Below are 56,250 nucleotides of genomic sequence, written 5' to 3'. Positions count from 1 at the left end.
TGATGGTACCGGTGAGTCTGGCCAGTGTCGCCGCGACCTTGCTGGTGCTGTTTCTGTATTTCAGGCGAGACGTACCTCAATGCTATGCCGTGGAGGCGCTTCGGGAACCTAAAGCAGCGATTCGCGACGGTGCCACGTTTATCGTCGGTGGCTGGACGCTGCTGGTATTGCTGATCGGGCTCTTCGCGCTGGAACCGTTGGGAATTCCCGTCAGTGCGGTCGCTGCAGCTTGCGCAGCCATCCTCTTCGCGGTCGCGGCGAAGGGCCACAAAATTTCTACTCGACGCGTGCTGCGCGAAGCACCGTGGCAAATCGTTGTGTTCTCGCTGGGCATGTACCTGGTGGTGTATGGCCTGAAGAATGCCGGATTGACTGACCTGTTAGCTGCGGTGCTGGATCACTTGGCCGAACAGGGCCTTCTGAGCGCCACCCTCGGCACTGGCCTGGTCTCTGCGTTGCTGTCGTCGGTGATGAACAACATGCCCAGCGTACTGATCGGCGCGCTGTCGATCCAGGCCAGCGGCGCGCAAGGGCTCGTCCGCGAAGCCATGATCTACGCGAACATCATCGGTTGCGACCTCGGCCCGAAAATTACCCCCATCGGCAGCCTCGCCACGCTGCTTTGGCTGCATGTGCTGGAGCGCAAAGGCATGCGTATCACGTGGGGTTACTACTTCAAAGTGGGCGTCCTGCTGACCCTTCCGGTTCTGTTGATCACCCTCCTGGCGTTGGCACTGCGCCTAAGCCTCTGACATCCGCCAAAAGCGGCTGGAGTACCCCATGCGAGTCCTGTTCATGTGTACTGCTAATAGCTGCCGGAGCGTGCTCTCCGAAGGCTTGTTCAACCAAGTAGCGCCCGAAGGCATGAGCGCAATAAGCTCGGGAAGCTTCCCGAGTGGGCACCTCAATCCACGCGCAGTTAATACCTTGAAAAGTTTGGGTGTGGACACCTCGGGGCTCTACAGCAAAGGCTCTGAAAGCTTCGCGGACAACCCGCCGGACATTGTGATTACTGTCTGTGACAAGGCGGGTGGCGAGCCTTGCCCCGTTTACTTCGGCTGCGCAATAAAAAGTCACTGGGGCTTATCTGATCCATCAGAAGTGGAAGGCAGCGATGAGGAGATACAGGCGGCATTTGACGCTACGGTCGCCAAAGTTCGCCAACGATTTGCCGCGTTCTTTTCACTGGACATGAGAGCCCTCAGCCAGATTGAAATTAAGCAGCAATTGGACCGGATCGGAGAGGTGTGATGAACGAGTTCACCAGCGACAACCCGAATGACTTTCCAAATCTTGACCTGTCACTGCTCGATGTACCAACGCCCGATAAGCTTTCAGGACGAGAAGCGCCGGAGCATAAACCCCGCATTCTTTTACTGTATGGATCTACTCGTGAACGCTCCTTCAGCCAGTTACTGACGCGAGAGGCAGCGCGCCTCCTGGAACTCATGGGTGCAGAAACGGCCATCTTCGATCCTTCTGAGTTGCCACTGCCAGATGATGCGCCTGTCGATCATCCTAAGGTGCAGGAACTACGCGACCTGGTGATGTGGTCAGAGGGGCAGGTTTGGTGCTCGCCGGAACGTCATGGCTCAATGTCTGCAGTGTTTAAAGCGCAGATAGATTGGATACCCTTGGCGCTGGGAGCGGTTCGTCCTTCGCAGGGCAAGACATTGGCGGTGATGCAGGTATGTGGAGGTTCGCAATCGTTCAACACTGTGAACCAGCTTCGCGTGCTTGGTCGCTGGATGCGCATGATCACGATACCCAATCAATCATCCGTGCCCAAAGCCTTCCTTGAGTTCGATGAAGCCGGGCGCATGAAACCCTCGTCATATTACGACCGGGTTGTCGATGTGATGGAGGAGCTGATGAAGTTCACGTTATTAGTGCGAGGTAACGAAAACTATCTGGTAGATCGTTACTCCGAGCGCAAGGAAAGCGCCGAAGCGCTCTCCAAGCGAGTTAACCAAAGGTCCATTTAAGCGATTCGCTTTACCATGTACCTGGCCGTGGCGGGGCACAGACTGCGGAACTCGAATGCCAACGGGCGGGCAAGTATGTACGATTGCTCACCTCCATCAAGAGATGGCGTAAAAACGATACTGGCTGGATCGGCGAGGGATGATGGATTCCTTGTACTAGACAGAAACACCATCAATCAGAACTTGATGGATGGTCGCCGATTATCAATCCACGAATGGCGTTAATGGCGCGCTCGCGGGAGCTTTTCAGCATTTGTGGAGATAGCATTGGCGGCTGCATAAGCCCTTGTGATAAAGGCATGACGCCAAGTGCGATATGCGCCTGCTCAAATTGTCGTTCCCGCCTTATCAATCCGGCCGAAACCAGTTTGAAATAGAATCTGGCGAAGCCCTCCTGCTGCTTGGGAGTACCACGTCCCCCCGTTGTCCGGTCAATTACCCCCAGTCGTTGTTCCAGTTCGTGGCGAAGCCGAGCTTTGCCCTTTCGTTGGCTGGGCAGCGGAAATACCGCAACCGGACGCCCGGTCATGCAGGCCTCTGTCAGCATTGAAAGGCTGTCGCCGGTGACGATAAATCCATCCGCCAGCGCGAGAAATGCAGGATAAGGATTGTCTTGTGCCTCACCGAATCGATACGACCAGCATGGAATGTCAATGGTGGTCAGCAATGCATCGGTGGTCGTTGCAGATGAGCGCGGACTGGTCGATAGCAGGATCGAGCCGCCCAGGGCTTTGACCGCAGCATTGGCTTCACGGCCGAGTCGAGCCTCTACATCTGAGTCCATATAGTAGGGTGGGGCGCTTGCTCCCACGAGGACGGCAATCCAGGGGCGAGGCAATGAAGTGAAGCGCTGTCGCCATGGCTCCAGTTGCGCCTGATCCAGCGAGCGTGGATTCATATATGGGGCAGGGAGGTCCACTACGTTGTCCGCGAGGGCAAGCCCATATTGCGGAGTCGACAAGACCAGGTCGAAGCGCCACAACGGAACTTGAGCACGCCCCACATGGGCCAGTTGTGTCTTGCCCTTGGAGCGATACTTGATCCATTGGGCAACCTGGGCGCAACGCCGTCCCGAACTCAAGACCATATCTGGCCAAGGCGCGCTCAGGCCAGGTACTGACCGTCTGGGCAACTTGGCGCCCAGAATGGCGTCGAGCAGATAAGGACGGGGGGGGATGGTTATACGTTTGCATTCGTAGCGCCAGCCCAACGCGTCGGCCATGGCAATCAGCTGTGCGTTGTCGCCTGCATGATTGCTGAGCAGCACCCAGACGTTAGGGCTATCAGCCGTCTTGCGCCGCAACGCATAGTCAGCGACGAAGCGCTGCGTACGACCCTTTCCATCATCGCAATCGAGCTGCCAGCAACGATCCGGATAGCGCCGTGCGATGCGCCGCAGGAGTCGGCGCCAACCGCTTACAGAGCTGGTCACCGAACCGTCGCCAGTGAGCCTGGCCTGAATGTAAAGCAAGCGGGTTGCCAGGCTAAACAGGCGGTCGATGACCCAGGGCAAGTCTTCCGGAGCCAGCTTTTCAAAACCATGGGCCGCGATGAAATCCTGAGGAGGTAAATCGACTTGGCGAAGCTGTTCAGTATTGAACTGCCTGACTGCCGGGCCGTGCGTCGTCGTTTGTTGCCAGGGTCCGATCAGCCCGAGCTTCGCACACTGCAGCTCACGACTGAGCAGCTCGACATCTTCCGGGATACGTGCCGGTGGCGTGGTGACTTCCCGACTGGACTGGACAAATTGAGGGCTGGGCTGCGCTGCCGTGTAGGGCTCATACCCGATAGCGTCTGCAGCCTCCTCAAGGCTTAGAAAAATTTCGGCGTAGGGATGGATTTGATAGCTGTATTGAGCGGGCAGCGGTCTCCAGGGCTGTAGATGTAGCGTTGTGTAATGCAACAATCGGGATTCGCCGTGTTTGTATTCCAGATCCCGGGCGTGCCAGATGGCATCCAGTATCCCGAAGCAGCCCGGTATTTCGGCTGCAAGCGCGTGCAATTTTTTTTTGCTGGTCGTGGTGGCTGCTTTCATATTCCAGCAGCGTTGCATCCGCTCGCAGTCGATGAGCATGACAGCCGTTTCTCTGGGAGAGAGCGCCAGGTAGCCGTGCTCACCCATCGGTTGGTCGAACAGAGGGGCCGGGTCGGCGGTATAGAGTTGATCGACGTCGTTATATAGAGCGCGACCGTGGCGGCCCGCCAGGTCCGGGATAGCGAAGCGATAATTGGTGAAGCCGGTACGCCAGCCCGCCTGGGCGAATCCGGGCAGGCCCGTCATCCGGTAAATCTCATAGCGGCGGTCCGGGTTTCGCACCTGCTCCAGCGCATAGACAAACATGCGCTCGGCGCGGTGTTGCGCAGGTTCGGTACCCAGAAATATGCGCACGGCGGGTGCCTGCGGTGCCCCGGCTCGGGCTACCAAAACTATCGGCTCGATGCGGGGTATCGCGATTTGTTCCCCTATGTCCCCTGAGGCGACGGGGTCGCAGGTATCGATGCTTGAGGAAGACTGTGCTGAACCCTCCAAGCGCATGAGCGTTTCCTCGGCGAATTAATCCCCAAAGCATAGAGCGAAATACGAGAAGTCGAGGACAAAGTTTCCGTGCGGTGCTTTTTTGAATCGAGGCGATGGGCGGGTGTCGAAAGGTTTAACTGAGCGAATGGATTGTTCTAGTCTACCAAGCAAGTATTTAAATGATCGCAGGGTCTTGCTAGTTCAAATCCTTAAACAGGAGCCCGGTAGAAATGGGTCTATTCGAACAACGCACTCGTACAACTGCAATCCTATTGAGCGCCGGGCAAGGACGACGGCTTCTTCCCTATACGACGAACACCCCCAAGTGCCTGATCGAGGTCGGTGGCCAGCGGGTTATAGAATGGCAGATTGATGCACTAATGGCCGCCGGGATAAGCCGGATCACCGCTGTGATCGGCTATGGTGCAGAGCAGGTCGAACGGGTGTTGAACGACCGTTACGGGCCAGGCGTCATTTCTACGATTTACAACCCGTTCTTTGAGGTTGCCGATAATCTGGCCAGTTGTTGGATGGCTCGCCACATCATGCATGACGATTTCATCCTGCTAAATGGCGATACGTTATTCGACCAGCCAGTCCTGGAGCGACTACTTGATGCTCCTGCCAGGGCGATAACACTCGCGGTCGACAGGAAACTGGCTTATGACAGCGACGATATGAAAGTCCAACTCATCGGTGATCGAATTAGCGCCATCAGTAAACTGATTCCGCTCGATTTTGTCGACGGGGAGTCTATTGGCATGATGCATTTTCAGACAGGGGGAGGACCGCTGTTTCGAAGTGCGCTGGAAGAAAGCATGCGCCGCCCTGAAGCCTTGCAAATGTGGTACTTGAGCATCATCGATTACCTTGCAGGGACTACTGGACAGGTTTTCGCGAAGTCAATCGAAGGGTTGGGCTGGGTGGAGTTGGACTATCCTGCCGACCTTAGGGCAGCGCAGGAACTGGTCAAGTCTTGGGCAGACCGCGAGCCTGGCACGGAACTCTCCCTTGCTCAGGGCGAGAAACCACGGTCCTGACGTGGCGACGCAGACAGCAAACAGTCACAATGGAATTCGGCGCTGCGCTCAAAGGCAGCGCGGGAGTCAGAATACTCCCAGCGCTCGATAGCGACTTGCCTTGTTCGTTTGTCCAGATAAAGTCGATTGAACGAATTGGGGGAATTGCCGCGTATACGTGACGAGAGGGTCGTTCCCGCCTGCACACCCCAGATTTCCTTGGACAGTCCGGCATATTGCGTGCTGAGTGCCAGCACATAGGGAAGATGTATGTGCCCCCCCATCACCAAATCCAGCCCTGACGAGGCCCAGCGTTCCAGTGCAGCCCTTGCACCGATCTGCAGATTGCGTCGGTCGGACGCGACGATTGAGCCGAACGGTTGATGAGCGACGACGATGCGCAGCTTTTGCGGATCGCACTTTTGTAGCCGCTCAGCCACTTCCTCGACTTGCCGGGCAGTGACCTTGCCTGCTTTGCGGCGTGTAGGGTGCGTTGTATTCAAACCGATGATCAAAGCATCGTCATTCTCGAAAATGGGTGCGAGATTGCTGTCGATGTACCTGCGATAATTCCCGTAGGGTGAAAATATGCGCGCGAGCAGGTTGTACATGGGGATATCGTGGTTGCCGGGTATCGTCAGGACTTGCGGTACTCCGCAGTCCTTGATGCGCTTGATGAATGCCTGCGCCGAGGCGAACTGCTCACGTCTGGCGCGTTGCGTGATGTCCCCTGTAAAAAGTACTAGATCGGCGCCATGAGCCTTGACGTGCGTTTCGAAAGCTTGCATGACGGGGGGCTGTTCTGTGCCGAAATGCGTATCGGAAATATGCAGAAGACTGGTCATCGTTGCTGGAAATCCTCTATACCCGACAGGGCTCTGCGCTTCATTTTTCGTCCGTTGGCGCCGCTATGGTTCAAGACCACGCTCCCAGGCGCGATGGTTGCGGCGCGCGTCCTGAATGAATGGCGACCAGCGAATCAGACGAAGCACGAATCTATTGAGCAGTCTGCCCCGTCGGTTGAGCGGTCGTTCGACGTCAAGAAACAAAACCACCCGGGTGCCCGTCGTATCGTTCCACACTTGATGCCGGTATGTGTCGTCGAATATCAGGCATTTGCCGCTTTCCCAATGGCGGATTTGATCGCCGACCTGAATTCGACATCTCTCTTCAGGTTCAGGCACCACGAGCCCTAGATGCACGCGCAAAAGCCCGTTGTAAGGGCCTCGATGGAGGGGGATATGTATGCCTGGGGCCAGGATCGAAAAGAGCGCGGTAAACATGCCCGGTATGGCTTCTACCACTCTCATGGTGTCAGGGCACCGGGCACAGTTCTTATCCATTTTGTAACCATAGCCGAAGAGGAAAAAAGTTTTCCACTTGTCGTCCTGGGTAATGTTGCGCTGATCTTTGGAGATGTCTTGAAAGTTGGGCAGCCGGTCGCGGTCATGGAGGACGGCTTCAAGTTCCTTGAGAATGCTCGGCCAGTTCGCTTCCAGTTCGGCAACCCACGCAAACTGTCGGGGCTCGAAGAAAGGGCTGTCGCCCACTGTGGAATATCGCAGGATGGCCTTTTCAAGACGCTTGATGATCCACAAGCCGAGCGCCACGCTAGGGCGATGCTTACGCTTTGCTGGTCGATCTTTGCCTCTATTCATGGGTTGCCTCTGTTGTTCGCGTTGGCGAGGAGCAACGTCATCAGCGTAGCCGGCGGCTTTTTAACAGGCGCCAGAGCAATGGCCATCCAAAGACCAACGGGAAACGGCGCAATCGATGGGTCACCACGATGGGCTCACCCAAGTGGCGCTCGAGCTTCCAGATGAGATAGTCGACGCCGTTTTCGAAGGTGAAAAAAGATTTGACCAATCGCGCTACGTTCAAGGTTCTTCCCTGGATTCGCCTGAGTCTCCACTGTCGTTCGTTACCTCGGCGCGTTGCGGGCGGGCAAAGGTTGCGATAACAATTCTCTTCGCCCGCGCAGGCTGCCATGTGCTTCACAGCAGGCGCGGCGGCTCGGGTAATGCGCGAATAATAGGCTTTGTCATGCCTGACGAGTTGCCCGGGGCGATCGGCTGACTCGGGACGCAGCTCGGCTCCGTAGGTCAGCGACAGTGCTCTTTCCCATAGTGTAAAGCTGTCGAATCGATCCGGTAGATTGGCGACGCAGCGACCCATCAGCGTCATCACGGCTTGAGCTAGTGCGAAATGGATTCGCTTGTGCGCCTCCTCGTCCTTGAAATAAACGAGCCGGCACGGCTGGGCGAAACGGGCCCAGAGGTAGCTTTGAAACCACGAACCGGTACCCGCCTCGAAGTCCTGCAGCGAGAGGATGGCGCATTTGGCATGGAGTATTTGTCCATCGGGCGCAGGAACCCTGACGAGGATCACGGTAGGCGGAAGCCATGCGTTGGCGAGCTGCTGAAAGCGCTTGTGATGAGCGTGAGCGTAGCTATCGACCAACGCATAAAAGTCGACCATGCCATCGGTGAGATCGCCGTTGCGCAGGCATGAACCGTAGACCAGCAGCGCCACCAATGCATCGCCCAGGCGTGTGTGCAATGCCTGGACAATCCCATTCAGCTCGCCGGGCATCGGTTGCGTGCATTGCTCCCTGACCTGTTCAAGCAGGTCCGCGGGGGGCGGCATGGAATCAGAAGGTCGCATCGATCTCAATTGTCCTAAAAGGTCATGAAGCGGATCGGGTCCGTGGCGCCTAACGTGATCGTGCCTTGTGCTGCAAAAATTTCACCGTCCAGCACGTACTCGTCAGCACCACCGAGATCCATCCGGGTGAAATTGTGACTGAAGTAACCATCCTGCTCTTTGATCATCGAGATGGCCCGCCCGCAGAGCAGGAACGGCAGGATGAGGGCCAGTCGTTTGGGCCGATGCGCGATGGCGGTCAGATGAATGGGCTCCTGTTCGGTGCCCCAATAAGGTCTGCTCCCAGCCAGGAGCCTGTTCAGGGTGGTGGCAAACACCACCAGCCAGTCGCCTTCCCAGACACCATGTTGGGTGCCCAGGCGAGCAGGCAATGCCCGGAACAGATCGTGCGGCAAGTTGTGCAGCGCTGAAAGCAGCATTCGGCCGAAGGCCAGCGACGGTCCCAGCGCCCCGGGTACGCGTTTGGGCCGCAGCGTTCGATGGTAGTAGCGCACCCCGTTCACAACAGCGCCAATGCCAAAGAACATCCCGAATCGCGGCCCGTGGTGCAGCGGGCCATCAACCCGAAGCGCCGCGCGCGATACTAATTTCGGCGTGACGGCATTCCCGGCGAGCCAAGCGGAGAAGCTCCTCAAGGCCTGTTCGACGCTCAGGCGCGCGCCCAGATCGGTCGCGCTCATGTTAGTGGTGCCCCCCGGAACAACTAGAACGGTGGGTAGGCTTGCGGGATCGCGGCTCAGCAAAATGGAGATGGCGGCTTGCAGGGTTCCGTCGCCACCCAGGATGACTAGCAGGTCACTTTCCCTGAGCTGGAAGTGGCGCACGGCGTGGGCGATCTCCAAAGGGGTGGTCCCTTCCAGGACAGCCGCGCCGGGTACGTTGCGAGCGAGCTGGCGGAACTTGGGCAAGGCTCGTCGAATGGTTCCGCTGCAAGGGTTTAGCAAGATTCCGATTTTTTGTGGCCGCGGGCAGGCGTCATGCATCATTGAGGCCCGAGCGAGGCGCGAACATCCGCACGATCAAACGGTCGCTTTCGGCGGCCATGTCGATTCGGCTAAGCCAGGACTGTGGCGGGTGACCTCGGTGCTTCAAGACAATGGCGGACATCGTGCGAACCCCCAGCACCAGGGTCGAGACGCAGGTCCAGACGGCCACCCAGATCAACCCCGTGTCATGGGCATCCACCGCCCATAAGCAGGTCAATATGAGCAAATTGGGATTGCGCCGCGCGGTCACCAGCCTGTTGAGTGAGTCGAAGGGGCGCCAGAGAAACAGCGAAAAAGGCGCGGCGAACCTGAACGCAAATTCGCACAGCCGACCTGCGACATAGCCCAGGAAAATGGCCCAGAGCACTGGGCTGAGGGGGATATCCGAGTCCCAAGTTGCCTCATAGCCCATTCCCCACGCGATATACCAGAGCGGTGGGTGAATCAGGTCTAGGCCATGGTCGAAAATGTTTCCGAAACGAGTGGAGGTCACGGTGACGCGTGCCAGCTTGCCATCCACCGTATCCAGAAACGTCATCAGCCAGCCGGCGACCAGGCCCGCGCCAAAATGCCCGTGCCAGAACAGAATGCCTGCCAGGATGGCCAGGACATAGCTGGCTGCCGTGACCTGATTGGGACTGAGCCCCAGCTGTACGCACCAGACGGTGGCCCAGCGAGCCGGGACAGGCCAGATCGCTCGAGTGATGAAGTCGGTGACGCCTTTGTAGGATCCGTTGAACAGAGACTTCTCAAGATGCGCCTGATTAGCGGCAGTGATTTGCGCGACCCATGGCGGATCAAATTTACGCAGTTGTGTCTGCATCGCGGTGGCCACGGCTCCGGGAACCACTTTGCGTAATCCGGCTACGGCGTCACTTTCCAGGCTGGGCAGGTGTGCGAGGCGGTCGACACTGGCATGGGCTGCGACGATGGTACCGGTCCGCGGATCCTGTAGAGCGACCTCAGGCGTTGCCATCAGCCCCCGGAGCACGCGGTCATCGTAAAGGTAATCCTCGCGCAGCAGGACGACTTCACCTTGTGCCGGCAACGGATCGTCTGCATTGCAGAGATGGGCGTTGGGAAGCTTTGCGAGCATACGGCCCACTCGCTCCCTGGACGTCAGGCCCCACAGCCGCACCGGGCTACTACAGATCAGGTATACAGGAGTCTTCATTGTTCCGCCTGCGCCGAATAACATTGATTGAAGGAGCGGGCGGCAACGCCCTGTCCATTGAATAGCATGACCGGTTTCAACGACTGCCCCGGTCCAGATGTCCCACCATCACAATAGCCACTGCGAGCAAGACCAGTGCAGGCCCCAAAGTAGTAATCAGGATGTTCATCTTTAGCAGTAGACCGAGGTTTACGATGATCTGATTACTTACATAGACCATCAACCCGACGAGCGCACCCAATGCCAACCGCGCCCCCAGGTTGGGCGAGCGCGGTTGTGCAAAGGCAAACGGGATGGCGAACAGGATCATCGCCAGGGTCAGGATCGGTCGCCCGAGCTTTTGCCACATCGCCATTTCGTATTGTGCCGAGGGCTGGCCCGAGCCTTTGAGGTACGCGATGTAACGGTAGAGCTGGCGGGCAGACAGGCTTTCGGTCGGCAGCGTGATGTCGCCCAATCGTGCTCCGCCAAAAATCGAGTGCCAAGGCATATGATCGAGTTGCTGCGTAGTTTCAGCGCCCTGGTCCCACTGTTTCACCTGGACATTGTTCAAACGCCATTGGCCTGCGTCCTGTATGTCCGCCGTCTCTGCAAAGATGTAGGAAACCAGTGAACGGTCATTGTCGAACCTGAAGATCTCGATATTCACCGGCAACCGTTTGTGCTGAAGATTGCCAATACGTACGATCTGATCGTCCTGTCGAGCCCATACACTCCCTTGATCGTTGCTGGACTGCGCGCCGGCGGCCATTGCCTCGTTGCGCAGTTCCAGGCCATTTTGCTGGAGGGGAGAGGCCACCCATTCATCCAGCGCCGCCCATGCCAGCGCCAGCGCGAGCCCGGCCAGCGTCGCCGTGAACCCGATCCGGGCAATCGACAGCCCGGTGGCGCGCATGACCGTCAGTTCCCGGGTGGCTGACAGTTGACCCAGCGCAGCAATGCCACCCAGCAGGGCAATAAAGGGTCCAAGCTCGACAACACGGCGTGGCAGCGTCATGAATACGACTTCGATGGCCTGGCTCAACCGGTACCCGCCAGGCGTTACGTCGTCAAGTTCACCCACCAGGTCGAGGGTGGTGAACAGCGGTAGCAGAAGCGCCGCCGCCGCCGCGAAGCCGAAGAACACATGACGGGTAATGTAGCGGTCGAGGATTTTCATCGGTAGCCGAACCGAAAGTTTGCCAGATCGCGCGCCAGGAAAATCAGCAGGGCCAGGCTCATCAGCAGCGGCACTGTCCACAAACCCGGATACAAGGGCAGGGTGTTGTTGCCCACCATCGTCTTGCAAATGTCCGCGGCGTAGTAGATCAAGGCGAAGACGGCGGTCACGGGCAGCAGGGTAGCGAATCGTCCCTGCCTGGGCCGGGTGCGGCTCAACGGAATGGCGAGCAATGCAAGTACCGTCGCGCTTACGCCCCGCGTCTGGCGCCACTGCAATTCGGCCTTGTCCAGAGGCGCGCTGGAAGCCTTCAGCATTTCGTTGGAAGCCGCCTTGCGCTTACCCTCGGCGGCCCGTTCGATGGGTAGCAAGTGCAGCCGCATATGCTCAAACTTTTCCCAAATGTCCCGTGAAGCACTGTGCTTGAGCAAATAGGAATGGCCTTGCGTCAGCTCCACGATCGGATCGCCTGGATCTGGATCCAGGATGCGGGCTTGCTCGGCGCGAAACACACGGGATCTTGAGTCACCCGGATCATAGATCAGCACATCGTGGAGCCGGCCATCAGTCCGGTCGATCCGTTCTGCCAGAATCATCCTGCCGTTTTCGTTGTTCAGGTTGAACCGCTGCGCTTGCAGATGATTGACGTCCAGATCTGTTCGGGATTGCTGTTCCAGTACATAGGCCTGCGTATAAGCCCAGGGGCGCCCGTAGAGCGAAAGCATTGCCACCGCCAGCGAGATTGGAATTGCCAGCAGCAGGACAGCCCGATAGATCCGCAGCGGGCTTGCACCCGAGGCCGCTATCGCAATGACTTCGGAATCATGGCACAGGCGTCCAACCGCAAGCGTTACCGAGGCGTATAAAGCCACCGGTACCAGCATTTCGAGGGCAATCAGTACCTTGTAGAACACCATCTCCAGTACTGCCTGCAAAGCGAGAGTGCCCTCGACTGCGTCAGAGAGATACCGCTCTGCTGAATAGCTGGCAAAGATGAACACCAGGATGCTGACCATCACCACCACCGGCCGCCGGATTTCGGCGATCACGTAGCGTTCGATCAGGAACATATCCCGGTCCCTGACCTTTCGCCATGCCAGCACTGCACTCGGGCGATCGGGCATTTCTGCCGTCCGGATCCATCAGGTATCGCTCGGTATCGATTGATTTCTCTGGGCATGAAACCTCTCCACCATTTGATAATCCAGCGGCGAATCGACATCGATAGCGGCCTCCGCAAAGGGCATGATCACCGCGCCGATACTTACCCCCAACCTGCCGGAGAGCTGTTGCAGCGCCTGTTCCAGGGTTAACCGCCCCAACAAGTATCGCAGTGCTCCCTCAAAGCCCAGGGCGCCAGCGATGACCCGCCTGGGATGCTTGCGATCCTGTTCGACCCTTTGCCAAAAGCTGGCGAGGCGTCGAGCATCCTCGGTCATGAAGGCGAACAGGTTGCTGCCGCAATACGGGCCGCCGCGTAGTCGAATGCCGGTGCGACGGGTTCCTGGAAAACGAGCCAAAACCGTGTCCAGCGGTGTCACCGCGACCACAAAGTCATGGCCGCTTGAAGTCGCTTGCTGAAGAAAATAGTCGATTATCTCCCGGCGGAGCAGCGCATGATCCGCTGTAGTCACCAACACCGGCGTGTCTGCGGGTTGACCTGCCAACGCCTGCGCCGCGCTGGCACTTGGGGAGCTGGCGGGTTCCAGCCAACCGACTCTTGCGGTGTCCAGCAGTTGCGTCATTGAAGCGTCTTGCGCAAGTAAATTTCGCGCAGGGCCCACGAGTACGATTCGGTCAATCCGTTCACTGGCCTCCAGTGCCTCGACTACGTGACGGACCATGGGTACCCCAGCCACGGGCACCAATGCCTTGCAGCATGTCCCGGCCATGGCGGCAACGGGATCGACCGAGCCTCTGTCAGCAGCCAGGACCAAAGCGGTGAACTGCCTAGCCTCAGATTCGCTTTTCATAAATCCGGTAGCGCTTGTAGGAAGTGGCACCGATCTGGTCGAGGATCTTGCGCATGACCCCATTCGATTCCAGGATCCAGGACATTTCCAGGGCTTCTATGCCGCGCTTGACGAAGGGCGGCTTGAGCGCTTCGATCAATAACAAGGCGAGTGTGGGTCCCAATCGGCTGAGTTGGTAATGCTGCTTGACGCCCATCAACGGCACGCGTGCAGTCCGCGTGCCCTTGACATACAGCCGCCACAGCAGCCGCAGCCAGCCAAAGGGCAGCAAGTGCCCATTGAGGGAAGCGATCGCCTCGTTGATGTTAGGTATGGCCACGATAAACGCGCAGGGTTCGCCGTCGACTTCGGCGATGTACAACAGGTCTTTGGGGACCAACAGCCTCAATTGGCTGCCAAGCTCGAAAAATTCGGATTCGGTGAAGGGTACGAAGCCCCAGTTGCGACTCCAGGCATCATTGAATATTTCTCGCAGGATTCGCATGTCCCGCCGGAACTGACGGGTGTCCAGGGGCCTGATCACAACGCGTTTTCGCTCACGCGCCATCATCGCCGACAAGGCCGGTGGGAAGTGCAATTGGTCGGTGCGCATCCAGTAGGCGAGCAGATCCTTGGCTTGCCGGTAGCCCAGGGCGGCGAGCCTTTGGTCATAATAGCGCTGTCCGTGTCCCATCATGGCGGACGGGGGACGATCGAACCCCTCCACCAGCAGCCCGCTTTCCTGGTTGATGGTCAGGTTGAAGGGGCCTGTGATGCGTGCAGCGCCATGTTCACGCAACCAGGCCTCTGCAGCCGCGAACAGGCTGTCGAATACGGCGGGGTCGTCCACGGCTTCAAGCATCCCGAAGTGACCCGAATCATGGCCGTGCAATTCCCGGTGAAGGTTGTCGATCTGTGCGGTGATACGCCCCACGACTTCAGTTCCCGACCAGGCCAGCCACGCCTGCCATGTCAGATGGGGGGAGGCGGGATTCTTTTCAGAAAGGAGTTCATGGCGCTCGTAATGGATCGGCTCGATCCAGCAAGGATCGTTGCGATACAGGGTGCCGGGGAAACTGATGAACCTCTTGAGATCCAAACGTGTGAGGACGGGTCGAGTAATGATTGGTAACTTGTTATCGATCATCGTTGGCCACAAAAGTCCGTAGCAGTTGAACTAGCATCTCTTTTTCAGTACCTGAGAGAGCGTAGCTGAAGTATTGGAGCAGGGCAGGGGGTGCTTCAAACAATGGTCCAGTGCCCTGGATAAACCGGGCACTTTGCGACAAATGTTGCGTTTGAGAAGGAAGTGCAATTGCTACATTCGATAATCGCCAGTCGTCGCTCACCCGGGAAAAAATTTGCGATCACCCAGATGCCGATTAGTATTGCGTTAGGCTTTGTAATTAATTGAAAAGGCCGAGCCGGATATCCTTGGGGCCTGGACTCCATGAAACGGATTTGAGGGCAGTAAAACGGCACGTTCTTTACTGGCGCCGCTGATCAACCCGCTATTTGACTTATCCTTACATGGGCTAAATGGATGGGTTTTTTTATGTCTGCGACCATCACAAATCAGATATTCGCCCAACGTCTAGCCGACTTTTCGACGCTAGTTGAAGCACTCGATTATGCCGCTTCGGGTCAGACTGGCATGAACTTCTACGACCGGCATTGCCACTTGAGTACCTCGGTTGAATACGCGACGCTCAGAAGTAATGCTGTCGCGATTGCTCAGCGGCTACTTGGGCTCAAGTTGAAGAAAGGCGACCGGGTCGCGCTCATCGCCGATACGCACCCAAGCTTTGTCGAGTCCTTTTTCGCCTGCCAATACGCCGGCCTGATCGCCGTTCCTCTTCTGCTTCCTTCCAGCCTGGGAAGCCATCGTTCCTACGTGGACAAGTTGAAAAAGCTGTTCGCCAATTGCGCCCCGGCGGCCGTTTTAGGGCTGGAGGAATGGCTTCCCTATATCCGCGAAGCGCTGGAGGACACCCGGCAGGTATTCGTAGGAACCGTTGAGCAATTGGGCGAATTGCCCGCGGTGCAGACCCTTCCCACCGTCTTTGCGGAGGACATCGCCTATTTGCAATACACTTCTGGCAGTACCCGCTTTCCTCGTGGCGTGATCATTACCCAGCGCGCGGTGATGGCCAACGTCAGAGGCATTGTCTTGGACGGGGTCGGCGTTCGCCCGGGGGACCGGTGCGCCTCCTGGTTGCCTTTTTACCATGACATGGGGCTGGTGGGTTTTGTCCTCGCGCCCATGGCGGCGCAACTGACTGTCGACTACTTGCACACCCGGGATTTCGCCACTCGGCCCGGGCAATGGCTCAAGCTTATCAGCCAGAATCGGGTGACTGTTTCGGTATCTCCGCCGTTTGGCTATGACCTTTGTACCCGGCGAGTCCGGGCCCAGGAAAAAGCGACGCTGGATCTCTCCTGCTGGCGTGTCGCGGGGATCGGCGCCGAGCCCATTCGTGCATCGGTGTTGAGCCGTTTCGCGGATTGCTTTCTCGACACCGGATTCGATCCGGCCTCATTCATGCCTTGCTACGGTCTGGCGGAAAGCACACTTGCCGTCAGCTTCGCCCGCCGCGGGGTGTTGGTGGATCATGTCGATCGCCAGGTATTGGAGTATCAGCTCAGGGCGCAGAAGTGCGCCGCCGATGATCCGGGAAGCTGTGCCTTTACCAATTGTGGCGCACCGTTGCCCGGCCATCGCGTCGAAATCCGCAACGCTGCGGGGCTTGTGGTTGCGGAGCGTGAGGTAGGGCAGATATTCGTGCAGGGGCCCAGCGTAATGTCAGGTTATTTCAATGACCCGCAGAGCACCCAGGCAGCCTTGAAAGATGACTGGCTGGACACCGGTGACCTGGGCTATCGGTCACGAGGTGAACTCCATATCACCGGTCGGCGCAAGGATTTGCTCATCGTCCGCGGTCGAAACATCTGGCCGCAGGATATTGAATATCTGGTGGAGACCGAACCCGAACTGAGGCCCGGCGATGCCATCGTATTTGTCGTTCCCGGCGATGATGTGCCAAAAGTAGTGGTCCAGATTCAATGCCGTATCCGTGAGCCGGAAAGTCGCGAGCACCTGGTCCGTACCCTGGTCGCGAAGATCCTCAGTGAATTCGGTCTCGCTGCTGACGTACACCTTGTACCTCCTCACTCGCTGCCTCGAACCTCCTCTGGCAAGCCTTCCCGTGCCGAAGCACTAGAACGATTCATGGCCCAGGCGAACACCGATCTTCCTTATCCAGCACTGGAGGAGACGTGAGCGCTCGCGTTGTTTCGCTCACTGGCGCGACTGGCTTCATCGGCAGTGTCCTACGCGAACGACTCGTCGCCCGTGGCGTGGAGGTCCGTGCCTTGGCTCGCTCCAGGAGCGGGACGGCAGAGGATGGAACAAAGTGGATCAAGGGAACACTGGAAGATGAACATGCCCTCGCCGAGCTCACCAAGGGGGCGGATGCCGTCATTCACTGCGCAGGCAAGGTCAGGGGCAGGGACGCCCGAGATTTCGATGCGGTCAATGTGCAGGGCAGCAAGCGCTTGATGGAGGCGGCGCGGCTTGGCGGCAGTTGCGAGCGTTTTTTGCTGATCTCGTCCCTTGCGGCCAGGCATCCGACGTTGTCCTGGTACGCCGCTTCCAAGTTCGAAGGCGAACGGCAGGTCAGGGCCGTTGCGGGGGCGATCCCCGTCTGTATTTTCAGGCCGACCGCCGTGTATGGGCCGGGCGACCGCGAGTTGCGTCCGGTGTTCGAATGGCTTCTGCGCGGCTGGCTGGTGACCCTTGGTCAAGGCGATTCACTGCTGAGCTTTCTCCATGTGGACGATCTGGTCAGTGCCGTCATGCAGTGGCTGGATGCACCTGTCGTGCAATCGCAGACCTTTGAGTTGTGTGACGGCCAGGCGCAGGGGTACAACTGGGCAAGCCTGGCCAGCATCGCCTCCGACATCCGCAATGCACCGGTACGGCAAGCGGTAATGCCTGCCGCGGTATTGAAAGGGATCGCACAAGCGAATCTGGTGCTGTCGCTTTTCACCCGGCGTGCACCCATGCTGACCCCCGGCAAAGTCAATGAGCTGATGCACCCTGACTGGACCTGCAGCAATACCCGCATCAGCGCGACATTGGGCTGGGAGCCCCGGATTCTCTTACGGCAAGCGTTGCGCAATCACCTGTTCTGAGCGGGCAAAGAGCCACTGAACTCAAGGAGACCCATGATGATCACACAAGAAACGATACTCGAAAGGGTGATGTTACTCATCGGGCGGCTCGCACCACCAGGAACGCCAATCAACCCGAATACCGACCTGGCCCAGGACCTGGGGATGGAGTCGATAAAGGTGATGGACATGCTGATGGAACTGGAAGACGAATTCGACATCTCGATCCATCTCAATATTTTGATGGATGTGCGCACGCCTGCGCAGTTGTCTCACGCCATTCTTAACCTGGTGGAGCATGCCGATGGGACTGTTTGACAAATTCGACAAGCTGGCAACCGAGCGCGCCAGTCTCTCGGATTCACAACTGCATCCTTTTGGAATTCGCATCGACGAGATGTATTCCCCGACTGAGGGCAGTATTCATGGACAAAGGGTCATTCTGGCCGGCACCAATAATTATCTCGGGCTGACTTTCGACCCCGATAGCATCAAGGCGGCGCAGCGCTCACTGGAGCTTGAAGGAACCGGCACCACCGGCTCTCGCATGGCCAACGGCAGTTACGCCGGGCACAGCGCGCTGGAGGACGAACTGGTTGATTTTCTGGGGCGGCGTTCTGTCATTGTGTTCTCGACCGGGTATGTCGCCAATCTGGGTGTCATCGGAACGCTGGCGGGTGCGCGCGAGGTGGTGCTGCTTGACGCGGACTGCCACGCGAGCATCTACGACGCTTGCAAGCTGGGAGGGGCAGAGATCATCCGTTTTCGCCATAACGATGTCGCTGATCTGGAACGGCGCATGGTCCGGCTCGGCGACCGCGCGCGGGAAGCGATTATTCTGGTGGAAGGGATCTACAGCATGCTGGGTGACCAGGCTCCGCTCAGAGAAATAGTCGAGGTCAAGCGCCGTCTCGGAGGTTACCTGTTGGTTGACGAGGCGCATTCCTTTGGTGTCCTGGGGGCCAACGGGCGAGGGCTGGCCGAGGAGCTGGGCGTGGACTCGGAGGTGGACATTCTGTTGGGCACGTTCAGCAAGAGCCTGGGCGCCGTCGGCGGATTTGCCGCCTGTCACGACGCGCAAATGGACCTGCTTCGCTACGCCAGCAGACCTTATATTTTTACTGCTTCACCAGCCCCCTCGGCGATAGCCTCGGTAAGGTCGGCGCTGGCAGCCATCAAGAAACGCCCGGAGTTGCGGCGTCAGCTGTGGTCGAACGCCCGGCGGCTTTATCAAGGTCTGTCAGAGTCAGGCTACCAGTTGGGGCCGCAAGCCAGTCCGGTGATTGCCGTCATGCTGAAGTCGCCTCACGAGGGCCTGGCCGTCTGGCGGGCGCTGATAGAGAAGGGCGTCTATGTCAATCTGGTCCTTCCTCCCGCGACACCCGGCGCCGTTACCCTGGTGCGTTGCAGCGTCAGTGCGGCTCATACATCTGAACAAATAGACCAGATCATCGAGGCCTTCGCTTCATTGCGTGGCCCGATGGGCCTCGTCACAGTGGGCGCTGGATGAGTGTCGCGAGCTGTTGGTGAGTTAATCTTTACCTACGTCATAGTGAACGACACTCATGCGGATTATTTTTGCCTTCGGCCGCTCCTATCCGGGCCGCACTGTCCTGATGCTGCTGAGTCTGCTGTTGGCAGGGGTGGTTGAAAGCATCAGCCTGAGCACGATGCTTCCCCTGATATCGGCCGTGCTTGAAGACCAGCCCCATTCAAAGCTGGCGCTGCAGGTCTTCAGGATAATGGACACGATAGGCCTGGAACCCTCGATCCCGAACATGCTAGTGATTATTGTCGTGGGTATGACGCTGAGCAACCTGCTGATTCTCCTGGGCAATCGACAGGTCGGCTACACCGTGGCGCATGTGGCAACCGACCTGCGTATTGACCTTATCAAAGCGTCACTGGGCAGCCGGTGGGAATATTATCTACGCCAACCGGCCGGGGCACTGGCCAATGCCGTGGCAACCGAAGCCTACCGCGCTTCCACCGCCTATGAGCACGCGGCCAATATGCTGGCGCTGAGTATTCAGGCAGCGGCCTATGCAATCATTGCGCTATTTGTCTCCTGGCAGGCGGCGATTCTATCGCTGATGATCGGCTTTGTTCTGCTGGTGGCCGTGCGAGGACTGGTGAAGACATCGCGACGCGTGGGTAAAAGCCAGACCCGACTAATGCGCGAGCTGCTGGTCTACCTGACGGACACGCTTGCTTCGGTGAAACCGCTCAAAGCCATGGCCCGAGATGACATCGCCGATTCTTTATTGCGTCGTCATGCCAGCGAGCTTAATGCAGCGTTAGAGCGTGAAGTGATGAGCCGCGAAACGCTGAGGGCCTTGCAGGAACCTATGCTTGCGATCTTTGCTGCGGCGGGCCTCTACGCGGGGCTTGTCATCGGCGGACTGCCACTGTCTTCGGTGATGGTGCTTGTATTCGTGGTAGTGCGCATGTTGGGGCTGCTGCACAAGGCGCAGCAGCGCTATCACCGGATGGTCGCGCAAGAGAGCGCCTACTGGGCCATTAATGAGTCGATCGAGAACGCTGTTGCCGATGCCGAGCCTGTTGGGGGGACCTGCGCTCCTGCCTTGAATCGGCATATTAGTTTCGAAAATATCAACTTCGGCTACGGGGGGCGGCAGGTTCTTGACGACGTGTCGATGAGTTTTCCGGTCGGTTCTTTCACCACCATGATAGGTCCCTCCGGTGCTGGCAAGACGACCGTCCTCGACTTGATCTGTTCACTGCTCGCACCACAGTCCGGAAGCATCAAGGTAGACGGATGTGACTTGCATGATCTAGACAGGAGGGCGTGGCGCCGCATGATCGGCTACGTCACGCAGGAAACCTTACTGCTGCACGATAGCATCCTGGCGAACGTCACGTTGGGAGACAGGGCCTTGAATGCCGCCGACGCAGAGCGCGCGCTCCGTCAGGCCGGTGCATGGCAGTTTTTGCAGGAGTGTCCTGGCGGGCTGCAATCGATCGTAGGCGAGCGCGGTGCCAAACTTTCCGGAGGTCAAAGGCAACGTATCGTCATCGCGCGCGCCCTGGCCCATCGTCCCAGGCTTCTGATCCTCGACGAAGCCACCAGCGCGCTCGATCCGGAATCGGAGGCCGAGATATGCCAGTTGCTAAAGAATCTGACTCCCGGCATCACCGTGATCGCGGTGTCCCATCGCCCTGCCATGATTCACATTGCAGACCAGATTCTCGAGGTGCGAGATGGCAAGGTGTTGAGGCGCCCTCCTTTTGGCTCACAATGAGGGGAATAGGAATACCAACCTCCATAGGCGGCCTTGGCACTATTCGCCATTGGCAATCGCACCTTGAGCTTGATTTTGTCCCTGTCCACCACCGGCAATCCATTGTCGAGTGGTCGAGGTAAGCACTGCTCGTTGATATGGTCCATGCGCTAGCAGAGACGGACCGCAACCCATCTGTCAGAAGAGCCGAGAAACCAGTCAACGTGCAAAAATACTCAGGCATTGCCCCGGTGACGGAACGGAGCGGTAAGAAGAGCTGGGTGCATTGGCGCTGGCTTGTCCTATGGCTTTGCCTTGAGTTCATTCCCCAATGGGGCGCAGGTTCAACTTAGACGGGTGCTTGAATTGGCTCCCGATCAGTCGCTGCCGGTAGCACTGAAATGCGACAACCTCTCTGTGCTGAAAGACCTCGCGATTAACGACGACTTGATTCTGGGGGCCACACACGCCGCAGTGCAGCGAGACCTGTCGGCAGGAGTCCTGGTTCACTTGTCTTTTCCCGAAACCGAATCGCTGTTTACTGACATAGGCATCGTACATTTGAGCGGACGCACATTGTCCCCGGCAGCCATGTTGGTGCTCCATACCATTCGTGCCGTTGCTGGTGAAACACCTGAGACCGCCATGTACAAAGGAGCGGGATTTTACGACGAACAATAAATCTTCTTCTGAACGCGCTACTGACTGCTATTGGGCTGCTGCCTCGTAAGCGCATGAGGTTTCAGAGCGAAAATTGACCGACTGCTTTTGGCCGATTTCTGCCGGTCACGACGAGCCGAAATCGACCTGCAGCAAGCGCTTGGCGCTACCTGCAAACCATGAATCTGGCCTATGGAGGCGGCTTGATCCAGTGACGGTGTACGCGCATCTTCGTGATGCAAGTATTGGCGCCTCACCCGGGAACCGGCGGGAACTCACCATAACTTCCATGTGTAATCGACATTCACCCGCAGCTCATTGTCATCCCGATGGCTGGCCTGGGCGCTGAAGTCGTTGCGGTACCAGGCGTTGCGCACCCGCAGGGCCAGGCCTTTGAGAGGCGTGCCCTGAAGCACATAGTTCAGTTCGATGTCCTTTTCGCTTTCTTTCAGGTTGCTGCCGCCCAACTTGGGCAACTCGATATTATCGCCGCTAACGTAGCGCAGCACGCCATTGAGTCCGGGCAGACCCAGGGCGACAAAGTTGTAGTCATAGCGCACCTGCCAGCTGCGCTCCTTGGGATTCAGAAAGTCGGAGCTCAGGGAGCCCTCGGTGATCACCAACGGCTCGGTGCCGAACAGGTACGGCATGCCTGTCTTGCCGCTCAGTTGCATGTAGCCGGCGCCGAATTTGTGGGCTCCCAGGCTGTACGTCAGCATCAGGGCGGCGTTGCGGTTGTCCACTGTGCCTGCTTTGGCCGCGCCGTCCTCACCCGTGACAAACAGGCGGAAGTCGCTTTTCAGGCTGCCGGGGCCCATCGGCCGATTGTCGACAAAGCCATAGAAGTCCTTGCGGTACAGGTCCGCGAGTTCTGCGTGGTAGTACTTCAGCGTCAGTTGCGGTGACCAGGCGTAGTCGCCTCCGAGGAATGAAAAGCGGTCGGACTCAGCCGCACCCTTGAAGCGCCCGTTGGGCGAGGCCACCGACATTTTCTGGTAGTCGGTGGAGTCACGTAGGTTGATGCGGTCGAGCCAGCCGACGTGCAGGGTCAGCTTGTCGATTTCCTGGGACTTAAGGTACGCGCCGCGAAACGTCTGTGGCAGTAGGCGAGTAGGGCTGGCGAAAGCGATCGGAAGGAACGTGCTGATGGTGCCCAATTGCAGCTCGCTTTTCGACGCCCTGACTTTGGCCGTCAGGCCCAGCTCCGAATATTCATCGGCTGGCTCACGGGTGGTGCCGCTAAACGGTAGCAGGCCGGTACCGGTGCGAGCGCGTGAGGAATCCAGGCGCACACCCAGCAAACCTTGAGCATCAAGGCCGAACCCCACCGGCCCTTCCGTAAAACCGGAACGCACATTGAGAATGAAGCCCTGCGCCCATTCGCGGGCGGCGGCCTGAGGCGTGGCATTCACGTAATTGCGGTCAAAGTAATAGTTGCGCATCACCAGATCGGCGTGGCTGTCGTCGACAAAACCGCTGGCGCAAGCCTGACCAAGGGATAAAACGCAGGCGCAGGCGCTGAGCGCCCCAAGAGAATTCCTGAGCATGGCAGTGTTCACTTTTATTGTTGTTGGAATAAGCCCGCGCCCATCGCGACGCGGGGTGTAACGGGTAGAAAGTCAGTCGGCTTGCGAGCCGTTGCGCCGCACTGACAGGTAAAACATCGCCAGCGCCGCTATGACAATCCCCGGTGCCGAGGCCAGCATCACCCCGGTGGTGCCGGTGCCCAAGGCGAGCATCTTGCCGGCCACCAACGGGCCGCTCATGGCGCCCAATCGGCCGATGGCGACCGCGCAGCCGACACCTGTCGCACGCACGGACGGACGATAGAAATGCGGTGCCAGGGCATACAGCACGCATTGCCCGCCCGTGGCGAAAAAGCCGGCAACGAACCCGGCCACCAGCATGCTCTGCAGCTGACTGGCCAGACCCAGGGCGGTCAGCGAAGCGAGAATGCCGAGATAGATCAGCGCCGACAGCGCCCAGGCCGGCAAGCGGTCCATGACCCAGCCCAGCAGCAAGGTGCCGATCGCTGCGCCAATTTGCAGCGCCAGCATCACCCAACTGGCCTGGCGACCGCTGAAACCCTGACCGATAAGCAAGCTGGGCAGCCAGTTGATCAGGATGTAAATCACCATCAGGGTAAAGAAGTAGCTGACCCAGATCATTGCCGTTGGCAGCGCTGCGCCATCGCGGAACAGACCCTGGACCACACTGACGGGCGCCGTGTCCTTGATGCTGCGAAACAGCGCCGACTCCGGCAGGTAAAGCCCCAGCATCGGCAAGATCAACAGAGGTACGACGCCGCCGACGTAGAACACCACCTGCCAGCCACCGGTCAGATCGGCGATGCCAATGCAGGCCGCCAGCGCAGCACCCAGCGGCACACCGCAATACATCAGGCTCACGGCGGTGCCACGCAGGCGTGGGCCAGCCACTTCGCTGCTAAGGGCGATCAAATTGGGCAAAGCAGCGCCCAATCCCACACCCGTCAGGCAACGGGCGACCAGCAGGCTGTTGAAGTCCCAGGCCATGGTCGTGACCAGCGAGAACAATCCGAACAGGGCTACCGACGCCATCAATACACGTTTACGGCCGATACGATCAGCCAGCAAGCCGCCTAGGAAGGCACCGGGCAGCAAGCCGAAAATGCCGGCGCTGAAGACCCAGCCCATGTGTAATTTATCCAGTTGGAAAGCCGCCGCCATACCTTGGGCGGCGATCCCCGAGGCTTGCAGGTCCAGGCCTTCCATTAGGGCGACGAGGAAACACAGACCGATGGTCCGCGCCATGTGTAACGGTGTTATCACGTTTAGCGATGTCATATGGAATACCCGTTTTATTGTTGTAGTGGGCAAAGCAAACCCGTCCGGCCGCTGCGTGGGCGACCAGCCGGGGGTGATGCACGGTTCAGCGTTTGAGCAGATCCAGCGCCACGTCGACGATCATGTCTTCCTGACCACCGACCATCCGGCGCTTGCCCAGCTCGACGAGGATGTCGAGGGTCTTGAGGCCGTACTTGGTAGCGGCGATTTCGGCGTGGCGCAGGAAGCTTGAGTAAACCCCGGCATAACCCAGCGCCAGGGTTTCGCGGTCGACCCGCACCGGCCGGTCCTGCAACGGGCGCACGATGTCGTCAGCGGCGTCCATCAGCGTGTACAGGTCGGTGCCGTGGTTCCAGCCCAGGCGTTCGGCGGCGGCGATGAACACTTCCAGCGGGGCATTGCCGGCCCCGGCGCCCATGCCGGCAAGGCTGGCGTCGATGCGGTCGCAGCCTTCCTCGACCGCGGTAATCGAGTTGGCCACGCCCAGGCTCAGGTTGTGGTGCGCGTGCATGCCGGTTTCGGTTTCCGGCTTGAGCACGGCTTTGAACGCGCGGAAACGGTCGCGGATGTCCTGCATGTTCATCGCGCCACCGGAGTCGGCCATGTACACGCAGGTGGCGCCATAGCTTTCCATCAACTTCGCCTGAGCGGCCAACTGCTCGGCCGGGATCATGTGGCTCATCATCAGGAAACCGACGGTATCCATACCCAGCTCGCGGGCGTATTCGATGTGCTGTTTCGAGACGTCGGCTTCGGTGCAATGGGTGGCGATGCGCACCACCCGAGCCCCGGCGTTGTAGGCCGCTTTCAGGTCATGCACCGTGCCGATACCGGGCAGCAGCAACGTGGTGATTTTGGCGTGGCTGATGACATCGGCCGCCGCTTCGATCCATTCCAGATCGGTGTGCGCCGCGAAGCCGTAGTTGAAGCTCGAGCCTTGCAGGCCGTCACCATGGGCGACCTCAATCGAGTCGACCTTGGCCTTGTCCAGGGCGCGGGCGATGTCCTGCACATTCTGGATCGAATACTGGTGGCGAATTGCGTGGCTGCCATCGCGCAGGGTCACGTCGGAGATATAGAGTTTTTTGCCAGGATTAAAAGTCATGTCAGTCTCCTCAGGCGTTCAGCATCGACTGCGCCATGCGCTCGGCGGTGGCCAAGGCAGCGGAGGTCATGATGTCGAGATTGCCGGCGTAAGCCGGCAGGTAATGGGCGGCGCCTTCGACTTCGAGGAACACCGAGGTCTTGAGCCCGGAGAACGTGCCCAGGCCCGGAATGTGCAGCGGCGCCTCTTCGGGAATGACGTCGAACTGCACCCATTGCTTGAGACGATAGCCGGGCACGTAGGCCTGCACAGCGGTCGCCATCTCCAGGATGGACGCTTCGATTTGGGCCTGATCGGCCGCCTCGGACAGCACAAACACCGTATCGCGCATCATCAGTGGTGGCTCGGCCGGGTTCATCACAATGATCGCCTTACCCTTGGCTGCGCCGCCGATCACTTCGATGGCTTTGGAGGTGGTTTCGGTGAACTCGTCGATGTTGGCCCGAGTGCCAGGGCCAGCGGATTTGCTGGCAATCGAGGCGACGATTTCGGCGTAGTGCACCTTGGCCACGCGCGACACGGCCGCGACCATCGGGATGGTTGCCTGGCCGCCACAAGTGACCATGTTGACGTTGAGCTGGTTGAGGTTCTGCTCCAGGTTGACCACCGGCACGCAATATGGACCGATGGCTGCCGGGGTCAGGTCGATCAAGCGGATGCCGGGTTTGATCGAGCGCAGGAAGGCGTCGTTCTTGACGTGGGCACCGGCCGAGGTGGCATCGAAGACGAAGTCGATGTTCTTGAACACGTCCATGCGAGTCAGGCCTTCAACGCCTTCATGGGTGATGGCTATGCCCATGCGCTGGGCGCGGGCCAGGCCGTCGGAGGCCGGGTCGATACCGACCATGACCGCCATTTCCAAGTGCTTCGCATTGCGCAGGATCTTGATCATCAAGTCGGTGCCGATGTTGCCGGAACCGATGATGGCGACTTTGAGTTTTTTCATTGTTATTGCCTCTATTGCACGCAAGTCGCCGATTACTCGGCAGTGAAGGCCACACCGACCTGACCGATGCCTTCTATCTCGGCCTCGAAACGGTCACCGGTAGTGACTGGCACCATCGGCCCGAGTGCACCCGTGAGAATGATGTCGCCCGCCCGCAGCGGATCGCCCAGGCGTGCCATGGTCCGGGCCAGCCAGACGGCCGCGTTGAGCGGATTCCCGAGGCACTCGGCGCCGCTGCCGCTGGACACTTCTTCACCATTGCGGGTCATGCGCATGCTGGCTTGGCGCAGGTCAAGTCCGTCGATGCGTCGAGCCGGCCCCCCCAATACAAAGCAACCACTGGAGGCGTTGTCCGCCACGGTATCGACGAAGCGGATGTTCCAGTTCTGCACGCGGCTGCCTACGATTTCCAGTGCCGGGACGACCCAGCCGGTGGCCGCCACCACGTCGGCAAATGTAGCGTCCGCGCAGGGTAGATCGCGTTCGAGGATCAAGGCGATTTCGGCCTCGATCTTCGGTTGCAACACGCGGCTCACCGGCACGCTTTCGTTATCGCCGTAACACATGTCGGCGAACAGGGTGCCGAAGTCTGGCTGGTCGACGCCCAACTGCGCCTGCACCTTGGGATTGGTCAGGCCGATCTTGCGGCCGACTACGCGACGGCCGTTGGCCACGCCGTGGTCGACGTTGAGACGCTGAATGCTGTAAGCGGCCTCGGCGTTGTTTTCGCCGATCTGCTCGCGCAGTGGCCCGATGGCTTCGCCGTGGGCTTCGGCCTGGCGCAGGTCAGCGGCGAGCTGTCGCAGTGTGTCTTGAGTCAGGTTCATGTCGGCCTCGGTGATCAATGGGTCAGGAAGTCCAGGACCATGCGGTTGAACTTCTCGGCGTGTTCCCACTGCGCCCAGTGGCCGCAACGGTTGAACACGTGCAGTTGCGCTTTGGGCAGGCCGGCCAGCAAGCGCAAGCCGGTGTCCATCGGCACGAAGCGGTCCTCACGGCCCCACACGATCAGGGTGTCGGCGGTGATTTCGTGCAGGCGGTGGCTGAAATCCGGAAATTGCTTGGGGTTGAGAGTGCTGCTCTTGACGAAGTTTTCCAGGTGATCGCGACGCGCCAGAATATTGTCCAGGCGGGTCTGGAACAGTTCGTCGGTCAGGCCACTGGCATCGAAAACGAAGACGTTCATCATCTTCTTCAGGTTCTCGATGGTCGGCTCGCGGTACAGCGCGCCGATCAGCTTGATGCCTTCAGTGGGCTGGGGAACAAACGCGCTTGGGCCGCCGGTACCGCCACCCATCAGGATCAGTTTGCCGATCCGCTCAGGATATTCTAGGGCGAAGGCGACGGTGCTGTGGGCACCCATCGAGTTGCCGATGATGTGTACGCGGTCCAGGTCCTGCACATCGAGCAGGCCCTTGAGCGCTTGCGCATTGAGGTTCGAGCGCGAGCCTTCGCTGACGATCGTGTCGCTTTTGCTCCAGCCTGGGCAATCCATCAGGATCACGCGGTAACCGGCATTCAGCAGCGGCTCGATATTGCGATGGAAGTTGGCCCAGCCGCTGGCGCCCGGGCCGGAGCCGTGCAGCATGACCACGGTTTCGGCACCTTCGCCAACGTCGTTGTAGTGCAGTTGCAAGTCCAGATCGCCTTCCTTGATACGGGCAAAGCGGCTGGTGGAAGCTTCGGTGAATGCAGTGGCTGTCATGGCAATGTTCCTTGAATTCAATGGTGGTTGTTCAGCGGCTGTGCGCCGAGGGCGGCGAAGCCTGCAATCCACTCGGGAATTGGACGGTAATAGCGACCTTCGGTTTGATACGGGCCGAAGGCACTAAGGGCGGCGAAGGCGGCGACCCAGGTTTTCACTTCATGTGTGGACTTGCCGGCCAATGCCGACAGCTCGTCATTGCCCAGCGCATCGAGGTCGCTCAGGCGGCCCTGTTCAAGGGTGTCGAGAAACTGCTGGTCCCAAACCGGATTTAGCGGGTGCAGACTGCGTTGGTCTTCAACGAAATCCCGGGCAGCCTGGATGACTCGTTCCTGGCGCGCCTGTCGCTCATTAGCTGGCAATTGGCGACCGCTGCCCATCAGCCGATCGGCCATGCGCGCATCGACTTTGGCCAGTTCCGGCACCGGAGGTTGATGGGACAACCCTCCGGAAGCCAGGAACAGCACGCGTTTGTTCAGCGACTGCGACCACTGGCCAATCGATTCACCGAGCAGACGGGCACGCTTGAAGCCGGGTAGGGGCACGGCGACCGAGTTGATGAACACCGGGATCACCGGGCAACCTTGTAAGCCACCCAGCAATAGTTCCAGCGGTTGGGCGAACGCATGGTCGACCTGCATGCGATAAGACACAGCGGCGTCTACACCGGCATCCAGGACAGCCTGGGCGCAGGATTCGGCCAGCGCTTTGGGCACGTCCAAGGGGCCGGCGGCGGTGTCGAAATCACCAATGGCGTGGGCGGCCATGCCGATGCAGAAGGCCGGCATCACGTCGTAGAAAAAGCCGTTGTAGTGGTCGGGGCCGAAAAGCACGATAAGCTCCGGGTTGAAGCGGGCGATGCGTTCACGGGCGTCAGCGATCATGCCATCGACCTCGGCCAGCACATCGGGTGTGGGATCGACGTAGCCGACTAATGGCGTGTGAGACAGGCAGTGCAGATAGGCGCTCATGTCAGGCGACCTTGCTGGCGGGGATCGCCACTTCGGGTTGCGGCAGGGCCTTGATTGCCAGGGCCAATTCATCACAGGCCTGGCCGACGGTTTGCGGTATGGCCAGGCCGGCAAGGAAGCGATCCGGACGCACCAGGGCAATAGAGGCCGAACCGCGGGCGAACCATTCCTTGAGGCGGCCGGTGCTGTCGCCGACACGAATTACACCCTCGCTGACGTCACTGGCGGCTTTGAGCTGGACGTCCGGCAACACCTGGATAAAGCGTGTGCCCAGCGCTTGCCATTGCTCGATTTGTGCAGCCGTCAGACCCCAGGTTGGGTCGCAGCCCCAGGCGATGATCGCGAAGTGCTCCCCGATCACCTCATCCAGCAGCACGGTATCGCCGGCTTCGGTCAGTACCCGGGGCTGAATGAACATCTTGCCTACGGGTGAGCTTTTTTCACCGGGTACGATCAAGGCGCCCTGAACGTATTGCGGCATCGGCTTGAAGCGCATTTCCACGAAGTAGCGTTTGATGGGTGGCACATAGTTGAGCAGCCACGACAGGCCATCACGCAAGGTGCCTTGCCAGCGTTTTTGCGGTGCCAACACGTGACCGGCCAACACAGACAGGTCAATCATCGCCTTGGCGTGGTCACGACGTTCCTGTTCATAGCTGTCGAGCAGGCTGTCGGCAGCCAGGCCTTTGATCACCAGCGACAGTTTCCAGGCCAGGTTGGAGGCGTCGCGCATGCCGCTGTTGTAACCCTGACCCTGCCATACCGGCATGATGTGCGCGGCATCGCCGGCCAGCAGCACCCGGCCTTCACGGAACCGACCGGCCAGGCGAGCGTTGTGGGTATAGACGCGGCTGCGGATCAATTCGATGCGATCCGGATTCGGCAGCACCTTGGCCAGCAGCTTGCGCATGTTCTCGGGTTTGCTCAGTTCGGCTTCGGTCTCGCCAGGCATGACCATGAACTCGAAACGGCGAACAGCGTGGGGCAGGGCGGCGGAAACGTACGGACGTACCGGGTCGCAGCACAGGTAAACATGAGGTGTGCTCAGCGGGTCGTTGGCGATGTCGACGACGATCCACTGATTAGGCGCGGTCTTGCCTTCGAAACTGATGTTCAGACTGCGACGCACCAGGCTGTTGCCACCGTCGCAACCAATCAGATAACGGGCCTGAAGACGTTCGCCGCGACCGTTCTGATCCTTGAGGTTGAGCACCACGGCGCTGTCATTGTGTTCGAAGCCTTCGAGCTCACGGTCGAACAACACCTTGACGTTATCAAAACGCTGCAAGCCGTCGAACAATACGCGATCGGCCAAGGGCTGGATGAAGGCGTTGCGGCGCGACCAGCCGAACTCATCGGTCTTGGGCTGTATATCGGCAAAGCAGCGACCTTTGGGGGTCAGGAAACGCATGGCGTGCCAGGGTGTGGTGTGCGGCAGCACGGCGTCGGCCAAGCCAACAGCCTGGAAGGTGCGCAAGCTTTCGTCGTCCAGGCCGATGGCGCGGGGGTAGTCGATCAGGCTGTCGAGCTTTTCCACCAAGGTGACGTTCACACCACATTGGCCCAGGTAATTGGCAATCATCAAGCCGACAGGGCCGGCGCCGACAATGGCAACGTCGGTGGTCAGGTCCAATGTGGATGGAGTGGGTGCAGGACTCATGGGTATCTCCGTACAGCGCTTTTGGATTTCTTGTTGGGCGCAGTATGGAAATCACGGAGCTGGTCGACAACGACAACTCTTGTTAGTGTGCACTAGGTGCACATTGTTGATTTATAACAATAATGGGACCATTCATGAGCGAAACAGAATACAAGTCCGTACGTGGCCTGATGCGCGGCTTGGCGCTGATCAATAGCTTGAATCGCTTCGATGGCGGCGCCAGCACGGCACAATTGGCGGAGCAGAGCGGGCTGCACCGCACCACGGTTCGGCGGCTGCTGGAGACCTTGCAGGCCGAAGGTTATGTGCGGCGTAGCGAGTCGGATGACAGTTATCGTCTGACGTTGAAAGTGCGCGAACTCAGTGAAGGTTTTCGCGATGAGCAATGGATTTCCTCCATCGCCGCCCCCTTGCTCGGCGAGTTGTTGCAGGAAGTCATCTGGCCCACCGACCTGTGCACGCTGGACGGCGATGCCATGGTCATTCGCGAGACCACCCATCGCTTCAGCCGCCTGTCGTTTCACCGATCCATGGTTGGCAGGCGCCTGCCGTTGCTGATGACCGCGACCGGCCGTGCGTACTTTGCGTTCTGCCCACCCGCCGAGCGGGAAGAGCTGATCGAATTGATGATCGGCCGCGAAGATGAACAATCACCGCTGGCCGCCGACCGTCGTTTTGTCGAACGACTGGTGGAACACACCTTGGCCAAGGGGTATGGCGAAAACAATTCACATTGGGGCCAGGAGCGCAAGATCGCCGCCATTGCGATCCCGGTCATGCACGAGGAACGGGTGATGGGCTGCCTGAATCTGGTCTACATCGCCAAGGCGATGCCCATTGAGGAAGCTGCGCGCCGTTACTTGCCGGCGATGAAGGGCGTAGTGAAACAGATCGAGGCTCAATTGGGCTGATGTTTCCTGCGTTTGAAAGCCAACTCACTAGGTATGGATTACTGGTGTTGGGGTAGTAAACGTCAGTTGCCTGCACGCTGCGCCGATCGCACTCTGACAGTGAAATACCCATGCAGATCGCAGTCGCTGCGGACGAACAGGCCGGAGCTACGCAGGAAGTGAATCTGCACATGCACCGCCTACGCAACATGACCCGCGACAAGCGGCGGAGTGCGATTCATACCCGCAGCAGCGGAGAGCACTTGCAGTAAGTAGCCAACAGCCAGCTAGTCCTGGTGCTGCGTTTCCGCCGATAGCATGATCGAACTAGTTGCTACCTCACCCCGCTTTGAGCTGAGCGACCGAGCCAAGCTACTGAAGATGATGCGCCAGGTGGTACAACGCATAACCGACGGGGTCACTGGCAGAAAGACGACTCTCTCCAGCAAATCGCCCAACTATTTGAACGAAACCACTTACCGCTTCAGCCGCCGCCTGTCGTTTCACCGCTCCATGGTCGGTCAGCGTCTTCTCTGCATGTCACGCAGGTAGTGTTTCAGGAATCAGAATATTTGCCATGCGAGCGCTGCGATCCTTGCGATCCTGCGCAGTGTCTTCGCTGTGCAGCAATGACAAGCTGATTTGATAGGCATAGATCAGATAAGCGCGATCGCTGGCTTCGCTCTGCGTCACTTCAGCTTGTATCAACAGACCCTCGATATAATTCAGGCGATAGCGGTCGACTTCGTCGATGGCTTGTCGGGCTTTATCGTCCCGGCGTGCCCAGGCGCGTATCCCCAATTCAATGGCGGCGGCTTCGCGAGCGGTCTGGCCATGGGAGGGCAGCTCCAGCAGGCGTTGCAATTGCTGGAGCGGTGAAGTGTGTGCGGTACGCAGTTGAAGGATGACATCCTCGGTCGCACGGGACCGCCAGTTGCCCAGAATGCCTTCGAGTAATTCACCACGGCTTTTGAAGTGGTAGTAAAAGCTGCCACGGGTGATCTTCAACTCCTTGGCCAAAGTGTCGACCCGAACGGCGTCTACGCCGCTGGTAACCAGGACATGCTGTGCGGCATGAATCCAATCTTCTCGAGTGAGACTGGTGCGTGTTGACATTGTGCTAGGGCCTTGTCCAACCAACTGGATGAGTGCCGGGGGCGGGTAGGGCGCCTCGGGCAAGGAAAAACATTCTAACGCCTGACGGCTTTCCAGGCAGCCGCAATTCACAGGTGTATTGAACAGCTCTTTTTGTACCCGGCTGACCGTTCATCATAAAGATACAGATGTGTATCCTACCAGACAAATCATTTTCCCGCTCTAGCACCTGATTCTGCGTTCAATACCGACATACATGTCTGTATTTAGAGTGTTGACGCGTCCGGGTTTCCTCTCTAGCATACAGATACACATCTGTATCTTAATAAATAAAAACAACCGGAGGCCTTATGGACGGTATTGGAAAAACCCTGCTGGCGGCAGGACACAAGACCAACTATCACGAAGCAGGTCAGGGCGATGCTCTGTTTCTGCTCCATGGCTCCGGTCCTGGCGTTTCGGGCTGGACCAACTGGTCCCGGAGCATGTCGGCCTTCTCTGACAAATGGCGGGTCATCGTGCCGGACATTGCCGGCTTCGGTTTCACCGAGTTTCAGGAAGAGGCCAAGTACGACATCAAAATGTGGGTCAACCACCTGGTCGGCATCATGGATGCGCTGGATATTCCCAAGGCCTCTTTCGTCGGCAATTCCTTTGGCGGCGCGGTCGCCATTGGCCTGGCGGTGTTCGCCCCGGAGCGGGTCGACAAGCTGGTGCTGCTGGGCACGCCTGCCGGTGAATTCGTGCAGACGCCGGGGCTACGCGGTGCATGGGAGTACGAACCATCCCTGGAAAACATGCAGCGGCTGATGGCGCTGTTCCCATACGACGAGACCTTGATCACGCCCGAGCTGGTCAAGGCGCGTTACGAAGCCAGTGCCCGCGCCGGTTCCCAGGAAGCCTTGCGCAAGCTCATTCCCCAGCCAGCCGCCGAGGGCGAAACGCTGGTCAAGGGTTTCCCTGCCGCCGCATTGGCCAAGATCATCGCGCCGACCCTGGTCGTGCATGGCCGTGAAGATCGCGTGGTGCCGCCCTCCTGCGGAATGCTGATCGCCAATAGCGTACCGAATGCCGATTTGCATCTGTTCGGCCGTTGCGGCCACTGGGTGCAAAGCGAGCAACCGCGTCGCTTCGTGGCGCTGGTTCGCGACTTCCTGAGCGAGTGATCCGACATGAGCCGAAATCTACTGGAGCGAGCGCTGTGGCAACTCTCAGTTGATCGCGCCTCCAAAGAGCGTTTTCGCGAAGACCCCAAAGGCTTCCTCGGGCGTTTCGCATTGAGTGAAGAAGAAGTTGAAATGGTCGTGGGCTTCGATGTCGCCGCTCTGCAAGCGGTCGGGGTCAATCCGATGCTGACCATGGGCTTCTGGCAGGAGTTGGCACCTCAGCGAAGCATGTCGCTGTACAAGCAGCGCCTGGGTGCAACCGACGAACAACGCGCGGCTTTCTCCGCCGCACTCAAGGGGTGATCCGATGGGCAAGATAGTAGGTGGTTTCTGGATGCCGCATGACCCGGTCATGTTCGTCGCCCCCAACGCGCCGCCGCAGGCCCAAGGTGATGCGGTCTGGGGTGCATACGAGCAATGTGCTCAGCGCCTGGCGCAGTTGGCGCCGACCTCGGTGATCATCGTCGGCTGCGATCATTACATCCTGTTCGGCACCCAGTGCCTGCCGCGCTATGTCATCGGTACCGGTGATGTCGATGGTCCACTGGATCGGTTGCCGGGGCTGGAACGAGGTGTGGTGCGCAACCAGGAACAACTGGCCGGCCATATCGTCTCGCATGGCGAAGGGCAGGGCATCGACTGGACAGTGGCGCGCAGCTTCACCGTGGATCACTCGTTCTCGATTCCTCATCAGCTGACGGTCAAGCCGGCTGAACAGATCCTCGGTCGAGAGTTGCCGACTATTCCTGTGTACCTGGCCTGTGGCGTGGACCCTTACATTTCGCTCAAGCGAGCTGCTGATCTCGGTTGCCAGATCCGTGCGGCGGTGGAGTCATTCGATGCTGACGAGCGCGTCGTCATTATCGGTAGCGGCGGCATCAGCCACTGGGTAGGGACGGCGGAAATGGGCCGGGTGGCCGAGGACTTCGACCGAGAGATTCTTGCCCACGGCGTCAACGGCGATCTGCAAGCGCTATGCGCCTATTCGGATGAAGAGATTTTGCGCCGCGCCGGCAATGGCGCCATGGAAATCCGCAATTTCGCCTGCGCCATGGCTGCCGTCGCCAATCCGGCCGGTGAAGTCATCGCCTATGAAGCCGTGCCTGCCTGGGTCACCGGGTTGGGTTTCTTGCAACTGTTTGCTGGTGAGGAAAAGTCATGAGCCGAGTATTGCTGTGCCAGCGCGATGAACTGTCGCCAGGTGAGTTGAAAAAAGTCAGCCATGGCGCTGCAGAAGATATCTGTGTGTACAACCTGGGCGGCACGTTCTATGCCACCTCTGACATGTGCACACACGCCACGGCTTCCCTGGCAGAAGGCGATCTGGAAGACCACCTGATCACCTGCCCGGTGCATTGGGGGCAGTTTGACATCCGGACGGGCGAAGCAGTGACGTTCCCCTGTGAAAAGCACCTTCGCACGTACCGGATCATCGTTACCGACAAAGAGGTTTTTGCCGACCTCGAACATGCCAGCGATGCCGCATTGGCCGACGCCTGACGCCCGGCACGAAGGCCTGTCTTTCCACCGTATTCCTTGTGAGTCCAGAACAATGGATAACTGCAAACACATACCACTCAGAACCATTGAGCCTACACCCAGCCTGCCCAACCTTGACCGGGTGTGCGACATGGAGGAAGGCCGCTTGTCCGGCAAGGTGTTCTGGGACCAGGCCATCTACGAACAAGAACTCGAGAAGATTTTCGCGCGTTGCTGGCTGTTCGTCGCCCATGAATCGCAATTGCCGAAGTCGGGTGACTATCTCGCCACCAGCATGGGCGAGGACGAGGTCCTGGTGGTACGTCAGAAGGACGCATCGCTCAAGGTATTCCTCAATGCCTGCCCACACCGTGGCAACAAGATCTGTTTCGCCGAGGCGGGCAATGCGCGTGGTTTTATCTGCAACTACCACGGCTGGTCATTCGGCGCCGATGGCGGCCGGTTGCTGGGTATGCATGAATCCAAGTGCTATGAGGAAAGCAACTTCGACAAGTCCAAGCATGGACTGCGCGAAGCGCGTGTTGCGACTTACAAGGGTTTGGTGTTTGCCACTTTTGCCGACGATGCACCGTCACTTGAAGAATACCTGGGGCCGATGACCTGGTATCTGGATGTCATGCTCGATATGGACGAGGGCGGCAGTGAGTTTCTCGGTGGTTGCATCCGTTCCACCATCGAATGCAACTGGAAAGTCGCGGCGGAAAATTTCGTCGGCGATATCCTTCACGGTGGCTGGACTCATGACTCCGCGGCCAAGGCCATGCTCGGCGGGCCGGTGGCCAATGTCGGCGACCTTCCCGAGTCCTACTCGGTGAACTGGAATGGCCACGGCTACGAGTTCGCCACCGATGTGGTGGGCAACGCCGCAACCCTGGGCGAAAAAGACATCAACAAATACCTGCACGTATTGCGCCCGAAAGTGGCGGAGCGTCTGGGCGAGTTCCGCTCCAAGCTGATCGGTTCGATTTCATCGTTCACCGTGTTCCCCAATTTCTCTTTCTTGCCGGGGCAGAACACGGTTCGCATCTGGCAACCGCGCGGGCCCCACAAGATCGAGCTGTTTACCTGGGTCATCGTCAACAAAAATGCACCGCAGGACATCAAGGACAAATGGCGCCGTGGCGCGATGATGACCTTCTCTCCGACCGGTGTGTTTGAAATGGACGATGGCGAGAACTGGGAATACTGCACCAAGACCAGCCGCGGCATGGTCACGCGCTATCAGGATTTGTACGTCGGCCTTGGCATGGATACGCGCATCGAAAACAGCGAACTGCCTGGCAATGTGTTCAAGGGGCAACTCAACGAATGCAACTCGCGCGCGTTCTATCAGCGCTGGAAAGACCTGTTGCAATCGCCCACTTGGGCGGACGTACCAGATCGTAACGGCAAGATGCGTTGAGGGGACCGAAATGAATGCTTTGCCAATGGAACAACCCGTTGCATTCGAAGACAAACTCGCCGTCGAGGCCTTTTTGTTGCGTGAGGCTCGCCTGCTCGACAACGAGTCCTGGGATGAGTGGCTGCAGTCGCTCAGCGAGACCATCCACTATTGGATGCCCGGTATCGAGAACCGCCGACGCGAAGACAAGTCTGGCCCCTACAGACTGGAACACATGGCCTTCTTCGACGATGGCATGCGCGATCTGCAGCGTCGGGTCGCGCGGTTCAAGCAGCCGTCGGCCTGGGCTGAAAATCCACCGACGCGCAACGTTCACCTGATCAGCAATATCGAGGTGTTTGCCGGTGAACAGGAAGGCGAGTTCATTGCGTTCTCTTGCTTCATGAACATCCGCAGCCGTGGTCTGGACGAGTCCCATCAATTGGTCGGGCGCCGTGAGGATGTGCTGCGCCGCGAGGCCGACGGGCTGAAGTTGCTGAAGCGCAAGATCCTGATTCCAAACGCGATGTTGTTGTGCAAGAACATCAACACTTTCCTCTGAGGATACGCACATGGGTTGGCTCGAAGGACAAGCAGCATTGGTCACTGGCGGCACGGGCGGCATCGGTAGCGCCATCGTTCGGCGTTATGTGAACGAAGGCGCACGGGTGTGCGTCATGGCGCGTGACGACGAACAGCTGAGCGCACTGCGCAGCGAACTGGGCGACGCCATCATCACGGTGCAGGGCGATGTCTCGAAGTATGAGGACAATCAACGCGCGGTGGCGGCCACACTGAATGCGTTCGGCAAACTCGACACGTTTGTCGGCAATGCGGCGGTGTTTGATTACTTCACTCGCCTGGACCGTATTGCCCCTGAAGATTTTGAAAGTGCATTTCAGCGCTTGTTCGCCATCAATGTCCAAGGCTACATGCTGGGCGCACGATGCAGTACTGATGCCTTGCGCGCCAGTCGCGGCAGCATGATTTTCACCCTGTCCAATAGTGCTTTTTATGCCGGCGGTGGGGGCATTCTCTATGTCACTGCCAAACATGCGCTGGTCGGCATGATCCGTCAGCTGGCCTACGAATTGGCACCGGACATTCGCGTCAATGGTGTAGCGCCAGGGGCGACCAATACGCCTATGAAGAGTCTGGATGGGCTCAATACGCGAAGTGTTCCGCTCAACCAGATCCCGGGTTTCGAGCAAGGCGCTGCGCAGGCGGTGCCGCTGCAGCGCATCGCGGAACCGGAAGATCACACGGGCCATTATGTGCTGTTGGCCTCCCGTGAAAACTCAGGGTTGACCACCGCCAACATCATCCACAGCGACGGTGGCTGGGAAGTCCGCAGCCCGGGCGCGGCCAGTCACAGAAAGGTCTGAAGCCAGACTTTTATTTGTACCCATAACAAGAGAAAAGCCCCATGCGTGTCTACAGCCGTTCCTTGAGTGCACCCCAACAGAAGTTGCTGGAACTGTTCGCTGGTTTACCGATGCCGGTCCTGGCCGCTCCGATGTTCCTGGTTTCCGGGCCGCAGCTGCTCAATGCCTGTTGTCAGGCAGGCATTGTCGGCAGCATGCCGGCGCCCAATGCGCGCACCGTCGAGCAACTGGACCAGTGGCTGGCTCAGATTGTTGTCGAGCGTTCGGCCGCGAAAACACAAGGCCAGGTATGGGCACCCTGGATGCTGAACATGATCGTGCACAGTACCTACGATCGGTTCGAGGCCGAGTTGGAACTGGTCAAACGCTACCAGCCGCCGATCGTTTCCACGGCCTTGGGTAGCCCCAAGCGTGTGCTGGAAATTGTCCACGGTTATGGCGGCGTAGTGATCGCTGACGTCATCACTCCGGCCCTGGCACGCAAGGCGGTCGATGCGGGTGTCGATGGTCTGGTGTTGGTCTGTAACGGTGCCGGCGGCCATACCGGCAGCTACAACCCTTTTGCCTTCGTCGCTGAAGTCCGCGAGTTCTGGGACGGGCCGCTCGGTCTGGCCGGCGCTGTTTCGAATGGGCGCGACATCCATGCGGCGCAAGTTCTGGGCTGCGATTTCGCCCTGATAGGCACCCGGTTGGTAGCGGCCCACGAGAGCCTGGCCGAAAACGCTTACCGGGACATGCTGGTGGACTGCTCCATGGATGACGTGGCTACCACCAAAGCGGTCAGTGGCGTACTCGCCACCTGGATGAAACCTTCCCTGGAAAAGGCCGGTATTGACCCAGACGCCGAGAACAACACGCGCATCGATTTTTCCGGTGACATTGCCTCCGCCAACAAAGCGTGGAAACACGTGTGGTCAGCGGGGCAGGGCGTCGGGCAGATCAAGCGCAGCTACAGCGTCGCCGAGCTGGTCGATGAGTTGCATCAGGGTTACCTGACCAGTCAGCAACGCTCGCATTGAGCGGTGACTACCAATTGTTGAGGAGCTACTCCATGAACCACGATTCCATTCAGGCTGCCGCCTCGGCTTTGGCGCAAGCGCGCATGACGCGAACCCCCTGCGGGCGCATCTCCGAGCGCTTCCAGATTTCCACGCTGGCTGATGCTTACGCCGTACAGGAACTCAATACCCAGGCTGCGCTGGCCGCCGGTCGCCGTCTCAGCGGGCGTAAAATCGGCTTGACCTCGCTGGCCGTGCAAGAGCAGTTGGGCGTCGATCAGCCTGATTTCGGCATGTTGTTTGCCGATATGGAATACGGCGATGGCGAGGCCATTGACAGCTCCCGCCTGATTCAGCCCAAGGCCGAGGGTGAGATCGCTTTCGTGTTGGGGCGTGACTTGCCCAATCGGGACACAACCCTGGGCGAGCTGATGAGCGCGGTGGAGTACCTGGTGCCGGCGCTGGAAATTGTCGATTCGGCTATCGAGAACTGGAAAATCACCCTGGTCGATACGGTGGCCGACAATGCTTCTTCGGGGCTCTACGTCCTGGGCAAGACTCCTGTGCGCCTGGCCAATCTGGACCTTGCGCTGGAAGGCATGTTGCTGGAAAAAAATGGTGCTCAGGCGTCAATCGGTGTGGGCGCAGCCTGCCTCGGCAACCCGCTGGACGCCTGCCTGTGGCTGGCGCGGACCATGGCCGAATTTGGCCGGCCACTGCGCGCAGGCGACGTGCTGTTATCCGGAGCCTTGGGCCCCATGGTGCCCGTGACCACCGGTGACAGCCTGCGCTTGAAACTGACCCGACTGGGTGAAGTGAGCTGCCGATTCGTATGAGTGTGATGCGCTGACCTTTTGGGGTCATGCGACAGGGGTCCGGGTTGTTGAACCGGCACCCGTAACAACAAAAATAATGATGATGAGACAACAGGCGTGTCTGTTGATCTTGTGAGGGCGTGCCGTGTACGACTTTTTCGACGATCCTGCCAAGTTGGCGCCTGCTCGCGTGACTGTCGAGCCAGGTGAGGCGGGCAGTTTCATACTGCGATCCCCGGAACCTCTGCAACCCTATGCCCGTTGTATCGGCGAGTGGCTGGAGCGATGGGCGCTCGAGGCTCCACTGCGCCCTTATCTGGCTGAGCGTCGCAATGGCGTCTGGTTCACCTTGAACTACAGCGAGGTTCGCCAACGCGTCGGTGCTCTGGCTCAGGGTTTGCTGGAGCTCGATACGGTGCCCGGTCGACCGGTGCTGGTGTTGTCGGAAAACGACATCGATCAGGCATTGATCACGCTGGCGGCCATGCATGTCGGGATTGCGGTGGCCACCGTTTCGGTCGCTTATTCGCGCAATACACAGAGCGGCTGCAGCAAGCTCAAGTTTATCGTGGCGCAGCTGAAACCGGCATTGATCTTCATCAACGATGGCGATACTTATCGCCGCACAATCGAATTGATTCAACCGGACTGTCCCGTCGTGGTTGCGCGCAACGCCCAGGCAGTTCCAGGCGCGCTGCCACTGCCTTTGCTTTACCGGGTCGAAAGTGCGCAGGTGATGGATGCCTTTCTGCGCCTCGATGGCGATGTCCCCGCCCGCTATATGCTGACTTCCGGCTCCACTGGCACGCCCAAGGTGGTCATCAATACCCATCGCATGCTGTGCGCCAACCAGCAATCGATCGCCCAATGCTGGCGCTTCCTCGAAGGCAGTGAAATGGTCGTGGTGGATTGGCTGCCGTGGAGTCATACCTTCGCCGCGAACCACAACTTCAACATGGTGCTGCGCAACGGCGGCACGCTCTATATCGATGATGGATTACCGGTGACCGGGCGAATCGAGCGCACGGTGGAAAATATCAAATCCGTCCAGCCAACGGTGTTCTTCAACGTCCCTCGTGGTTATGAAGCGCTACTGCCTTACCTGGAGCGCGACGAGGAGTTGGCGCAAGCACTTTTCGGTCGCCTGGACATGCTGTTCTATGCCGCTGCGGCTTTGCCACAGAGCACGTGGGATCGGTTGATAGCCTGTGCGGAAAAGGTCCGCGAAAAGCCCCTGTTCTTTACCAGCGAATGGGGAGCGACCGAGACCTCTCCAGTGCTCACCAACGTTCATTACCGTTTGGACAAGCCAGGCAACATCGGCCTGCCAGTACCGGGCGTAGAGATCAAGTTCGTGCCCAGCGGCGACAAGCTGGAAATGCGTGTACGCGGACCCTCAGTGTTTCAGCAGTATCTCAATGACCCGCAAGGCAGCCTTGAGGCGTTCGATGAACAGGGCTTCTATCAGATTGGCGATGCCGGTCGACTGCTCGATCCCGAGCGCCCGGAGAAGGGCATCGTGTTTGATGGGCGGGTCACCGAAGACTTCAAGTTGACCACTGGCACGTGGGTTTCCGTCGGTACGTTGCGCCCACGGCTGGTGAGTGTCTTGGCGCCTTACGCTTCTGACGCTGTCATTTGCGGTCACGATCGAGACGTGATCGGCGCATTGATCTATCCGACACCGGCGCTGCGGGCGTTGGCCGGAGCCGCCGGCAAGCGCATGACCGCAGAACAACTGTCTATGCAACCTGCCGTTCGTCTGGCCCTTATTACGGGCATGCAAACACTGGCCCAGCAGTTTCCTGCGTCCTCGCAGCATGCCGTGCGCATGGTCATCCTCGACTCGCCACCGAGCCTCGATGATGGGGAGATTACTGACAAAGGTTACATCAACCAACGCGCTGCACTTGGCTTGCGTCCTGATGCGGTCAAGCGTGTGTATGCCGCGACGTTGGACTCGGCCGTGATCCTTCTCGATGAAGCTTTTGGAGAAAACAAATGAGTGCCAGAAAACTCAAAGTCGCCATCATCGGTTCCGGTAACATCGGCACCGACCTGATGATCAAGATCCTGCGCAACGCCAAACACCTGGAAATGGCAGTCATGGTCGGCATCGACCCGGCCTCCGATGGCCTGGCCCGTGCCCAGCGCATGGGCGTGGCCACCACCCACGAAGGCGTTGAAGGCCTGACTCGCCTGGACGCGTTCAAGGACATCGACTTCGTGTTCGATGCCACTTCGGCTGGCGCCCATGTGAAGAACGACGCGTTCCTGCGCTCGATCAAACCCGGCATCCGCCTGATCGATCTGACGCCCGCGGCCATTGGCCCGTACTGCGTGCCGGTGGTCAACCTGGAGCAGAACCTCGCTCAGCTCAACGTCAATATGGTGACTTGCGGCGGTCAGGCCACCATCCCGATGGTCGCGGCGGTGTCGCGCGTGGCGAAGGTGCACTACGCGGAAATCGTCGCCTCGATTGCCAGCAAATCTGCCGGTCCCGGCACTCGCGCCAACATCGACGAGTTCACTGAAACCACCTCCAAGGCCATCGAAGTGATCGGCGGTGCGGCCAAGGGCAAGGCGATCATCGTGATGAATCCGGCCGAGCCACCGCTGATGATGCGCGACACGGTGTTTGTGTTGTCCGAGGCGGCCGATCAGGCTGAGGTCGAGGCGTCCATTCTCGAGATGGCCGTAGCCGTACAGGCTTATGTGCCCGGTTATCGCCTGAAGCAACACGTGCAGTTCGACGTCATTCCTGAAGACGCACCGCTGAACATTCCCGGCCTCGGCAAATTCTCCGGGCTGAAGACCTCGGTGTTCCTCGAAGTCGAAGGCGCCGCCCATTACCTGCCGGCCTATGCCGGTAATCTCGACATCATGACCTCCGCTGCCTTGGCCACCGCCGAGCGCATGGCGCAGTCGATGCTGAACGCCTGAGGAGACCGACATGACTTTTAACCCCGGCAAAAAACTCTACATCTCCGACGTGACCCTGCGCGACGGCAGCCACGCGGTGCGTCACCAGTATTCGCTGCAGAACGTGCAGGACATTGCCCGCGCGCTGGACAAGGCCAAGGTCGACTCGATCGAAGTCGCCCACGGTGACGGTCTGCAAGGGTCGAGCTTCAACTATGGCTTCGCCGCGCACACCGACCTGGAGTGGATCGAAGCCGCCGCCGACGTCATCAGCCACGCCAAGATCACCACCCTGTTGTTGCCGGGCATCGGCACGGTGCACGACCTGAAAGCCGCCTACAACGCCGGAGCGCGAGTGGTGCGCATCGCCACCCATTGCACCGAAGCGGACGTGTCGAAACAGCACATCGAGTACGCCCGTGAACTGGGCATGGACACCGTCGGTTTCCTGATGATGAGCCACATGATCCCGGCCGAGCAGTTGGCCGCCCAAGCCAAACTGATGGAGAGCTACGGCGCCACCTGCGTGTACATGGCCGACTCCGGCGGCGCGATGAACATGCAGGACATCCGCGACCGTTTCCGTGCGTTCAAGGCGGTGCTCAAGCCGGAAACCGAAACCGGCATGCACGCGCACCACAACTTGAGCCTGGGGGTGGCCAACTCGATCACCGCCGTCGAGGAAGGTTGCGACCGCATCGACGCCAGCCTCGCGGGCATGGGCGCCGGTGCCGGCAACGCGCCGCTGGAAGTGTTCATCGCCGCCGCCGAGCGCTTGGGCTGGAACCACGGCACCGACCTTTACACGCTGATGGACGCCGCCGACGACATCGTGCGTCCGCTGCAAGACCGTCCGGTACGGGTCGACCGCGAGACCCTGGCCCTGGGTTATGCCGGCGTGTACTCCAGCTTTCTGCGCCACGCCGAAATCGCTGCGGCCAAGTACGGCCTCAAGACCCTCGACATCCTCGTCGAACTGGGCAAACGCCGGATGGTGGGTGGTCAGGAAGACATGATTGTCGACGTCGCCCTCGACTTGCTGACGGCCCAGCGCCGTTAATTTTTCATCACACAGTGAATGAGCAAATGCCATGACCTATCACGTAGATATTCAACCAGCTGGGCAACAATTCGATCTGGATGCGAGCAAGACCATCCTGGATGGTGCGTTGGCGGACGGGCTGATGCTAAAGCACAGTTGCCGTGAAGGGACGTGTGGCAGTTGCAAGGGCAGGGTAGTGAGCGGCAGTGTCGATCATGCCAATAGTCCGCTGGAGGTACTGAGCGAAGAGGAACGTGCTGCCGGACTCGCTTTGTTCTGCTGTGCCAAAGCGACCTCGGACCTGGTCATCGATGCTCCGGAAGTCACCGAACTGCGCGGTATTTCGATTCAGCAGACGGCCGCCCGCGTGGCCAGCATCGAAAAGGTCGCCGACGATGTCATGGTCGTGCGACTGATGTTGCCGCCTACGGTCACGTTCAATTATTACCCCGGCCAATATGCGCAAGTATTGCTCAAGGACGGCAGCCGTCGCAGTTATTCGATGGCGACGCGCTCGACAGTGGACAATCAACTTGAGTGGCATATCCGTCATATGCCAGGGGGCAGTTTTAGCGGGCATGTATTCAATGCATTGAAGCCGCGCGAACTGCTTCGTCTGGAAGGGCCTTATGGTTCTTTTTATCTGCGTGAGAACGATCAACCGATGATCTTTCTCGCCAGTGGTACCGGTTTTGCGCCGATCAAGGCGTTGCTTGAGCAACTGCGTGAACAGGGTAATAACACGCGTCCGGTTTATCTCTATTGGGGTGGCCGGCAGCGCAAGGATCTCTACCATCACGAGCAGTTGCTCGAGTGGCAGGCCGAGTTACCCTGGTTGAACTACATCCCGGTGCTCTCGGAGTCGAACGATGCCTGTCAGTGGCAAGGCGCTTGCGGATTTGTACACCAACAGGTCCTGTCCGACTTTGCCTCGTTGAAGCGCTTCGAGGTGTATGCCTGTGGTGCACCGATCGTTGTGGATTCAGCCCGTCGCGACTTTATCGGGCAGCGAGAGTTGCTCGAATCCAATTTCTACGCTGATGCATTTGTATAAACGCAACAACGTTAACTAACGGATTAGAACGAGAAACACCCGAACTTGATTGGGCATGCCTGCGTGGTCGCTCAACAGGTTCGGCGGCAGGGACACGCCTGCAGTAAAGCCCCGTTCAATACTAATAAAAATAGAGAAAACCATGAAAGCTCAAATTCGCGTTCCCTCGAGTATCGCTGTTTGTTTTGTGCTCTCCGTTCTTGCTGGGCAAGTAAGGGCCGCTGGTTTTGTCGAAGACAGTAAAGCCAGTCTGACGATGCGCAATTACTACTTCGATCGCGACTACAAAGGCACTTCCGCGCAATCGGCAGCCCGCGAGTGGGCCCAGGGCTTTATTCTCAAATACAGTTCGGGCTTCACCCCGGGACCTGTGGGTTTCGGTATGGATGCCGTGGGGCTGTTGGGCGTCAAGCTCGATTCATCGCCGGACCGCACGGGCACAGGTTTGCTGCCGTACGACGTGCCCAGCCGAGAGCCGCGCGACGATTATTCGGAGCTTGGCCTGACCGGCAAAATGAAAATCTCGAAGACGGAACTGCAAGCCGGGACCATCAGTACGTTCCTGCCAATCGCCTTCGCCAGCCCCACACGCTTGTTGCCGCAGACCTTTCGTGGTGCCTATTTGCGCTCGCAGGATCTGGACAACCTGTCGTTGAGTGTCGGCTTTTTGGACCGCATCAACCTGCGCGATTCCACCAGTTACCAAAAAATGACCGTCGCATCGCCCAATGGCCGTTTCAACCCCAAGGCCGAATCGGACAAGTTCGTCTTTTTGGGTGGGGATTACAAATGGTCCGATAGCCTGACACTGAAGTACTACCATGCCGTGCTCGACGAAATGTATCGCAAGGACTACTTCGGCTTCGAGCAGATACAGCCTGTCGGTCCTGGAAAGTTGAAGACGGATGTCCGCTATTTCATCACCGGGGAAGACGGTGCGGCCAAGGCCGGGCATGTCGACAACCGAAATCTGGGGACGATGTTCACTTATACGGTGGGCGCCCACAGCCTGGGCGCTGGCTACATGCAGCTCAATGGCGACACCGCGATGCCATATCTGACAGGGACTGAACCCCTGGTGGTGTCCGAGGGCTCGCTCAGCTCCGAGTTCATCAACCCGAAAGAACGTAGTTGGCAAGTGCGCTACGACTACGACTTTGCGGGCCTCGCAGTGCCGGGTCTCAAAGGCATGGTGCGCTACCTCAATGGCAGCAATATCCAGCTGCCAACAGCTTTGGGTGGAGACGACCTCAGTGAAAGCGAAAAAGATGTCGAACTGTCCTATGTCGTGCAGTCGGGCACATTCAAAGGGGTCAGCGTACGTCTGCGTCATGCCTGGTATCGCAACGATTTCGCCCCGGCTGCGACCTTCCGCGATGACAACGAGACACGGGTGAACATCGATTACACCTTGGCGCTCTGGTAGTCCAGGTGGCGACAGGCCGCACGGGCGCCATCAAGCGCCTGTGTGGCAGTCGCCGCGGTTCATGGCAAGCCAAAAGAGACACCCGCTTTTATGCACACAGATCTCTAAAAGGAGCCTTATCGTGCCCGGTCTGCGAACTATGCCCATCAGCCGCCGCCTCTGGCTGATTCTGCTGGCGTCCATGTTAATGTTACTGGCGCTTGTCACACTGATACTGCAAAACAGTTATAGCCATCTCTATGCGGCCAAGGTTCAACAAACTCGTAATGCGGTGGAAAACACCCTCGGGGTATTCAGTTACTTTCACGGCCTGGAGCAGGCCCACCAACTGACCCGAGAGCAAGCCCAGGAGCAGGCCCGCGAAATGGTTCGTGGTTTGCGTTATGCCGGACAGGAGTACTTTTTCATCCAGGACCTGCGCCCGGTCATGATCATGATGCCGGTCAACACAAAGTTGGAAGGGCAGAATGTCGGCGGCTTGAAGGACAGCAACGGCTTTGCGTTTAGCGCAGAGATGATGCGCATCGTCCGAGAGCAGGGTGCGGGAATGGTTGCCTACACCTGGCCCAAACCGGGTTATGCCGAACCGGTGGACAAGGTTTCCTATGTCGCCTTGTTCAAACCCTGGGGTTGGGTGCTCGGCACGGGCATGTACATTGATGATATCAACGCGCAGTTTCGCGAAGACCTGACGCTGATGGCGCTGTTGGGGTCAGTGGTCGCGTTGGTGCTTGCCACCTTCATCAGCCTGATCGTGCGCAGTATTTCGCGCCCGCTCAGACAAACCGTCGAAGCCATGTCCAATATCGCCAGTGGCGAAGGCGATCTCACACTTCAGTTGCAGGTCAGCGGTCGCGACGAGCTGAGTGCGTTGGCACGCCACTTCAATGTGTTCACTGACAAATTGCGCCAGGTCATTGCAGAGTTGCTGGGGGTGGCGCAGCTACTCGAGAACGCCGCCCACTCCCTCAGCGACAGCGCCGATACGGCGCAGCAGAAAAGCGGCGAGCAGTCCCAGCAAATGGAGAGGGTGGCCACTGCAATCAACGAGGTGACCTACAGCGTGCAGGATGTTGCCAGGAATGCCGAGCACGCCTCCAACGAAGTCCGCAGTGCCGAGCAGCAGGCTGAACGCGGTCTGGTCAGTATCGATCGCAGTTTGAATCAGATTGACCAGTTATCCACGACCATTGCTCAAGCTGTCGATGCGATCCAGGCGCTCGCGCTGGACAGTACCCAAATTGGCGGCGTGCTGGCCGTGATCCATGCAATCGCCGAGCAGACCAACCTGTTGGCGCTTAATGCGGCCATTGAGGCGGCTCGCGCGGGGGAGCAGGGGCGAGGTTTTTCCGTAGTGGCTGACGAAGTCCGTCTTCTGGCTCAACGCACCCAGGAGGCAACGTCGCAAATTCAAGTAATGGTTGAGCAACTACAGAGCAAGTCTAGCGCTGCAGTCGAAGCGATCAACAACAGCAGCCAAGCCTCCAGACTGACAGTGGAGCAAGCCAGCCAGGCCGGTGCCAGCCTGAACCAAATCGCCGGGATGCTACGTAACATCAGCGGGATGGGGGCCTCAATCGCCAGCGCGACGCTGCAACAGGCGCATGCGGTTGACGAGATCAATCAGAGCGTCGCCCAGTCGACCAGCCTGGCGCACGACAACGCGCAATCAGCGACGCAATCCAACACGGCCAGCAAGAACCTGGGGCAGGTGGCGATGCAATTAAATCGGCTGCTGGGGCAGTTTCGGGTCTAGAGCACCGTCGTTACGACGGTGTACCTGTAGTGCCTATTGAGAGCGTGAGGTTGCCAGAATGATTATTGCTGATGCTGTCGAGTCGCAGTGGCTGTGCCATGACCTCGACGAACCCAAGGCCTGTGCACAACTACTCAGGCAGATGATCCAACTGCAGGAGCGCGAGCGTTCTCATCTGGCACGTGAACTGCATGACGACGTGGGCCAGTTGTTAACCCTGATCAAGATCAGCGCGAGCTCGATCCTGCGTCATCTTGTCGGGGACCAGGAGCAGCGACAGGCCGCGTTGATTCGGGTAGTCGACGAGGCCTTGGGCAAGGTGCGAGATCTGTCGAACATGTTGCGTCCTGCGCATCTGGACGGCGTGGGCCTGATTGAAGCCATGCACCGGATGGTCGAGAGAGTTCCGTCTGATATGCCTGATGGCGTGCGTGTCCGGTTGGAGTGTGCCGAGTTGGAGCCGCGTCCGGATGCCTGCGTTGAAGTCACGCTGTTCCGAATATTCCAGGAGGCCTTGAACAACGTGCTCAAGCACGGCAGTGCCGGCCTGGTCGAAGTAAAACTCAGGCGGCGCAATGACGGGATTCACCTGACGATCACCGATAACGGAAGCGGTTTCGACCCGGCGGGCGTAACGCAGAGCGGCAAGGGTATGGGCTTGATGAACATGGCTGAAAGGGCCCGGCTTTTAGCCGGAGAGTTCACCCTGGACTCAGGCTTGGGTAGAGGTACGCGGATAACGGTGGTTATTCCGGATTCCAACATGAATAAGCGAGGTGGACAGGCTTAAGCAATGAACGCTTGCGCTCCCACCATAACAAAAACAACAACATTGGATTACCGTGCGTTCAGTTATTGCACAGCGTAGTGAGCAGTCGAGGCTTATATGCCAGCATCTCAGAGCATTACATCGAGATCGGATCCCGTCTGACATACAACCTGCGTCAGCAGCTGCAATGGCATCTCGTGGTCAATGACCTGGCCGCTGACGAAATGAAGGAGGATCAGTTGGGCATGGATTTAGGTCTGTAACCGGGCCGCTTGCTGACGCGTCGCCGTATCTTCGAACCGAACTTTTTTCATGCGTGTCATTTACTTCAGCCCGCAACTCGAAGCTGGGGTAAAGCAGTCTTGCGCTCCCAAACCAGGTCAGCTTTCAGGACTGATTTTTTGTGTGCGACAGGCTGCTGGCGAGGAGAGGATAGTCGCCCTCGCGAACCAATAGAAATTATAGGAGACGGTGAGCCGCTAAATGCTCCATGTCTCAAATCCAGCCCCTCAAAAATCGACGCCAGTCATGGGCATAGCTTCCTTCCGCAAAGCGTTCAGCGAGTGCATTGGCTGCTTCAAATCTCGTTCGCCAAACTTTCGGAATGTGCTGGTCTAGAACGATCACGAAATGGTGGCCATCGCTGCTTTCGTACGGCGTTTCCGGAACAGAATCACTCAACTCCTCAATCGTCATAAACTGAGCTTCCCCATGAGTTTGTTCGAGATCTTGCCGATCAATTTGATCGAGAATGCTCAGGTGAGGTTTTGCGCGTTCATCACCGGGTCGCAATCCCTCCAGATCCCACAAGGCCGCCCGCCTTGCAAGCTCACGCTGCCACAGGCTTTTCAAATCGACCGCCATCAAGTTTTCCTTAGTACGTTCACATTCCGCGCTAACGCGTATTGGCAGGAGTGGATTCAAGTTCAGCCCCCACCTTCCTGGACGACCCAGGCGTTTCAACAGGAAGCGTAATTGTACGCTGTTGGGCGTTTAGATCTGAATGCACGCATCGCACACTCTTCAAGCAAAAAGAAAAATTGGAGCGTCGTGAATTATTGCTGGGCAATGTCAACAAAAATATTTTTTCAGAAGGCCCCTTGAAATTTTTTTTCAGCGACGGATCTTTATTATTTGAGAGCAACAAAAAAGCAGCGATCTCAGCGCTCCTCCTTCCACCGATCCTGCAGGGGAAACGCTGTTGGTTTTTGCCTTTGCGGTGCTTCTGTTTCTGTCCTTTTTCTTGGGGTGAGTCCTGCTGACGCTGATGTACGACTGCCCTATGGGCATAGCAAAATCGCCCCTTTGCGGCGTAAGCCGCTGCTTTCCAGTTTGATTTCAAACAACGAGCATTTTTTAAAAAAATACTCATGTCGGACAACTTTCAAATCAGGGGAAGTCCGCGTAGGAACTGGAGAGAATGATGGAACAAGAACTTGAGTTGGAGATTTGGCGCTTGGTGCGACAGACATGTGACAGGGCAGCGTTTATGCGACTGATTGAAAAGGCTGTGGGTGGTTTCAAGAGAGATCCTGGGTTCGATCCTACCGTGCGGCTGCACGCGTCAGGGATCGGCACTGAGAGCATCACGGTGCTAAGTGACGTGATGAAACGTCATGATATCTATGCAGGCCCATCTGCCGGCTACGTCGAGCTCAGGTCTCGTCTGAGAATGCATTTGCGCGACCAATTGCAATTGCACCTTATGAAGGCCGGAATTGCGACTGATGAAATGAAAGATGACCAGTTGAGTCGAGATTTGGGGCTGTAGGAAGCTACGTGTCGGTATGCTCGGTAGCGTTTTATCTGTCTTAGTTTCTTGGCCGTGATTGAGTTGCCGTACCCGACCGACGATGTTCGATGTATGACCAAGGCAGCAGTGGATGCTGTTGATCGAGTATTCCGACCAGGGGGCAAGTACAGCAGACCAGTGTAGTCCTGCTCAACCTTTGCCGGAACGGTGAGTTCACCGATGACCTGTTTTCCATGTCTATCAATGTTAAACGGCCTCAGTCAAACTCTCACCCTCATATCTAATGACGCTCAGTTTTCGGGTCGTGTTAGCGATCCAGCTTTCATGCACTTTCACGCTCGATCACAAGGCACTCCAGTAGGTTTATCCGCTGCACCTCGTGCTTCACCGGCAGCACTCCCAGGCTTTCCAGCACTCGCGTCGCCGCTATTACACCGATCTCCAGTGCAGGTGGTTTGATGGTGCTCAAGCTCGGCAGCAGCATTTCAGCAAACGGGTAATCGCCAAACCCTAGCACTGCGCAGTCTCCAGGAATGTTCAACCCCCTGCGTTGCCCAGCTAGCAACCCGCCGGCCGCCAGGTTGTCGTTGGCGAAGATGATTGCGTCCGGCGGGGAAGGGGCCTGCATGAGTGATTGCATCGCCTGTTTTCCGGCTTCAAACGGCGCTAGACCAACCTCCGGTGCAAATACCCACGGTTCCAGTCCCAACTCACGAACACACGTGATGTAGCCATCGCGGCGCTCCAACGCACTGAAATCACCGGCTGCACTGTTCTGCACAAAGGCAATTCGCCGATAGCCTTTTCCATGCAGGTAACGTGAGGCTGTCACTCCTACTTGAAAGTGCGAAAACCCAATCTGCATCGGCCCGCGGTCGGGTTGGTAGTCCCAGGTTTCTATCACCGGGATATCCGCCTCAGCGATCATTTTCTCGGTGCCCACGCTATGAAAGTGGCTGGTCAGTACCAGCGCCGCCGGCGACCAACCGAGAAACGCACGCACCGCGCTTTCTTCCTGATCGGCGCTGAAATAGCTCGACGCCAAAAGCAGCTGGTAACCGTTGCAACTGAGTGTGTCGCTGAAACCCTGAATAGTGTTGGCAAAGATCGGCCCGGAAATGTTCGGAATCACCATGCCGACGATTTTGCCACGAGCAGAGGCCAACCCTCCCGCAACCAAGTTTGGCACGTAGCCCAACTCAGCGACCACGGCAGCAATGCGCTCGCGCCGCTCAGGCGATACTTGCTCCGGCTGGTTGAAAAAGCGCGACACAGTGATGGCCGAGACTCCGGCCTGTCGCGCCACGGTGTTGAGTGTCACGCGACCTGCACCGCGGCGCTTACGGGGTTTGTCGTCGTTCAATGCGCAATCCTTGTTTAAAACAAAAGTGCATATAAAAGTAATTTTTCAGTATTTGACGATCTATATGGCGGTTGCGGATACTGATGATGTTAGCGCTAACAAAACGTTCTGTCTGCTACTCGCTCGAGCGAATGCCCAAGACACATTCAAGGCGCTGTCCGTCGCAGAACGGCAGCGGTTCAGGGCACACATTCGAGCGGTCAGACCATGCACATTTTTCCTGGGGCAACAAAGAACTTGGCGCAATCGATTCGCGCTGCGAGCTGGCTATTCACCGGCCTGGCGGCGTTACCACTTCCCAATGCATTTGCCGCCGACACTGGCGAGCAGGAGCTAACGCTGCAAGCCGTTACGGTTACCGCCACCCGCCGCGAAGAATCGTTGCAAAAAGTCCCGGTAGCCGTGTCGGTGATCGAAGGCGAACAGCTGGAACGCGACAACCGTAACAGCGTGGCCAGCATCGTCCAGCAAGTACCCTCGCTGAATTTTCGCACCGGTGCCTCGAACAAGGACACGTCGTTGTTCGTGCGTGGCGTGGGGACGATATCCACTTCGCCTGGCGTTGAACCGACCGTGGCTACGGTGATCGATGGCGTGGTTTACGCACGCCCAGGTCAGACGACCCTTGACCTGCTCGATCTGGAGCGGATCGAAGTCCTGCGTGGCCCGCAAGGCACGCTGTTTGGCAAGAACGCTTCCGCCGGCGTACTCAACATCACCAGCCGGGCACCGACCGCCGAGACTCACGGTTACATCGATCAGTCGAACTACAGTGGCAACGAAAACCGTACCCGTTTCGGTCTCGGTGGCAGTCTGATTCCAGACACCTTGAAGGGCTCGATCACCACCTTGTTTGGCACCTATGACGGCAACGTCGATAACGAGTACAACGGTCAGGAGGTCAATGGGTATAACCATAAAGGCGCGCGCGGCAAATTGGAGTTCACACCCAACGATGACCTCAAGTTCACCTTCATTGCGGACTACATGCAGTCCCACGACGATGCACCGAATGGTGTGGTCAGCCAATCACTGACGCCGGCTTTTGCCAATGCGTTGAGTCCGGTGCAGGCGTCCAGCCACAACCGCAGGATCAATACTGACACGCGCTCTCACGTCGATGACATCAACAAAGGCCTGTCCGGCCAACTCGACTGGTACCTAGGCGATTACACCTTGACCTCGATCACCGCCTGGCGCGGTTGGGATAACACCCAATATCAGGATGGTGATCGTCTGAGTACTATCACGGCGGCATTTCCAGGCTCCGCCGACATAGGTGATCTGGCGTTCGATCAATACTCGCAGGAGCTTCGCTTGGCTTCACCGAAGGGCGAGTTCCTGGAGTACGTGGGTGGCCTGTTCTACATGCACGGCAAGGACGATGAAACCTATCAGCGCACGTTGACCACACCCACAAGTGTCAACCGTGGTGTTGCCGATTACAGCACCACCAACGATAGCTATGCGGTGTTCGGTGAAAGCACGCTGAACTTCACATCGGCCTTTCGCGGCATCGCTGGTCTGCGCTGGACGCATGACGATCTGGAATACGATCACAGCCGAGTTTCCACTTCGCAGACCGCCGTCACTGGCATACAACCGGGGACTAGCAGTTCCGGATCAGTCGACGAAGATGGCTGGTCTGGTCGGCTTGGCCTGCAGTACGACCTGACCGATACAGTCACCACTTATCTGACCTATTCGCGTGGCTACAAAGGCCCGGCCTACAACGTATTCTTCAACATGCAGCCACGTGACACCGACGCGCTGAAGCCAGAAACGTCCAACAACTGGGAACTGGGGATCAAGGCCACATCCTGGAACAATCGCCTGACCACGAACGTCGCTGTATTCCACAGCGAATACGACAATTACCAGGCCAACTTTTTCGACACCGTCGCCGGGCAAGTGGTTACCCGCCTAATCAACGCCGGCAGTGTCAGCACCGAGGGCGTCGAACTCGATTACGCCTTGCAGGCCACTCAGCAACTGAAGTTTTCCGGTGCGCTGGCGTATACCCATGCACGCATCGACCAATTCTCCTGCCCGGCAGGCGCAGCAGCGTCGTGCAACGTCGACGGCAAACCGTTGCCGTACACCCCGGATTGGAAAAGCTATGTGCGCGCTGACTACAGCATCCCACTGGATAACGGCCTGGATATCGAACTCGGCACCGACTACAGCTGGCAGAGTGAAGTGCAGTACGATATTAGCCAGAATCCTGACACCAAACAGGGCGCCTACGGCATCTGGAATGCCAGCATCGCGCTGGCCGATTACAACAACGGTTGGCGCGTGGCGCTGCTCGGCAAAAACCTCGCAGACAAGTCCTATTCCCCAATGCTGGCCACTGGCGGCAACTACATCTATCGCGCTGTGCCACGGGACGACGAACGCTACTTTGGTGTGCAACTGCGCAAGGATTTCTGACCATGGCTCGTCAACTCAAACTCGGCGCATTTCTGATGGCGACCGGGCACCACGTCGCCGCCTGGCGGCACCCCGATGTGCCGGCCAACGCCGGGCTGGATTTCGCCCACTACAAGCGGCTGGCGCAGATTGCCGAAGCGGCGAAGTTCGACGCGTTGTTCGTCGCCGACAGTGTTGCCGCGCCCGTCGGTGAGAGCGCCAGCCACATGGCGCGCTCGGATGGCTTCGAGCCGCTGACGCTGCTGTCGGCCCTGAGCGCCGTCACCGAGCACATCGGCCTGATTGCCACGGCCACCACCAGCTACAACGAGCCGTACCACGTGGCGCGCAAATTCGCTTCGCTGGATCACCTGTCCGGCGGGCGCGCGGGGTGGAACCTGGTGACCTCGGACAACGCTGCCGAAGCGCAAAATTTCGGCCGGGAAGAGCACATTAAGCACGCTGAACGCTACAGCCGCGCCCGCGAGTTTTATCAGGTGGTCACGGGGCTGTGGGACAGCTGGGAAGACGACGCTTTTATCCGCGACAAGACTAGCGGCGTCTATTACGACCCAGCCAAATTACATGTGCTGGATCACGTGGGTGAACACTTCCGGGTCAAAGGCCCGTTGAACGTAGCGCGCTCCCCGCAGGGACATCCGGTGATTGTGCAGGCCGGCTCTTCCGAAGTCGGCCGCGATCTAGCTGCGCAAACGGCGGAGCTGGTATTCACAGCACAAACATCGTTGGCCAATGCGCAGGCGTTTTATGCCGACCTCAAGGGGCGCCTCGCTCAGTATGGACGCAGCGCCGATTCGCTGAAAATCATGCCCGGGGTTTTCGTGGTGGTCGGATCGACCGAAGAGCAAGCGCTGGAAAAATTCGAATCCTTTCAGCGCCTGGTCGAACCCGAAGTGGGTGTCGCTTTACTGGGCCGCATGCTGGGCAACTTCGATCTGTCTAAATATCCGCTGGACGGGCCGTTGCCGGAGTTGCCGATCACCGACAGCGGTCAGCAGAGTCGGCAGAAATTGCTCACGGAGCTGGCAGGTCGGGAAAACCTGAGCCTCGCCGAACTGGGCAGAAAAATAGCCGGCGGTCGCGGACATTACAGCCTGGTGGGAACACCGGTGCAGATCGCCGACCGACTGCAGGCATGGTTCGAACAAGGCGCGGCCGATGGTTTCAACGTACTGGTGCCGCACCTTCCTGGCGGCCTGGAAGATTTCGCCAACGAAGTAGTCCCGGAGCTGCAACGTCGCGGACTTTTCAGAACAGAGTACGAAGGCCGTACTTTGCGCCAGAACCTGGGGCTGGCCAGACCTTCAAACAAATTTATTAACCTCGACACCCATTCTAAACAGCAGGAGAGGGCCCGGTGACTTATATCGCAGCCAAAAACCGCTACGACTCTATCCCTTATCGCCGAGTGGGCCGGAGTGGGCTGGTGCTGCCGGCACTGTCCCTGGGCTTGTGGCACAACTTTGGCGACAGCACCCCGATCGATACCCAACGTGCATTGCTGCGCACAGCGTTCGACCTTGGCATCAACCATTTCGACCTGGCCAACAACTATGGCCCACCGTACGGTAGCTCCGAGATCAACTTCGGGCGTTTGCTGCGCGAAGACTTCAAGCGTTACCGCGATGAGCTGATCATCTCCAGCAAGGCTGGTTGGGACATGTGGCCAGGCCCTTACGGGCAGGGCGGTGGTTCGCGTAAATACGTGCTGGCCAGCCTCGACCAGAGCCTGCAACGCCTTGGGCTGGACTACGTGGA

54 protein-coding genes and 1 pseudogene (2 of these 55 running past the window's edge) are annotated in these 56,250 nt (G+C 58.5%); 33 read left to right on the top strand and 22 right to left on the bottom strand.

All coding sequences use genetic code 11. The features are described 5' to 3' along the window. The 3 genes in view from ACA052_RS17965 to arsH are tightly spaced (at most 28 nt apart) and all read left to right on the top strand, a layout consistent with a single transcriptional unit that may run on beyond the window. Positions 1-752 carry the 3' portion of an arsenic transporter gene (locus ACA052_RS17965; protein WP_497646089.1) on the top strand. Its footprint begins 532 nt before the window's first position, so 752 of the gene's 1,284 nt are visible here — the last part of the coding sequence; its start codon lies beyond the left edge, outside the window; the stop codon is at positions 750-752. A 28-nt stretch (positions 753-780) separates the two neighbouring features. Continuing rightward, entirely contained in the window at positions 781-1,251 is a 471-nt protein-coding gene (locus ACA052_RS17960) for an arsenate reductase ArsC (protein ID WP_497646088.1), read from the top strand. Beyond that, the gene (arsH, locus tag ACA052_RS17955; RefSeq protein WP_497646087.1) at positions 1,251-1,985 is read left to right on the top strand and encodes an arsenical resistance protein ArsH; all 735 of its coding nucleotides are present in this window, start codon (positions 1,251-1,253) and stop codon (positions 1,983-1,985) included. The genes ACA052_RS17960 and arsH overlap by 1 nt, the downstream gene beginning before the upstream one ends. Positions 1,986-2,157: 172 nt before the next feature. Here arsH and ACA052_RS17950 read toward each other — a convergent pair whose 3' ends face one another. Next, positions 2,158-4,374 carry an ELM1/GtrOC1 family putative glycosyltransferase gene (locus ACA052_RS17950; RefSeq protein ID WP_497646086.1) on the bottom strand — a complete coding sequence of 739 codons (2,217 nt, stop codon included), beginning with the start codon at positions 4,372-4,374 and terminating at the stop codon, positions 2,158-2,160. Positions 4,375-4,733: 359 nt separating this feature from the next. Here ACA052_RS17950 and ACA052_RS17945 point away from each other — a divergent pair, with 359 nt between their 5' ends. Next, positions 4,734-5,543: a phosphocholine cytidylyltransferase family protein gene (locus ACA052_RS17945; RefSeq protein ID WP_497646085.1), complete on the top strand. Its 810-nt coding sequence runs from the start codon at positions 4,734-4,736 to the stop codon at positions 5,541-5,543. Here ACA052_RS17945 and ACA052_RS17940 read toward each other — a convergent pair. The 9 genes from ACA052_RS17940 to ACA052_RS17900 all read right to left on the bottom strand — a co-directional run bounded on the left by ACA052_RS17940 (position 5,519) and on the right by ACA052_RS17900 (position 14,604). Continuing rightward, positions 5,519-6,367 (bottom strand): metallophosphoesterase family protein, encoded by an 849-nt coding sequence (locus tag ACA052_RS17940; RefSeq protein WP_497646084.1) that lies wholly within the window; start codon positions 6,365-6,367, stop codon positions 5,519-5,521. The genes ACA052_RS17945 and ACA052_RS17940 overlap by 25 nt on opposite strands. A 63-nt stretch (positions 6,368-6,430) precedes the next feature. Next, the gene (locus tag ACA052_RS17935; protein WP_497646083.1) at positions 6,431-7,180 is read right to left on the bottom strand and encodes an aspartyl/asparaginyl beta-hydroxylase domain-containing protein; all 750 of its coding nucleotides are present in this window, start codon (positions 7,178-7,180) and stop codon (positions 6,431-6,433) included. A 40-nt stretch (positions 7,181-7,220) separates the two neighbouring features. Beyond that, positions 7,221-8,186: a hypothetical protein gene (locus ACA052_RS17930; protein ID WP_497646082.1), complete on the bottom strand. Its 966-nt coding sequence runs from the start codon at positions 8,184-8,186 to the stop codon at positions 7,221-7,223. A 14-nt stretch (positions 8,187-8,200) separates the two neighbouring features. Next, complete coding sequence (locus ACA052_RS17925; protein WP_497650351.1) at positions 8,201-9,169, bottom strand: diacylglycerol/lipid kinase family protein; 969 nt, start codon at positions 9,167-9,169, stop codon at positions 8,201-8,203. Continuing rightward, positions 9,162-10,268 (bottom strand): CDP-alcohol phosphatidyltransferase family protein, encoded by a 1,107-nt coding sequence (locus ACA052_RS17920; protein ID WP_497646081.1) that lies wholly within the window; start codon positions 10,266-10,268, stop codon positions 9,162-9,164. The genes ACA052_RS17925 and ACA052_RS17920 overlap by 8 nt, the downstream gene beginning before the upstream one ends. Before the next feature lie 154 nt (positions 10,269-10,422). Beyond that, positions 10,423-11,505, bottom strand: coding sequence for an LPS export ABC transporter permease LptG (gene lptG, locus ACA052_RS17915; RefSeq protein WP_214383395.1), 1,083 nt, complete (start codon positions 11,503-11,505; stop codon positions 10,423-10,425). Continuing rightward, entirely contained in the window at positions 11,502-12,575 is a 1,074-nt protein-coding gene (lptF, locus tag ACA052_RS17910) for an LPS export ABC transporter permease LptF (protein ID WP_497646080.1), read from the bottom strand. Before lptF ends, lptG begins: the two co-directional genes overlap by 4 nt. A gap of 72 nt (positions 12,576-12,647) precedes the next feature. Further along, on the bottom strand, positions 12,648-13,478 hold the full coding sequence (locus tag ACA052_RS17905; RefSeq protein ID WP_497646079.1) for a nucleotidyltransferase family protein: 831 nt from the start codon (positions 13,476-13,478) through the stop codon (positions 12,648-12,650). Beyond that, positions 13,462-14,604 carry an N-acetyltransferase gene (locus ACA052_RS17900; RefSeq protein WP_497646078.1) on the bottom strand — a complete coding sequence of 381 codons (1,143 nt, stop codon included), beginning with the start codon at positions 14,602-14,604 and terminating at the stop codon, positions 13,462-13,464. Before ACA052_RS17900 ends, ACA052_RS17905 begins: the two co-directional genes overlap by 17 nt. Positions 14,605-15,012: 408 nt before the next feature. On the opposite strand from ACA052_RS17900, the gene ACA052_RS17895 reads away from it, so the two are divergent. The 6 genes from ACA052_RS17895 to ACA052_RS17870 all read left to right on the top strand — a co-directional run bounded on the left by ACA052_RS17895 (position 15,013) and on the right by ACA052_RS17870 (position 21,553). Then, entirely contained in the window at positions 15,013-16,737 is a 1,725-nt protein-coding gene (locus ACA052_RS17895; RefSeq protein WP_497646077.1) for a fatty acyl-AMP ligase, read from the top strand. Continuing rightward, on the top strand, positions 16,734-17,651 hold the full coding sequence (locus tag ACA052_RS17890) for an NAD-dependent epimerase/dehydratase family protein (RefSeq protein WP_497646076.1): 918 nt from the start codon (positions 16,734-16,736) through the stop codon (positions 17,649-17,651). Before ACA052_RS17895 ends, ACA052_RS17890 begins: the two co-directional genes overlap by 4 nt. Before the next feature lie 33 nt (positions 17,652-17,684). Further along, positions 17,685-17,948 (top strand): acyl carrier protein, encoded by a 264-nt coding sequence (locus ACA052_RS17885; RefSeq protein WP_497646075.1) that lies wholly within the window; start codon positions 17,685-17,687, stop codon positions 17,946-17,948. Then, the gene (gene spt / locus ACA052_RS17880) at positions 17,935-19,140 is read left to right on the top strand and encodes a serine palmitoyltransferase (protein WP_497646074.1); all 1,206 of its coding nucleotides are present in this window, start codon (positions 17,935-17,937) and stop codon (positions 19,138-19,140) included. The genes ACA052_RS17885 and spt overlap by 14 nt, the downstream gene beginning before the upstream one ends. Before the next feature lie 55 nt (positions 19,141-19,195). Next, entirely contained in the window at positions 19,196-20,893 is a 1,698-nt protein-coding gene (locus tag ACA052_RS17875) for an ABC transporter ATP-binding protein (RefSeq protein ID WP_497646073.1), read from the top strand. A 276-nt stretch (positions 20,894-21,169) separates the two neighbouring features. Beyond that, positions 21,170-21,553, top strand: a complete 384-nt coding sequence (locus tag ACA052_RS17870; RefSeq protein ID WP_497650416.1) for a type 2 periplasmic-binding domain-containing protein — start codon at positions 21,170-21,172, stop codon at positions 21,551-21,553. A gap of 254 nt (positions 21,554-21,807) precedes the next feature. On the opposite strand, the gene ACA052_RS17865 is transcribed toward ACA052_RS17870, so the two are convergent. The 8 genes from ACA052_RS17865 to ACA052_RS17830 form a co-directional block, all read right to left on the bottom strand. Then, on the bottom strand, positions 21,808-23,079 hold the full coding sequence (locus ACA052_RS17865; protein WP_497646072.1) for an OprD family porin: 1,272 nt from the start codon (positions 23,077-23,079) through the stop codon (positions 21,808-21,810). A gap of 72 nt (positions 23,080-23,151) precedes the next feature. Then, entirely contained in the window at positions 23,152-24,357 is a 1,206-nt protein-coding gene (mhpT, locus tag ACA052_RS17860; RefSeq protein WP_497646071.1) for a 3-(3-hydroxy-phenyl)propionate transporter MhpT, read from the bottom strand. Positions 24,358-24,442: 85 nt separating this feature from the next. Next, positions 24,443-25,462, bottom strand: coding sequence for a 4-hydroxy-2-oxovalerate aldolase (gene dmpG, locus ACA052_RS17855; RefSeq protein ID WP_497398784.1), 1,020 nt, complete (start codon positions 25,460-25,462; stop codon positions 24,443-24,445). A 10-nt stretch (positions 25,463-25,472) separates the two neighbouring features. Beyond that, positions 25,473-26,408: an acetaldehyde dehydrogenase (acetylating) gene (locus ACA052_RS17850; protein WP_497646070.1), complete on the bottom strand. Its 936-nt coding sequence runs from the start codon at positions 26,406-26,408 to the stop codon at positions 25,473-25,475. A gap of 32 nt (positions 26,409-26,440) precedes the next feature. Next, positions 26,441-27,235 (bottom strand): 2-keto-4-pentenoate hydratase, encoded by a 795-nt coding sequence (gene mhpD / locus ACA052_RS17845; protein ID WP_497646069.1) that lies wholly within the window; start codon positions 27,233-27,235, stop codon positions 26,441-26,443. Between the two features lie 14 nt (positions 27,236-27,249). Further along, positions 27,250-28,113, bottom strand: coding sequence for an alpha/beta fold hydrolase (locus tag ACA052_RS17840; protein WP_497646068.1), 864 nt, complete (start codon positions 28,111-28,113; stop codon positions 27,250-27,252). Positions 28,114-28,130: 17 nt separating this feature from the next. Further along, positions 28,131-29,084 (bottom strand): 3-carboxyethylcatechol 2,3-dioxygenase, encoded by a 954-nt coding sequence (gene mhpB, locus ACA052_RS17835; protein WP_497646067.1) that lies wholly within the window; start codon positions 29,082-29,084, stop codon positions 28,131-28,133. A gap of 1 nt (position 29,085) precedes the next feature. Then, positions 29,086-30,744 carry a bifunctional 3-(3-hydroxy-phenyl)propionate/3-hydroxycinnamic acid hydroxylase gene (locus ACA052_RS17830; protein WP_497646066.1) on the bottom strand — a complete coding sequence of 553 codons (1,659 nt, stop codon included), beginning with the start codon at positions 30,742-30,744 and terminating at the stop codon, positions 29,086-29,088. A 134-nt stretch (positions 30,745-30,878) separates the two neighbouring features. Here ACA052_RS17830 and ACA052_RS17825 point away from each other — a divergent pair, with 134 nt between their 5' ends. Next, the gene (locus ACA052_RS17825; RefSeq protein WP_497646065.1) at positions 30,879-31,655 is read left to right on the top strand and encodes a DNA-binding transcriptional regulator; all 777 of its coding nucleotides are present in this window, start codon (positions 30,879-30,881) and stop codon (positions 31,653-31,655) included. A 110-nt stretch (positions 31,656-31,765) separates the two neighbouring features. After that, entirely contained in the window at positions 31,766-31,906 is a 141-nt protein-coding gene (locus ACA052_RS17820; RefSeq protein WP_497646064.1) for a hypothetical protein, read from the top strand. 268 nt (positions 31,907-32,174) lie between these two features. Here the strand turns inward: ACA052_RS17820 and ACA052_RS17815 are convergent, their stop codons facing one another. Further along, positions 32,175-32,750, bottom strand: coding sequence for a TetR/AcrR family transcriptional regulator (locus ACA052_RS17815; protein ID WP_497646063.1), 576 nt, complete (start codon positions 32,748-32,750; stop codon positions 32,175-32,177). Positions 32,751-33,079: 329 nt separating this feature from the next. Here ACA052_RS17815 and ACA052_RS17810 point away from each other — a divergent pair, with 329 nt between their 5' ends. From ACA052_RS17810 to ACA052_RS17735, 16 genes are all read left to right on the top strand, one after another. After that, positions 33,080-33,895, top strand: a complete 816-nt coding sequence (locus tag ACA052_RS17810; protein ID WP_497646062.1) for an alpha/beta fold hydrolase — start codon at positions 33,080-33,082, stop codon at positions 33,893-33,895. A gap of 6 nt (positions 33,896-33,901) precedes the next feature. Next, positions 33,902-34,198, top strand: coding sequence for an extradiol ring-cleavage dioxygenase (locus ACA052_RS17805; RefSeq protein ID WP_128607770.1), 297 nt, complete (start codon positions 33,902-33,904; stop codon positions 34,196-34,198). Between the two features lie 4 nt (positions 34,199-34,202). Further along, positions 34,203-35,057, top strand: coding sequence for a DODA-type extradiol aromatic ring-opening family dioxygenase (locus tag ACA052_RS17800; RefSeq protein ID WP_497646061.1), 855 nt, complete (start codon positions 34,203-34,205; stop codon positions 35,055-35,057). Then, complete coding sequence (locus tag ACA052_RS17795; protein WP_497336617.1) at positions 35,054-35,395, top strand: non-heme iron oxygenase ferredoxin subunit; 342 nt, start codon at positions 35,054-35,056, stop codon at positions 35,393-35,395. The genes ACA052_RS17800 and ACA052_RS17795 overlap by 4 nt, the downstream gene beginning before the upstream one ends. A gap of 52 nt (positions 35,396-35,447) precedes the next feature. Next, entirely contained in the window at positions 35,448-36,797 is a 1,350-nt protein-coding gene (locus tag ACA052_RS17790) for an aromatic ring-hydroxylating oxygenase subunit alpha (protein ID WP_497646060.1), read from the top strand. A 10-nt stretch (positions 36,798-36,807) separates the two neighbouring features. After that, complete coding sequence (locus ACA052_RS17785) at positions 36,808-37,338, top strand: 3-phenylpropionate/cinnamic acid dioxygenase subunit beta (RefSeq protein ID WP_497646059.1); 531 nt, start codon at positions 36,808-36,810, stop codon at positions 37,336-37,338. Positions 37,339-37,348: 10 nt separating this feature from the next. After that, positions 37,349-38,161 (top strand): 3-(cis-5,6-dihydroxycyclohexa-1,3-dien-1-yl)propanoate dehydrogenase, encoded by an 813-nt coding sequence (gene hcaB, locus ACA052_RS17780; protein ID WP_497646057.1) that lies wholly within the window; start codon positions 37,349-37,351, stop codon positions 38,159-38,161. 41 nt (positions 38,162-38,202) lie between these two features. Next, positions 38,203-39,180, top strand: a complete 978-nt coding sequence (locus tag ACA052_RS17775) for an NAD(P)H-dependent flavin oxidoreductase (protein ID WP_497646055.1) — start codon at positions 38,203-38,205, stop codon at positions 39,178-39,180. Between the two features lie 32 nt (positions 39,181-39,212). Then, the gene (locus ACA052_RS17770) at positions 39,213-39,995 is read left to right on the top strand and encodes a 2-keto-4-pentenoate hydratase (RefSeq protein ID WP_497646053.1); all 783 of its coding nucleotides are present in this window, start codon (positions 39,213-39,215) and stop codon (positions 39,993-39,995) included. 124 nt (positions 39,996-40,119) lie between these two features. After that, positions 40,120-41,979 (top strand): feruloyl-CoA synthase, encoded by a 1,860-nt coding sequence (locus tag ACA052_RS17765; RefSeq protein ID WP_497646051.1) that lies wholly within the window; start codon positions 40,120-40,122, stop codon positions 41,977-41,979. Continuing rightward, a complete protein-coding gene (locus ACA052_RS17760; protein WP_497646050.1) occupies positions 41,976-42,917 on the top strand; it encodes an acetaldehyde dehydrogenase (acetylating) in 942 nt (313 codons plus the stop codon). Before ACA052_RS17765 ends, ACA052_RS17760 begins: the two co-directional genes overlap by 4 nt. A gap of 10 nt (positions 42,918-42,927) precedes the next feature. Continuing rightward, positions 42,928-43,956 carry a 4-hydroxy-2-oxovalerate aldolase gene (gene dmpG / locus ACA052_RS17755; RefSeq protein ID WP_128607777.1) on the top strand — a complete coding sequence of 343 codons (1,029 nt, stop codon included), beginning with the start codon at positions 42,928-42,930 and terminating at the stop codon, positions 43,954-43,956. Positions 43,957-43,987: 31 nt separating this feature from the next. Then, positions 43,988-44,992, top strand: coding sequence for a CDP-6-deoxy-delta-3,4-glucoseen reductase (locus tag ACA052_RS17750; protein WP_497646049.1), 1,005 nt, complete (start codon positions 43,988-43,990; stop codon positions 44,990-44,992). 142 nt (positions 44,993-45,134) lie between these two features. Beyond that, entirely contained in the window at positions 45,135-46,418 is a 1,284-nt protein-coding gene (locus ACA052_RS17745) for an OprD family porin (protein WP_497650350.1), read from the top strand. 121 nt (positions 46,419-46,539) lie between these two features. Further along, entirely contained in the window at positions 46,540-48,174 is a 1,635-nt protein-coding gene (locus tag ACA052_RS17740; RefSeq protein WP_497646048.1) for a methyl-accepting chemotaxis protein, read from the top strand. Between the two features lie 58 nt (positions 48,175-48,232). Beyond that, on the top strand, positions 48,233-48,964 hold the full coding sequence (locus ACA052_RS17735) for a sensor histidine kinase (protein ID WP_497646047.1): 732 nt from the start codon (positions 48,233-48,235) through the stop codon (positions 48,962-48,964). Positions 48,965-49,438: 474 nt separating this feature from the next. Here ACA052_RS17735 and ACA052_RS17730 read toward each other — a convergent pair whose 3' ends face one another. Then, entirely contained in the window at positions 49,439-49,807 is a 369-nt protein-coding gene (locus tag ACA052_RS17730; protein WP_497646046.1) for a hypothetical protein, read from the bottom strand. A gap of 31 nt (positions 49,808-49,838) precedes the next feature. Beyond that, the gene (locus ACA052_RS17725) at positions 49,839-50,315 is read right to left on the bottom strand and encodes a hypothetical protein (protein ID WP_497646045.1); all 477 of its coding nucleotides are present in this window, start codon (positions 50,313-50,315) and stop codon (positions 49,839-49,841) included. A gap of 48 nt (positions 50,316-50,363) precedes the next feature. Between ACA052_RS17725 and ACA052_RS17720 the strand changes: the two genes are divergently transcribed. Both ACA052_RS17720 and ACA052_RS17715 read left to right on the top strand, forming a co-directional pair. Continuing rightward, positions 50,364-50,714, top strand: coding sequence for a hypothetical protein (locus ACA052_RS17720; protein WP_497646044.1), 351 nt, complete (start codon positions 50,364-50,366; stop codon positions 50,712-50,714). Positions 50,715-50,768: 54 nt separating this feature from the next. After that, positions 50,769-50,935: pseudogene (locus tag ACA052_RS17715) on the top strand (DNA polymerase V subunit UmuC); the annotation flags it as partial. Positions 50,936-51,018: 83 nt separating this feature from the next. Here ACA052_RS17715 and ACA052_RS17710 read toward each other — a convergent pair. Then, on the bottom strand, positions 51,019-52,059 hold the full coding sequence (locus tag ACA052_RS17710; protein ID WP_497646043.1) for a LacI family DNA-binding transcriptional regulator: 1,041 nt from the start codon (positions 52,057-52,059) through the stop codon (positions 51,019-51,021). A gap of 207 nt (positions 52,060-52,266) precedes the next feature. On the opposite strand from ACA052_RS17710, the gene ACA052_RS17705 reads away from it, so the two are divergent. The 3 genes in view from ACA052_RS17705 to mgrA are tightly spaced (at most 2 nt apart) and all read left to right on the top strand, a layout consistent with a single transcriptional unit that may run on beyond the window. Beyond that, the gene (locus tag ACA052_RS17705) at positions 52,267-54,492 is read left to right on the top strand and encodes a TonB-dependent receptor (protein WP_497646042.1); all 2,226 of its coding nucleotides are present in this window, start codon (positions 52,267-52,269) and stop codon (positions 54,490-54,492) included. A gap of 2 nt (positions 54,493-54,494) precedes the next feature. Then, the gene (locus tag ACA052_RS17700; RefSeq protein WP_497646041.1) at positions 54,495-55,853 is read left to right on the top strand and encodes an LLM class flavin-dependent oxidoreductase; all 1,359 of its coding nucleotides are present in this window, start codon (positions 54,495-54,497) and stop codon (positions 55,851-55,853) included. After that, positions 55,850-56,250, top strand: the 5' end (the start) of a protein-coding gene (gene mgrA / locus ACA052_RS17695) for an L-glyceraldehyde 3-phosphate reductase (RefSeq protein WP_497646040.1). It continues 637 nt past the right edge of the window; only the first 401 of its 1,038 coding nucleotides appear in the window; its start codon is at positions 55,850-55,852; its stop codon lies off the right edge, out of view. Before ACA052_RS17700 ends, mgrA begins: the two co-directional genes overlap by 4 nt.

This window comes from Pseudomonas sp. LBUM1644, assembly GCF_059716195.1.
Note: the sequence above shows the minus strand (reverse complement) of the source record. Positions and strands in the feature narration are given on the sequence as shown.

Excerpts from the sequence above, each read along its gene's own strand:
- ACA052_RS17960 (WP_497646088.1), top strand. The coding sequence starts at position 781 with ATGCGAGTCCTGTTCATGTGTACTGCTAATAGCTGCCGGAGCGTGCTC.
- arsH (WP_497646087.1), top strand. The coding sequence starts at position 1,251 with ATGAACGAGTTCACCAGCGACAACCCGAATGACTTTCCAAATCTTGAC.
- ACA052_RS17945 (WP_497646085.1), top strand. The coding sequence starts at position 4,734 with ATGGGTCTATTCGAACAACGCACTCGTACAACTGCAATCCTATTGAGC.
- ACA052_RS17940 (WP_497646084.1), bottom strand. The coding sequence starts at position 6,367 with ATGACCAGTCTTCTGCATATTTCCGATACGCATTTCGGCACAGAACAG.
- ACA052_RS17935 (WP_497646083.1), bottom strand. The coding sequence starts at position 7,180 with ATGAATAGAGGCAAAGATCGACCAGCAAAGCGTAAGCATCGCCCTAGC.
- ACA052_RS17930 (WP_497646082.1), bottom strand. The coding sequence starts at position 8,186 with ATGCGACCTTCTGATTCCATGCCGCCCCCCGCGGACCTGCTTGAACAG.
- ACA052_RS17925 (WP_497650351.1), bottom strand. The coding sequence starts at position 9,169 with ATGCATGACGCCTGCCCGCGGCCACAAAAAATCGGAATCTTGCTAAAC.
- ACA052_RS17920 (WP_497646081.1), bottom strand. The coding sequence starts at position 10,268 with ATGCTCGCAAAGCTTCCCAACGCCCATCTCTGCAATGCAGACGATCCG.
- lptG (WP_214383395.1), bottom strand. The coding sequence starts at position 11,505 with ATGAAAATCCTCGACCGCTACATTACCCGTCATGTGTTCTTCGGCTTC.
- lptF (WP_497646080.1), bottom strand. The coding sequence starts at position 12,575 with ATGTTCCTGATCGAACGCTACGTGATCGCCGAAATCCGGCGGCCGGTG.
- ACA052_RS17905 (WP_497646079.1), bottom strand. The coding sequence starts at position 13,478 with ATGAAAAGCGAATCTGAGGCTAGGCAGTTCACCGCTTTGGTCCTGGCT.
- ACA052_RS17900 (WP_497646078.1), bottom strand. The coding sequence starts at position 14,604 with ATGATCGATAACAAGTTACCAATCATTACTCGACCCGTCCTCACACGT.
- ACA052_RS17895 (WP_497646077.1), top strand. The coding sequence starts at position 15,013 with ATGTCTGCGACCATCACAAATCAGATATTCGCCCAACGTCTAGCCGAC.
- ACA052_RS17885 (WP_497646075.1), top strand. The coding sequence starts at position 17,685 with ATGATGATCACACAAGAAACGATACTCGAAAGGGTGATGTTACTCATC.
- spt (WP_497646074.1), top strand. The coding sequence starts at position 17,935 with ATGGGACTGTTTGACAAATTCGACAAGCTGGCAACCGAGCGCGCCAGT.
- ACA052_RS17875 (WP_497646073.1), top strand. The coding sequence starts at position 19,196 with ATGCGGATTATTTTTGCCTTCGGCCGCTCCTATCCGGGCCGCACTGTC.
- ACA052_RS17865 (WP_497646072.1), bottom strand. The coding sequence starts at position 23,079 with ATGCTCAGGAATTCTCTTGGGGCGCTCAGCGCCTGCGCCTGCGTTTTA.
- mhpT (WP_497646071.1), bottom strand. The coding sequence starts at position 24,357 with ATGACATCGCTAAACGTGATAACACCGTTACACATGGCGCGGACCATC.
- dmpG (WP_497398784.1), bottom strand. The coding sequence starts at position 25,462 with ATGACTTTTAATCCTGGCAAAAAACTCTATATCTCCGACGTGACCCTG.
- ACA052_RS17850 (WP_497646070.1), bottom strand. The coding sequence starts at position 26,408 with ATGAAAAAACTCAAAGTCGCCATCATCGGTTCCGGCAACATCGGCACC.
- mhpD (WP_497646069.1), bottom strand. The coding sequence starts at position 27,235 with ATGAACCTGACTCAAGACACACTGCGACAGCTCGCCGCTGACCTGCGC.
- ACA052_RS17840 (WP_497646068.1), bottom strand. The coding sequence starts at position 28,113 with ATGACAGCCACTGCATTCACCGAAGCTTCCACCAGCCGCTTTGCCCGT.
- mhpB (WP_497646067.1), bottom strand. The coding sequence starts at position 29,084 with ATGAGCGCCTATCTGCACTGCCTGTCTCACACGCCATTAGTCGGCTAC.
- ACA052_RS17830 (WP_497646066.1), bottom strand. The coding sequence starts at position 30,744 with ATGAGTCCTGCACCCACTCCATCCACATTGGACCTGACCACCGACGTT.
- ACA052_RS17825 (WP_497646065.1), top strand. The coding sequence starts at position 30,879 with ATGAGCGAAACAGAATACAAGTCCGTACGTGGCCTGATGCGCGGCTTG.
- ACA052_RS17820 (WP_497646064.1), top strand. The coding sequence starts at position 31,766 with ATGCAGATCGCAGTCGCTGCGGACGAACAGGCCGGAGCTACGCAGGAA.
- ACA052_RS17815 (WP_497646063.1), bottom strand. The coding sequence starts at position 32,750 with ATGTCAACACGCACCAGTCTCACTCGAGAAGATTGGATTCATGCCGCA.
- ACA052_RS17810 (WP_497646062.1), top strand. The coding sequence starts at position 33,080 with ATGGACGGTATTGGAAAAACCCTGCTGGCGGCAGGACACAAGACCAAC.
- ACA052_RS17805 (WP_128607770.1), top strand. The coding sequence starts at position 33,902 with ATGAGCCGAAATCTACTGGAGCGAGCGCTGTGGCAACTCTCAGTTGAT.
- ACA052_RS17800 (WP_497646061.1), top strand. The coding sequence starts at position 34,203 with ATGGGCAAGATAGTAGGTGGTTTCTGGATGCCGCATGACCCGGTCATG.
- ACA052_RS17795 (WP_497336617.1), top strand. The coding sequence starts at position 35,054 with ATGAGCCGAGTATTGCTGTGCCAGCGCGATGAACTGTCGCCAGGTGAG.
- ACA052_RS17790 (WP_497646060.1), top strand. The coding sequence starts at position 35,448 with ATGGATAACTGCAAACACATACCACTCAGAACCATTGAGCCTACACCC.
- ACA052_RS17785 (WP_497646059.1), top strand. The coding sequence starts at position 36,808 with ATGAATGCTTTGCCAATGGAACAACCCGTTGCATTCGAAGACAAACTC.
- hcaB (WP_497646057.1), top strand. The coding sequence starts at position 37,349 with ATGGGTTGGCTCGAAGGACAAGCAGCATTGGTCACTGGCGGCACGGGC.
- ACA052_RS17775 (WP_497646055.1), top strand. The coding sequence starts at position 38,203 with ATGCGTGTCTACAGCCGTTCCTTGAGTGCACCCCAACAGAAGTTGCTG.
- ACA052_RS17770 (WP_497646053.1), top strand. The coding sequence starts at position 39,213 with ATGAACCACGATTCCATTCAGGCTGCCGCCTCGGCTTTGGCGCAAGCG.
- ACA052_RS17760 (WP_497646050.1), top strand. The coding sequence starts at position 41,976 with ATGAGTGCCAGAAAACTCAAAGTCGCCATCATCGGTTCCGGTAACATC.
- dmpG (WP_128607777.1), top strand. The coding sequence starts at position 42,928 with ATGACTTTTAACCCCGGCAAAAAACTCTACATCTCCGACGTGACCCTG.
- ACA052_RS17750 (WP_497646049.1), top strand. The coding sequence starts at position 43,988 with ATGACCTATCACGTAGATATTCAACCAGCTGGGCAACAATTCGATCTG.
- ACA052_RS17745 (WP_497650350.1), top strand. The coding sequence starts at position 45,135 with ATGAAAGCTCAAATTCGCGTTCCCTCGAGTATCGCTGTTTGTTTTGTG.
- ACA052_RS17735 (WP_497646047.1), top strand. The coding sequence starts at position 48,233 with ATGATTATTGCTGATGCTGTCGAGTCGCAGTGGCTGTGCCATGACCTC.
- ACA052_RS17730 (WP_497646046.1), bottom strand. The coding sequence starts at position 49,807 with ATGGCGGTCGATTTGAAAAGCCTGTGGCAGCGTGAGCTTGCAAGGCGG.
- ACA052_RS17725 (WP_497646045.1), bottom strand. The coding sequence starts at position 50,315 with ATGAGTATTTTTTTAAAAAATGCTCGTTGTTTGAAATCAAACTGGAAA.
- ACA052_RS17720 (WP_497646044.1), top strand. The coding sequence starts at position 50,364 with ATGATGGAACAAGAACTTGAGTTGGAGATTTGGCGCTTGGTGCGACAG.
- ACA052_RS17705 (WP_497646042.1), top strand. The coding sequence starts at position 52,267 with ATGCACATTTTTCCTGGGGCAACAAAGAACTTGGCGCAATCGATTCGC.
- ACA052_RS17700 (WP_497646041.1), top strand. The coding sequence starts at position 54,495 with ATGGCTCGTCAACTCAAACTCGGCGCATTTCTGATGGCGACCGGGCAC.